Source organism: Geobacter sulfurreducens PCA (assembly GCF_000007985.2).
In the GTDB taxonomy this organism is placed as follows: domain Bacteria; phylum Desulfobacterota; class Desulfuromonadia; order Geobacterales; family Geobacteraceae; genus Geobacter; species Geobacter sulfurreducens.
This window is the reverse complement of record NC_002939.5, coordinates 2037399-2093854: the sequence shown is the minus strand read 5'-3', so window position 1 is coordinate 2093854 and position 56456 is coordinate 2037399. Positions and strand designations below refer to the sequence as shown.

Below are 56456 nucleotides of genomic sequence, written 5' to 3'. Positions count from 1 at the left end.
GAGATATCTGCGGGGAAGGGCGCTCCCCTTGTCGTTGAGGTGAAGCGGGGTGAAGTGATCAAGACCTTCCGTGTGACGCCAGAAACGCGGACCGGCAAGAACCTTCTCGGTGAAACCGTTACCACCCCGGTCATCGGTGTGGTGGCCTCTGGCGAAACGGTCATCGACACGTATCCCGCCGGCGAGGCCCTGCAGCGGGGAACCGTTCAGACCGGCAACGTGATCCGGCTTACGGTCGTCTCTCTGGTTAAGATCGTCGAACGGGCTGTTCCCCTCGATACCATCGGCGGACCGATCATGATCGCCAAGATGGCTGGCCAGCAGGCCGAAGCAGGAGGTGTCAGCTTCCTGGCATTCATGGCGCTCCTCTCTATAAACCTGGGCGTCCTCAACCTCCTTCCCATCCCGATTCTGGATGGCGGTCACCTGATATTCTACTTGTGGGAGCTGATTTTCCGCAAACCGGTCAGCATGCGGGCACGGGAGATCGCCCAGCAGGTCGGTCTTGCCCTTCTTATCGGTCTGATGGTGCTGGCATTCTATAACGATATCGCCCGTTACATCGTGGGACAAGGATAGCGTGAAGATCCTCACCATTGACACCTCCACCTCCACGTGCAGTGCGGCACTGAGCATCGACGGCCGGTGCGCGGGCGAATATCTTCTGGAAGCCGAGCGTCATCCGTCGGAGCGTCTGCTGGCAGCCGTAGATATTCTGCTTCGGGATACCGGCATGGAGTTGGAGGAACTGGACGGTTTCGGCGTAGCATTGGGGCCGGGATCGTTCACCGGTGTTCGGATCGGAGTGGCCACGGTCAAGGGGCTGGCCCTGGCAACCGGCAAGCCTGCCGTTGGTTTCTCGTCCCTCGCCATGCTCGCCCTGAACCTCCCCTGGAGCTTGTTGCCGGTTTGCACCCTGTTCGACGCTCGCAAAAAAGAGGTGTACGGGGGGCTCTATAGGGTGACGTCAGCTCCCGAACCGGTTATTGTCGACCGCGTTGCACCGCCTGAACGCTTCCTCGAGGCGATTGAAGGTGAGGCTATATTCGTGGGAGACGGGGCCATCCGGTACCGGGAAGCCATCGAGTCGATCCTGGGACATCGTGCTTTCTTTGCCCCTGCGCACTGTCACCAGCCCCGAGCCTCAGCCGGAGCACTTCTGGCGGGTGAGCTGCTGCGCACAGGCGCGGCTGTCCCGCTGCCGCTTCTTAATCCTACCTACATCAGACCGTCCGAGGCGGAGCTCGCCAGGATGTGCCAAAAGGCGGTATAACGCCATTTTATTGGAGTTGACACCGCACCCCCGGTTGTATTATGTTCACACTTTACCTTACCGACCACGCCAGACTCATCCCCTCTCGACAGAGGGTGATTGGTGCCGGTCCATACTCTGCCAGTCGCGAGGTAAGTTCCCATGCGCAGCGACACTATAAAGAAGGGCGTTGAACGCACGCCGCACCGCGCTCTCATCAAGGGTACCGGCGTCCCCCAGAGCCAGATGGACAAGCCGTTCATCGGCGTCGCCACCAGTTTCACCGATCTGATTCCCGGCCATGTGGGGATGCGCGATCTGGAGCGTTTTATCGAAAAAGGCATCCACTCGGGCGGGGGATACGCCTTTTTCTTCGGCATTCCAGGTGTCTGCGACGGCATCTCCATGGGACACAAGGGGATGCACTACTCGCTTCCCACCCGTGAACTCATTGCCGACATGGTGGAGTCGGTTGCTGAAGCTCATCGGCTCGACGGCCTGGTGCTGCTCACCAATTGCGACAAGATCACGCCCGGCATGCTTATGGCGGCGGCACGACTCAACATTCCTTCGATCGTGGTTACCGCGGGTCCGATGATGGCTGGTCGCGGTACGGAAGGACGCCGTTATTCATTCGTTACCGATACCTTTGAGGCCATGGCCCGCTACAAGGCCGGGGTCATCGACGAGCGTGAGCTTGGAGTCTGCGAGGACAATGCCTGCCCCGGCATGGGATCTTGTCAGGGGCTTTTCACTGCCAATACCATGGCAATTCTGACCGAGACCATGGGCATGAGTCTCCCCCGTTGCGGCACGGCTCTCGCGGTGTCAGCCCTCAAGCGGCGCATCGCCTTTGCGTCCGGGGAGAAGATCGTCGATCTTGTCCGTAACGATATCACTCCGCGTCAGATCCTTACCCGCGATGCTTTTGAGAATGCCATCCGCGTGGACCTTGCGTTGGGTGGCTCATCCAATACGGTGCTCCATCTCCTGGCCATTGCCCGGGAGGCTGGAGTGGACTTGCCACTGGAAACATTTGATACGCTAGCCAAGGAAACCCCCCAGATATCTTCGATGAATCCGGCGGGCGAGTACTTCATGGAGGATCTGGACGCCGGTGGCGGCGTCATGGGTGTACTCCGGCAGCTTGGTTCTCTGGTCCGTGATAACCCGACGGTCATGGGGCTCTCCACTCTCCAGCTCGCTTCAACCGTGGAGTCTGTGGACGAACGAGTCATTCGTCCCCTGTCGAACCCGGTGAAGAAAGAGGGGGGGATCGCCGTCCTCTTCGGCAACCTGGCGCCCAAGGGTGCCGTTGTCAAACAGTCCGGCGTCTCGGATGCCATGATGACATTCGAGGGGACTGCCCGTTGCTTCGATTCTGAAGAGGCGGCCATGGCGGCTCTCATGGGGGGGAGGATCGTTGCCGGCGACGTAGTGGTTATCCGCTACGAGGGCCCCAAGGGGGGGCCGGGCATGCGGGAAATGCTGGCACCCACGGCGACTCTGATGGGGCTCGGCCTCGGCGACTCGGTTGCACTCATCACCGACGGCAGGTTCTCCGGGGGTACCCGCGGTCCCTGTATTGGGCACATTTCTCCCGAGGCCGCTGAAGGCGGCCCCATTGCCCTCGTGGAGGAGGGTGACCGCATCCTGCTCGATATCCCCAACCGTCGGCTGGAACTCCTCGTTGACGAGGCGGTTCTGCAGGAGCGTCGCGCCCGTTGGACGGCGCCCGAGCCGAAGATCAAAACCGGCTGGCTCGCCCGCTATGCGAAGGTGGTGACATCCGCCTACACCGGTGCGGTGACCTCGGCCGACTGAAACTTTTTCCATTTGCCCGCAGGAGGCTTTGCATGAAAATGACAGGAGCGAGAATATTACTCGAATGCCTCAAGCTCGAAGGGGTCGATACCGTGTTCGGCTACCCCGGTGGCACGGTAATCAACATCTATGATGAGCTGTTTTCTTTCAAGGAGATACGTCACATTCTTCCCCGGCACGAACAGGCCGGCGTCCACGCGGCCGACGGTTTTGCACGTGCCACCGGTCGGGTGGGGGTAGCCATCGCCACGTCCGGACCCGGAGCCACCAACACCGTCACCGGCATTGCCACCGCATACATGGATTCTATCCCCGTGGTGGTTATTACCGGCCAGGTGCCCACGGCCCTTATCGGCAACGATGCGTTCCAGGAAGTCGATATTGTCGGCATCACCCGGCCGTGCACCAAGCATAATTTCCTGGTAAAGGATGTGAAAGATATCCCGTCCATCATCAAGAAGGCATTCTATATCGCCCGCACGGGCCGTCCGGGGCCGGTCCTCGTGGATCTTCCCAAGGACGTACAGATCGCCACCGCTGAGTTTCACTACCCGGATTCCATCGAATTGCGGAGCTACAAGCCGACGGTCGAGGGACATCCCAAACAGATCGAAAAGGCCGTCTCCCTCATGCTTGAGGCCAAGAAGCCGGTGATCTACGTGGGTGGTGGGGTCATCTCCGGCGATGCAGCCGGCGAACTCTATGATTTCGCCAAAAAACTCAATATGCCGGTTACCACGACCCTCATGGGACTCGGCTCCTTTCCCGAGGATGATCATCAGGCCCTGCGACTCCTGGGAATGCACGGGACCTACTACGCGAACATGGCAGTAACCAACTGCGATATGCTGTTTGCCGTGGGCGCCCGGTTCGACGACCGCGTAACCGGTAAGGTCGCCACCTTCGCCCCCCACGCGAAGATCATCCACGTCGACGTGGACCCCACGTCCATCAGGAAGAACGTGCGGGTCGACCTCCCCATCGTGGGCGAGGTGAAGAAGGTCCTGTCCCAGATGCTCAAGGTGCTGGAGGAGCAGGGGGACAAGGTGGAGCGCTTTCGCACGGGTATTGAACCCTGGATGGCCGAGATCGAAGGATGGAAGCAGAAGCATCCCATGACCTACAAGCAGACAACCTCGGTCATCAAGCCTCAGTACGTTATTCAGAAGCTGCGGGAGCTTTCCGAGCCCGACGCCATCATCGCCACGGACGTGGGGCAGCACCAGATGTGGACTGCCCAGTTTTTCACCTTCACCAAAGCCCGGACCCTCCTGTCATCGGGTGGTCTCGGCACCATGGGCTACGGTCTGCCTGCAGCCATGGGCGCCCAGGCTGCGTATCCCGATCGCCAGGTTATCGCTATATGCGGAGACGGCGGCTTCCAGATGAATATGCAGGAACTGGCGACACTGGTCCAGAATCGGTTGCCGGTCAAGATCTGTATTCTCAACAACAATTTCCTCGGCATGGTCCGGCAGTGGCAGGAGCTGTTCTTCGACCGCCGCTACTCCCAGACCTGCATGGAGCTGCCCATCGACTTCATCAAGCTGGCAGAGGCCTTCGGTGCGACCGGTCTCCAGGCCTCCAAGGTGGACGAAGTGGAAGGCACCATCAAGAAGGCATTCGAGACGCCCGGACCGGTTATCATGGAGTTCAAGATCGCGCGGGAGGAAAAGGTCCTCCCCATGGTGCCCGCCGGGGCTTCTCTCAATGAAATGGTGCTCAACGCCTAATCGTGCAAGTCGGGTCGGTCGTCGTCGGTGACGCCCGATCCGCTCTCCCATTCCTCAGGAGGCTTCATACATGCGACATACGATCACCGTTCTGGTGGAAAACGAATTCGGTGTTCTCTCTCGCGTGGCCGGTCTCTTCTCCGGCCGCGGCTTCAATATTGACTCACTCTCGGTTGCGCCCACCAATGACGAATCCATCTCCCGCATGACCATTGTCACCCGGGGGGACGACCAGATTCTCGAACAGATCACCAAGCAGCTCAACAAGCTCATCGATGTCATCAAGGTCATTGATTTCACCGACGGGGAAGTGATTGAGCGGGAAATGGCGCTCATCAAGGTGACCGCCGAGGACGATGCCCGGGCTGAGGTGCTGCGGATCGTCGATATTTTCAGATCCAAAATCATTGATGTTACCCCCCGTTCCTTTACCATCGAGGCCACGGGAACGCCGGCCAAGATCGATGCGATCCTTGAACTGCTCCGCCCCCTGGGGCTCAAGGAGCTCGTCAGAACCGGTCCGGCGGCCATCGGGCGCGGCGCCAAGGGGTGGAAAGGGTAGGACCGATTACATTCACCGTTCGTCTCAGGTGTTGATCGAACAAATACAAGGAGGAAAGTGATGAAGATTTATTACGACAAGGACTGCAATCAGAGCGTGCTCAAGGGGAAAAGGGTAGCCGTCATCGGCTACGGCTCCCAGGGCCACGCCCATGCCAATAACCTGAAGGATTCGGGTGTCGACGTGGTGGTCGGTCTCAAGGCCGACTCTTCCTCCGTGGCCAAGGCCACCGGCGCTGGTCTGACGGTTCTCCCCACCGCGGATGCGGTAAAGGGTGCCGATGTGGTTATGATTCTCCTGCCGGACGAGATTCAGGGTGACGTCTACCGCGAGGAAGTCGGCCCCTATCTGAAGCAGGGGGCCTATCTGGCTTTCGGCCACGGTTTCAATATCCATTTCGGTCAGATCACTCCGCGCCCGGACATCAACGTCATCATGGCTGCTCCCAAGGGACCCGGTCACCTGGTGCGTCACGAATACACGAGAGGAGGCGGGGTTCCCTGCCTTATCGCCATTCACCACGACCCGTCCGGCAACTCCCGTGATGTGGCTCTGGCCTATGCTTCCGCCATCGGCGGCGGTCGCGCCGGCATCATCGAGACCTCCTTCAAGGAAGAGACCGAGACCGACCTGTTCGGTGAGCAGGCCGTGCTGTGCGGCGGCATTTCGGCCCTGATCCAGGCTGGCTTCGAAACCCTGGTGGAAGCGGGCTATTCTCCGGAGATGGCTTACTTTGAGTGCCTGCACGAGACCAAGCTCATCGTGGACCTGATCTACGAGGGCGGTATTGCCAACATGCGCTATTCCATCTCCAACACTGCCGAGTACGGCGACCTGACCCGCGGTCCCCGCGTCATCACCGACGAGACCAAGAAGGAAATGAAGCAGATCCTCTGGGAAATCCAGAGTGGACAGTTCGCCAAGGAGTGGATGCTGGAGAACAAGGCCAACAAGCCGACCTTCAACGCGCTGCGCCGCAAGGGGATGGAACACCCCATCGAGGACGTTGGCGCACGGCTCCGCTCCATGATGTCGTGGATCGGTTCGTCCAAGATCGTCGATAAATCCAAAAACTGATACACTCGGTTGCACCCACGGTGAGGCCGGATACGGCGGGAGTTCAGGCTCCACGGCCGCATCCGGCCTCATTTGCCGTTTGACGGGTGGCATCCGGTGTTAAACCCGAGGTCCATTGATGCGGAATGAAAACACCCCCATAGCAGTCGAGGGGTATCCCTTTATCGCCATTGCCGGCGTTCTGACACTCATCCTAGCCGCCGTATCCTGGCATGCTCCCGTTGTCTGGGCGGGGACGGCTTTCTTTCTGACAGTCACGCTGTTCGTTGCCTTTTTCTTCCGCAATCCCGAACGGATAACCCCTGGCAACGAGAATGCCGTAGTTGCACCCGCAGACGGTGTTGTCATCTATCTCGGACCTGCCCGCGAAGAGCACCTGGGAGTGGAAACCACGAAAATCAGCATCTTCATGTCGGTGTTCAACGTCCACATCAACCGTGCACCGGTGAGTGGCACGGTGCTCGACACCTTCTACGTGAAGGGAAAATTTCTCGATGTGCGCGACGATCGCGCGACCTTCGAGAACGAGCAGGCGGGGCTGGTCATTGAGACGGCCCGTGGCCTTCGACTGGCTGTCGTGCAGGTGGCGGGTCTCATTGCCCGGCGTATCGTTTGCTACGCAGGGAAGGGGGACCGGCTCACCAGGGGGGGGCGTTATGGTCTGATCCGGTTCGGTTCGCGTCTCGATATCTATCTGCCGACCACTACCGAGGTCAAGGTCGCTCTAGGCGAGAAGACGGTAGCCGGTGAAACCGTCCTGGGGATTCTGCCATGAATGGTGAAAAAATCGATATGTCGGAGAGTATGCGCAAGGGTATTTATATCCTTCCCAACCTCTTCACCACGGGGAGCCTTTTCGCGGGCTTCTACGGCATGGTCGCTACCATGAACGGCGATTTTAAAACAGCTGCTCTCTGGGTTCTCATTTCCTCCATTTTCGACGGGCTCGACGGAAAAGTTGCACGACTTACCGGCACTTCAAGCAAGTTCGGAGTCGAGTACGATTCGTTGGCCGACGTTGTTGCCTTCGGGGTTGCTCCCGGTCTGCTCATGTACAAGTGGGCGCTCCAGCCTTTCGGACGGCTCGGCTGGCTTGCCGCCTTCCTCTTCGTGGTATGCGGCGCTTTGCGTCTTGCCCGCTTCAACGTGCAGGTCAATACGGTGGAGAACAAGCGGTTCGTTGGCCTTCCCATTCCGGCCGCAGCGAGCATGGTTTCAGCAACGGTGCTTCTTTTCTATCATTTCGGTTGGCCAAGTTCGTACAAAAAGGTAGCGATACTTGCACTCATCTATCTCCTCGCGTTTCTCATGGTGTCGAGCTTCCGCTACTATTCCTTCAAAGATCCGGAGCTGATCAAGCGGCAACCCTTCGCCATGCTGGTGCTGGCCGTGTTGCTTTTGATCGTCATTGCGGCTGAGCCGGTCGTCATGCTCTTCGTTATCTTTTTCTGTTACACTTTTTCAGGGATTATCGGATTTTTCATGAGCCTGCCGCGCCGTCGCCGCTTGGAAAAAGCACTCCATCATCGGCATGCCAAGGATGACCACTGACCTGTTTTGATGTTTTTGGGTATCAAAACAATGTTTGATATCTTGGAACATATCATAATTATGAAGAAAATGTCTTGACAGGTCGAGAAGTCGTTCTCTATTATCACGTAACAATTAATAAACAGGCCGTGAAGAGGAGTAGTAGTCCGACCCCTTATCTTTGTCGGTAGCAGCGAAAATGCCGACGCCAGAGAGCCGGTGCTTGGTGCAAACCGGTATAAGGAAGGACGAACTCGCCTCGGAGCCGCCCCCGCGAAATCGGTCGTTGTCGATTGACGATCCGCAGGTAGTTGGGGCCGTATCCCGCGTTAAGGGAAAATGAGGTTCTTGTGTCGCCGTTTATCGGCGCATGCGAGGACGAAAAAAGGGTGGTACCGCGAGCGCAAGCCTTCGCCCCTTTATTGGGGCGGAGGCTTTTTTAGTATCCGGCCGGTTTTCCGGCTAAGCGACGGTTGCATTCACCGGTGCAGCTGGTATGAAACATCTAACACCAATGAGGAGGTATGCCATGGCAGAGCAGAAAACTATCAAGATATTCGATACAACACTGCGTGACGGAGAACAGTCTCCCGGCAACAGTATGAACATCGAGGAAAAACTCAGGGTTGCCAAGCAGCTCCAAAAACTGAACGTAGATGTAATTGAAGCCGGTTTTCCCATCGCGTCTGAGGGTGACTTTGAAGCGGTCATGCGGGTTGCACAGACCATTAAGGGCCCTGAGATTGCGGGTCTGTGCCGCGCCAACGACAAGGATATAGACAGGGCCTGGGAGGCTCTCAAGTATGCTGGCGAGAAGGGGCGTATCCATACCTTTATTGCCACCTCTGATATCCATATGAAGCACAAGCTGAAGATGTCCCCGTCCCAGGTAATGGATGCGGCGGTAAAGGCGGTGAAGAGGGCTAAGTCGTACACTCCCAACGTGGAGTTTTCCTGCGAGGACGCTGTACGAACCAACCTGAAATTCATGGCCGAGGTGGTAGAGGCAGTCATTGATGCGGGGGTGACCACCGTGAATATCCCCGATACGGTGGGCTATACCATTCCTTTTGAATACTTCAATATCATTAAGTATCTGAAGGAAAACGTTCCCAATATCGAGAAGGCGGTCATATCCGTCCACTGCCACAACGACCTCGGTCTGGCGGTTGCAAACTCCATCGCCGCGGTTCAGGCGGGCGCGGGCCAGGTTGAGTGCACCATCAACGGTATTGGCGAGCGTGCAGGCAACTGTTCCCTGGAAGAGTTTGTCATGGCAATCCGGACTCGCCACGATATCCTTCCCTTTAAGACGAACGTGGCAACGGACCAGATTGTGCCGGCCAGCAGACTTCTTTCTACCATCACCGGCATTGGCGTTCAGCCCAACAAAGCTGTTGTCGGCGCCAATGCCTTTGCTCACGAGTCGGGCATTCATCAACACGGCGTCCTGATGGAAAAGTCCACTTATGAAATTATGACCCCGGAATCGGTTGGGCTCCGGGCCAATGTTCTGGTTCTCGGCAAGCATTCTGGTCGTCACGCTTTTAAAAAGCGCCTTACCGAACTGGGCTATGAGTTGAGCGACGAGGATCTGAATAAAGCCTTCGAGCGGTTCAAGGCTCTTGCGGATATGAAGAAGGAGGTTTTCGACGAAGATCTGGACGCCATCGTGGCGGACGAAGTTATGCGCCCCTCCGAGAAGTATCGGTTGGCACATATCACGGTGACCTGCGGATCGTTTGCGGTGGCAACAGCAACAGTGCAGATGGAGATCGACGGGGTCGCCGTGCGTACTGCAGAGCTGGGGGATGGTCCTGTCGATGCCACACTCAAGGCCATCAAAAAGCTCACCAAGACCAAGGCCCGACTCCAGCAGTACAATGTAGGCTCCATTACCGGTGGTACCGATGCTCAGGGCGAAGTGACAGTGCGCCTCGTTGACGGTGATGAGACGGTGGTCGGCCGCGGTTCATCCACCGACATCATCGAGGCATCGGCAAAAGCCTATATTAACGCCCTCAACCGTCTTCATTTCAGGAAAGAACGGGCACCCGAGAGCCTGTAATCCACAGATGCGACCGCTGTATTACGTGGCGTACGCACGTAAGCAGCGGTCGCCGTCAAGTGCAGCGTATTATAACGCGATTAAACACAAAAAGCCCGCTGGATGAACCAGCGGGCTTTTTGTCGGTTAAGCTATGAGGGCCTTGTTTAGGCCTTCTTGACGTTGGCGGCCTGAAGCCCCTTGGGGCCATTCACCACGTCGAAGGAAACTTGCTCACCCTCGGCGAGGGACTTGAAACCATCCTGCTGGATGGCGGAGAAATGTACGAACACATCCTCGCCATTGTCCTGCTCGATGAACCCAAAACCCTTGGCGTCGTTGAACCACTTAACTCTTCCGATAGCCATTGTCCTACCTCCTTTGTGCCTCCGGATCTGTGCCGGACTTCGTGGGGATGCTGCTTAAGTTTCCGGAGTTTTGAGGCAGGAAAACCGCGAGAGTCGAGGGGACTTTGCTCAGTTTTCAAGGGCTGCAACAACTTCCGAAACTTGCTGCATTGTCACACTAACACTGGCAATTCATCCTGTCAACAAAATTTTGCCCCGTTTCATGGATGGATTCTTTGTGTTAAAACATGTTGATTTTTCTGATGAAAGCTATAAGGAGCCCGTAGTGTTGATGGTCGAACTGAAGCGAGATGCGAGGCAGTTTAAGCAGGTCGGGCTCATCAGCCTCTTCGGGGAGTGGGGGGCAGCAGCTTATGCGAGTGCCCGGCAGGCGCAATTCGGGGAATTCATTTTCGAGTTCATCGATCTGTTCCCGAGTTAGTTCTTTGTTGAGCCGGATGATGAGCCTCTCTTCGAAGAATCGGAGGGAGTGGTAGTTGTGGTAGAACTCTTCGATGACCCTGATGGCCTCATCCTCGTCGCGGGTAATGGTGAAAATGGAGAAATCCTCCGCAGAGATGAACCCTTTGCCGAGGATGCACGAGGTGACGAAATCGAACCAGCGATCCCAGTAACCGTCACTGTCGTCGATAAGAACAAGGGGTTTGGGAGAGGTCTTGCCCGTCTGGATGAGGGTGAAGACTTCCATGGCTTCGTCAAGCGTGCCGAATCCGCCGGGGAAAACGGCGATTGCGTTCGACTCCTTGACAAAGGCGACTTTCCGGTTGAAGAAGTACTTGTAATTTATGAGTCGCGGATTCTGGAGCATCACGGGGTTGGGCTTCTGTTCGAAGGGAAGGCGGATGTTTACGGCAAAGGAGCGGTCGCTGCCGGCGCCTTCATTTCCGGCTTGCATGATACCCGGGCCTCCGCCGGTGATAATCATGTACCCCTTGTCGGCAAGTTTTCGGCTAAAGCGGACGCAGGTCTGATAAATCGGCTCCTGGGGCTCCGTACGGGCCGAGCCGAAGATGGTCACTTTCCGGCTATTGCGGTAGGGGGCGAACACGTTGGTTGTGTAGCGCATCTCCTTCATGGTGTTGTTGAGCAGTTTGAGGTCTGCGGGATAGCTTGTTTCCTGGCCCGATTTGAGAGCGGAAATGATCATTTCACGTATCAGGGTAGGGTGATGGATGGTTCCAGCCTTCTCCATCAGTGTGTCAATGAGTGTGTCGATTTCGCCATTGGTGCGCGTAAAGCTCAGTTCCATGTCTCGCAGACGTCTCCCCGTGAAAAATTTGCGTATCCTAGCATGTCTGCTGTGGTGCAAGCAAATGTTAAACCGCGTCGAACAAATATTACATTGATTTATAAACCCCGTTTGTTTACATTGGCACCACATTCCATCATGTTAGACGCGAGGATAGTTCGAAATGGGGAAAACTATTGCGGAAAAGATTTTTGCCAGTCATCTGGTTGATGAACCCTTTGCCGGCACCAAGGTGCTGAGGCTCGATGTGGTGATGTGTCACGAGATCACCACGCCCATCGCCATTGCCGACCTGATGGCGCGCGGCAAGGATCGGGTTTTCGACCCGACAAAGATCAAGGCGGTCATTGATCACGTGACCCCCAGCAAGGACTCCAAGACGGCCACCCAGGCGAAGATGTTGCGCGATTGGGCGCGGCGCCATGGCATCGTGGACTTTTTCGACGTCGGAGCTAACGGCGTTTGTCATGCACTGTTCCCCGAGAAGGGGTTCATCCGGCCCGGCTATACGGTGATCATGGGCGATTCGCATACCTGTACTCACGGAGCGTTCGGCGCGTTTGCGGCAGGCATCGGCACCACCGATCTCGAGGTCGGCATTCTCAAGGGAGTCTGCGCCTTCCGCGAGCCGAAAACGATCCGCATCAACCTGAACGGCTCTCTGCCTGAAGGGGTGTATGCCAAGGACGTAATCCTCCATGTCATCGGCAGGATTGGTGTGAACGGGGCAACCGACCGGGTAATGGAGTTCCGCGGATCGGTGGTCGACACCATGACCATGGAGTCGCGGATGACACTGTGCAACATGGCCATCGAGGCGGGTGGCACCTCGGGTATCTGTATGCCTGACATGGTGACGGTCGATTACCTCTGGCCCTTCCTCAAGGATGAGTACCAGTCCCGGGAGGCCGCCCTTGCGGCATTCAGCCTGTGGCGGTCCGACGAAGACGCCGTCTACGAGCAGGTGCTTGATTTTGATGTGTCGAGTCTCGAACCCATTGTCACATTTGGCTATAAGCCGGACCAGGTGAAGCCGGTCTCTGAAATTGCCGGTACCCCCGTGGACCAGGTTTATCTCGGCTCCTGCACCAACGGCCGGCTGGAGGATCTGCGCATTGCCGCACGGATTCTCAAGGGAAAGAAGATCGCACCCACGGTACGCGGCATACTCTCTCCCGCCACGCCGAAGATCTACCAGGATGCCATGCGTGAGGGGCTGATCGATATCTTCATGGAAGCCGGCTTCTGTGTGACCAATCCCACCTGCGGCGCCTGTCTCGGCATGAGCAACGGCGTCCTGGCCGAAGGAGAAGTCTGCGCATCGACCACAAACCGTAACTTCATGGGGCGGATGGGCAAGGGGGGGATGGTCCACCTCATGTCTCCGGCAACGAGTGCTGCAACCGCTATCGAGGGTAAGATAGCCGACCCCCGGAAGTATCTGTAGCTTCCATATTCCCAGCAAGGAGACAGACCGATGAAACAGTTTGGCGGCCCCGTGCTCTTTCTCGACCGCTCTGATATCAATACCGACGAGATTATCCCGGCCAAGTATCTGACCGAGATCACCAAGGAAGACCTCAAGCCCTATATCCTGGAAGATCTGAAACTGCCTGGTTTCGATCCCAAGGGGGAAAAGACGAAGACTGCGCGTGTCGTTGTCTCCCGGGCCAATTTCGGGTGCGGCTCATCCCGTGAACACGCGCCGTGGGTGTTCGAGGTGAACGGCATTACAGCTGTGATTGCCGAGTCCTTTGCCCGGATCTTCCGTCAGAACATGTTCAACTGCGGCATGGCTGCCATTGAACTCTCCGCCGATACGATCGAGGGGCTGTTCACCTATGCCGGCTGCGCCGACGCGGCCATCTCCATTGATGTTGCAGGACAAACGCTCACAATCTCGGGGGGGGGAACGTCGGAAACCCACTCCTTCGATATATCACCCTTTGACAAGGCTCTTGTTCTCGCCGGTGGCTGGGTTGACTACGCCGACAGCAAGTATTGAACATCGTTACATTGCATCGGATTGAAGCTTTTCGAGAGCCCGCCGCACGCGGGCTTTTTTTCTGTTCGCGCGGGTTGGGGTCTTTTCTGTTGACTCCCCGGGTTGCCAAGGGTATTAAAGCTGTCTATACATTATTTTGACACGGCGGTTTATACGTGAAGTGCTTTCGTCTCCTGTTTCTGGCATCCCTGGTAACCCTAGTTGCGGCATCGCCGCTCCGGGCCGCCGATGGCGACGGAAGGGAAGGAACGATATTCACCTTTTGGCCTCTGATTGACTACCGGGAAAGTCCGGCCGAGGAGTTCAGCAACCTGTCGATCCTCGGGCCCCTGATCAAGATACAGCGTCAGGGGGATGAGGCGGTCACGGCCATTCGTCCGCTGGTGTATCGCACATCCGTGGAACGGAACGATAGCGTCGGAGCGAGCATCATCTATCCCCTTGCTTCGGTTACCAGTTCGCCGGAGCAGTGGAATCTCCAAGTGCTCCAGCTTTTTCAGGTAAATGAGTTCCGCAGGGATGAACCGGGCGAGACCGAGGACACTTCCATGCTTTTCCCCCTCTATATCAGGGGGGAGTCCAGTGAGCACGGCACGTACACGTCGGTTTTCCCCTTTTATGGAACGCTGTACAATCGGCTTTTCCGGGACGAGATACACTACGTGCTCTTTCCCCTGTACGGCCGAACCGTTGCAAAGGGGACTACGACGCGTCATTATCTCTATCCGTTCTTTGCCACCATCGAGGGACAAGAAGAGTCCGGTTGGCAATTCTGGCCCCTCTACGGCAGGTCGAGCGGCGAAGGGCGCTATGATAAGCAGTTCGTGCTGTGGCCCTTGTACCTCAAGGAGCGCACCGGTCTCGATACGGACAATCCGACCGAGCGACTCACGATGTTTCCCTTTTACGCATCGACGGAGTCGCCCCGGCTATCGTCGCGCTCGTATCTCTGGCCCTTTACCGGATGGTCCAGCGATCACGCGACCGGTCAGGAGGAACGCTATTATCTGTGGCCCTTGATCATGACCGCCCGGGGGGAGAAGCGGGAAGTCGATCGCTTTTTGCCGTTTTATTCACGCGAACAGACCAGGGAGTCGGCTAAGCAGTGGTATCTCTGGCCATTGTTCAATCATGACGAGATCACATCGGACACCTACTGCCGCGATCGGGACCGCCTTCTGTTTTTCCTTTACTCCGACAGCATCGAACGATGGCCGATTGATGGCGCGGAGCGAAGAACTACGGCACTCTGGCCGCTGTTCACGTTCCACCGCAACGAGCGGGGGGTGAAGAGTTTCAGCTTCCCAGCTCCGCTGGAGCCACTGACGCCACGCGAGGGCATCGAGCAGAACTGGGCGCCACTCTGGCGTCTCTATATCCAGAAGTGGAACGATGGCGGCGATTCGGCTGTTTCCTTTCTCTGGAACCTTTACTGGCATGAGAAAAGGGGCAATGACGTGGCATATGAGGTTTTTCCGCTTCTCGCGTACCGCACCCAGGGCGAAGGTTCCGACGTGTCGATCCTGAAAGGTTTCGTGCGTTACCGTTCGTCTGGCGACAAGAGGATGCTCCGTCTGTTCTGGTTGCCCTTCGACCTGGAATGGACGGGAAACAGCCACGAGGTACGGGGAGTGGCGCCTCCCGGCGAAACTCGTATCGAGGCGAGGTGTGAACCCTGATGGGCATGTTTGATCGAGTTGGCAAGAAAGTTCTGTCCTTTCACGAAGTATTGGGTGAAATGCTGATGCTGCTCGGCAGAACGGTATGGTTTTTCCGGGAGGCTCCCCGGAACCTGCCGAGCATTTTCAACCAGATGGCGATCATTGGTTATGAGACTGTGCCTATTGCGTCGGTCATGGCCTTTTTCGTGGGGATGGTCTTGGCGCTCCAGACCGGTGTCGAACTTCAGAAATACGGAACCCAGAACATCATCGGCGGTATCGTGGGGCTTTCCATGGTACGCGAGCTGGGACCGGTCATGACCAGCTTTCTCGTTGCCGGCCGGGTTGGTTCGGCCATGGCGGCGGAGATAGGCGTGATGAAGGTCTATGAGGAGATCGATGCACTCAAGACCCTCGATATCAACCCCGTGCGCTACCTGGCCATGCCGCGGCTTATAGCCTGCCTGGTGTGCGTACCGGCTCTGGTCATCTTCGCCAATGCCGTCGGGATTGTGGGGGGGGCCATCATGAGCCATCTCCATCCGAAGATATTCATTTCCTACTCGACGTATTACGATAGTCTCAAGACGGCCCTCAAGCTGAAGGAGGTGGGGGCTGGCCTGGTGAAGGCAACGGTTTTCGGCGGGATTATCGCGCTCGTTGCCTGTTATACGGGATTCAAGACCAGCGGTGGCGCCCGGGGCATCGCGCAGGCAACGACCCGGGCCGTGGTCTTGTCGTTCATGTTGATTCTGGTGGCCGATTATTTCCTCACCAGGATTCTGATGTAACTAAGATGAGTAGTACGGCCTGTCGGGTGATGGGGAGGAGAGTTCATGGCGTTGTCGACTGAAAAGAAGGTGGGTTTTTTCTTCATGGCCGGATTGGTGGTCCTGGGGGTGATGCTCGAATTGGGCGAGCGGTGGAACCCCTTTGAGAAGAACCTTCCCTATGTGACCTATCTTTCGAGCACCACCGGCCTCAAGGTGGGAGACCCTGTTCGGCTGGCTGGCGTTGAGGTCGGGAAGATTACCCGGATCGATATCGAGGACGGCAGAGTGAAGGTCGGTTTCGAGGTCAAACCCGGGACCCGGATCAAAACCGACTCGGTGGCGACCATCCGGCTTACGAACCTTCTGGGGGGACAGTTTCTGGGGATTTCCTTTGGTACCCAGACCGCCGACATCCTTGCCCCGGGCTCTGAGGTGAAGAGCCGGGAAATTGCCAATATCGACATCATTGTCGACAACGTGAGCGACCTGACCAAGGACGCGCGGACGTTCCTCAATGATCTGAACACCAACCAGAACGAGGTCCTGGGAAAAATCTCGACCATGCTCGACGAGAACAGGGGGAACCTCAAGGGGGCGGTCCAGAATCTCAACAGTATCACCGCAAAGATGGACCGTGGCGAAGGCTCGCTTGCAATGCTGCTGAATGACAAGGCCCTCTATCAAAACACCAATGAGCTTGCCACGAGCCTTAAGACCGTCACCGGGAAGATAGAGCGTGGCGAGGGTTCGCTGGGCAAGCTGGTAAACGAGGATGCTCTGTATGTCGAAGCTAAGGGAGCGTTGGCTGAGTTGAACGCGGGCGCAAAAGATATCAAGGAAATCGCCGCCAAGATCAACAAGGGTGAGGGGAGCGTCGGCAAACTCGTTCATGACGAGGCTCTCTATAACGAGCTGCGTGACGCATCCAAAAACATCAGTGACGTGGCGCGCAAAATCAACGAAGGGCAGGGCACCCTTGGCAAGCTGGTGAACGACGACAAGCTCTACCGTGATACAGCCGCAGCCATGAAGAAACTGGACAAGGCAGCCGACGGGCTCTCCGATTCGGGGCCGATTTCGGTGCTTGGAAGTGTTGTCGGTACGCTGTTTTAACAGGTAACAGCTGAAGCAATGCTGTAACTATTTGTGCGCGGAGCCGTCTGGTGCGGCTCCGCGTTTGTTCGTCAGGAGGATGTATGGAAGACGTTCTACGGATCGCGGTGGGAACCGTGACCATGCGGCCCTACGTATTTGCCTTTTTTGCAGCGTACCTGGTGGCGGCGGTGCCGCACCTCGGCTGGCGCAAGACCCTGCTGTTCACCGCGGCCGGTTATCTGATTTCCTTCGCGTCCGAGTTCAGTTCAATCAATACGGGAATACCCTACGGCTGGTACTACTACATCGATACGACCCGCGACCGGGAGTTGTGGATCGCCGGGGTACCATTTTTCGACTCCCTTTCCTACGTGTTTCTCGCTTACTGCAGCTATGCCACCGCCCTGTTCGTGGTGTCGCCGATCAAGGCGTGGCGGTGGGATCTCGTGACGCTCGAATCACGGTCCATCAGGGGATCCTTTGCCGTTCTCTTTCTCGGCGCCCTGTTTCAGGTCTTTCTCGACATTATTATTGATCCGGTGGCCCTTCAGGGATATCGGTGGTTCCTGGGCCAGATTTACGGATACCGGGAGCCCGGTATCCATTTTGGTGTTCCGATCTCGAACTACGTGGGATGGTGGGTCGTGAGCGTGATCATGGTGTTTGTCCTGCAGCGGATCGATCTGTGGTGCGAAGGAAAGGACGGGAAGCCCGCAGGGGTGGCCAATCCGCCCCTGCGTTCACTCTACGGGCCGATTCTCTATCTGTCGGTGCTCGTCTTCAATCTGGCAGTGACCCTTTGGCTCGGTGAGCACCTCATGGCACTGACCGGGATACTCATCTACGTCCTGGCGGGCTCCATAGCGATTGTTACTATTGTGCGCCGAACCAACCGCTACCGGAAGGAGGAACTGGCCGAACATCTGCGGGATTATCCCTGGTCCGCCGTCTCGGGCCGCTGCGCAAAAGAGTAGGAGGGGGTACAGCGGGTTGTGGCAGGCAGCACCTCGACGAGTTCGATGACGGCCGAGGCCAGCAGTTCGCCGGCCCGCTTCGACGAGCGCGCTAGTCTTATGAGCTGCGGCATGATCCAAGGCTTTCGGAGCAAGGTGGTCACGACCCGGTACGGCTTGATATTCAGCTCGGCATCGGTAAATTCGTCCAGTGAAAAGCCGAACTCTTCTGCCGCATCGTCGGTAATGGCCCGCAGTGCCAGGAGCGGGATACCGCGTTGCGCGGAAATGCTGGCCACGGCGGCTGTTTCCATGTCAAGCACCGGTGATGTTACCGCGGCCGGAATAAGCGGCGCGACAAGATGTTTGGCGAGGATTGCCCCGGAGGTGATGACGGTGCCGGCGGTCACCGCGAGGGAGGTGCGCTGTGCCAGGGCCTTCATGACACTGCAAGCGAGGGGGGCGTCTATCCCGGCTACAAGGGTGAAATCCCTTCCGTCATAGTGCAGACACCAGGTTCCCATTACCAGGTCGCCGACCGACAATCCCGGCAGCACGCCGCCTCCGAATCCGAATGAAACCATAACATCGGGTGAGGCTACCTCGGCAAACCGTTCCGCAACAGATTCTGCCCGCTTCGGCCCCATGCCCGACTGGGCCAGCCAGATATCCGCATCACCCACCTGTGCGCGCCAGAGGGGAAAGGGCTGTTGTGCAAGCAATGTTGCCCCACGCAAACGACGCAGCAGGGGGCGGGTTTCGTCCGGCATGGCAGCAATGAGGCCGATGGTTGTGGGGGGCATGACCGGTCTCCGCATGAGGGGGATGACGGCACTCTATCAGAGCTGATGCGCCCCGGGCAACGCATTTCACTCCTTGACACGTCCCTGCCTTTGCGGTAGCGTAGTACGTCCCACCTGCCGGAAGGGACGCACTCTGCAGTACATCTCTTGCCTTCACTCGGTTAATCTCGTCGGTAACGTCATTTCAACCAGTTGCACGTTTCGCCCCCACAGGGTGCGTGGCGTTCGCGCATGCCGTTCAGGGCGAGTGCAGTATGTGAATGGGACTTCGTATGAACATCACCGCCATAATCCCCGCCCGTTTCGCGTCGACCCGCTTTCCCGGCAAGGCTCTGGCCGACATTGCGGGCAAGCCGATGGTTCAGCATGTGTATGAGCGTACCGCCCGGGCACGTCTTGTGTCTGAGGTTGTCGTGGCAACGGATGATGACCGGATCGCCCAGGCGGTCCGCGGCTTCGGCGGCAGGGTCGAAATGACCTCCCGGGACCACGAGACGGGAACGGATCGTCTCGCCGAGGTGGCCTCGCGCATCGGGGCCGAGATCATCGTGAACGTGCAGGGTGATGAACCGCTCATTGAGCCCGCCATGATCGACGAGGCGATTGCTCCGCTTGCGGAGAATCCTGCCGTTCGCATGGGTACCCTCAAGAGCCGCATCCGGACGCTCCACGACTTTCTGAGTCCCAACGTCGTGAAGGTTGTGACTGATCTGGAGGGGTATGCGCTCTACTTCTCCCGTTCGCCGCTTCCTTTTTTCAGGGACAAGTGGAATGACTTGAAAGACGAGTCCTTTGCATCGGGGCGGCTGCTCTGCTACAAGCATGTGGGGCTCTATGTCTATCGACGCGATTTCCTTATGGAGTTCGCAAAAATGCCACCCACCGCCCTCGAGTTGGCGGAAAAACTCGAACAGCTCCGGGCGCTGGAGAACGGCTGCCGGATCAGGGTGGTTGAAACAGCGCACGAGTCGATCGGCGTCGACACCCCCAACGACCTGGAAAAGGTTCTCGAAAAGTTGAAATAATCTGACTCAGGAGTGTGCATGAAAACCAAGTTCATCTTCGTAACCGGTGGCGTTGTGTCCTCCATCGGCAAAGGGCTTGCCTCGGCGTCGCTCGGGGCGCTGCTGGAGTCCCGCGGCCTGCGGGTAACCATGCAGAAGCTGGACCCTTACATCAACGTTGACCCCGGCACCATGTCGCCGTTCCAGCACGGCGAGGTTTTTGTCACCGACGATGGCGCCGAGACCGACCTGGACCTGGGGCACTACGAACGGTACACCTCTGCCCGGCTCTCCAAACGGAGCAATTTCACCACGGGCCAAGTCTATTTTTCGGTCATCGAGAAGGAACGGCGCGGCGATTATCTGGGGGGGACCGTGCAGGTTATTCCCCATATCACCGACGAGATCAAGCACAAGATCCTGGAGAACGCCAAAGGGGCCGATGTGGCCATCGTGGAGGTCGGGGGAACGGTCGGCGACATCGAATCGCTCCCGTTCCTGGAGGCGATCCGGCAGTTCAAGGCGGACCGGGGGGCGGGGAACGTTCTTTACATTCACGTGACGCTCGTGCCCCACATCAAGACGGCCGGTGAGTTGAAGACCAAGCCGACGCAGCACTCCGTCAAGGAGTTGCGCGAGATCGGTATCCAGCCCGACATTCTCATCTGCCGTTGCGAGATGGAGCTGCCCCGGGACATGAAGGCCAAGATCGCCCTGTTCTGCAACGTGGAAGAGAAGGCGGTCATCACCTCTACCGATGCGGAACATATCTATGCGGTACCCCTGGCGCTTCACAAGGAAGGTCTCGACGAGCAGGTAGTAGAAAAGCTCAACATCTGGACCAAGGCGCCTGATCTCAGTCCCTGGCACAGTGTTGTGGAAAAACTTCGCTCGCCCCTGCGGGGAGAGGTCCGCATTGCCATCGTCGGCAAGTACGTTAATCTCACCGAGTCATACAAGTCCCTGTCCGAAGCCCTTACCCACGGCGGGATCGCCAACGACTGCCGGGTGGTTCTCACCTATCTGGACTCCGAGCGGATCGAAAGCGAGGGGATCGGCAGCTCCTTCGATGACATCGATGCCATCCTGGTGCCGGGAGGGTTCGGCGAGCGGGGAACCGAGGGCAAGATCAAGGCCATCGAGTACGCCCGCACCCAAAAGATTCCTTTCTTCGGCATCTGTCTCGGCATGCAGATGGCGGTGGTGGAGTATGCCCGCAACGTTTGTGGGCTCGAAGATGCCTGTTCCAGCGAGTTCCGTCCCGATTGCGCCAACCCGGTCATCAGTCTGATGGAGGAACAACGCGACATCGACCGGCTGGGCGGCACCATGCGGCTCGGTGCCTATCCCTGCAGCCTTACCAAGGGAACTTTTGCCCAAAAAGCGTACGGGTCCCTGGAAATATCCGAACGTCACCGTCACCGCTACGAGTACAATAACGCCTTCCGTGAGACCCTTGTGGCCAATGGCCTCGTCGTGTCGGGGCTCTACAAGGAAGGGGATCTGGTGGAGATCGTGGAGGTCGCCGACCACCCTTGGTTCCTCGGCTGCCAGTTCCACCCGGAATTCAAGTCAAAGCCGCTTAACCCCCACCCTCTGTTCAGGGCATTTATCGCAGCCGCCCTTGATCGGAAAGACAAAAGGCGATAGGCTGTCAGCCTATCCCCACAGATAAGAGGTTTGCATGACCAGGGAAATTACCATAGGTTCCGTAAAGATTGGTGGCGACCGACCGCTGGTGCTCATCGCCGGCCCCTGTGTGATCGAAAATGAGGCGGCAACCCTGCGTTGCGCCGAGCGCCTAATGACCATCTGCAACGGCGTATCCGTGTCGCTTGTCTTCAAGGCATCCTATGACAAGGCGAATCGCACGTCGGTTACCTCGTTTCGCGGCCCAGGCATGCAGGAGGGGTTGCGCATTCTCCAGAAGGTGAAAGACTCCCTCGGCATCCCTGTCATCTCGGACATCCACTCAATCGAGCAGGTAAAGCCGGCTGCCGAGGTGCTCGACATCATTCAGGTTCCCGCGTTTCTCTGCCGCCAGACCGACCTGGTGGTGGAAGTCGGCCGGACCAATCGGGTGGTTAATGTCAAGAAGGGCCAGTTCATGGCCCCATGGGACATGGAGAACGTCGTCGGCAAGATTCTGTCAACCGGCAATGAGCGTATCATCCTGACGGAGCGCGGGGTAACATTCGGCTACAACAATCTCGTTTCCGACATGCGGAGTCTTCCCATCATGCGCCGCATCGGCTTCCCGGTGGTCTTCGACGCCACCCACAGCGTTCAACTGCCCGGCGGCCAGGGCGGTTCGTCCGGCGGTCAGCGCGAGTTTGTGGAGTACTTGTCCCGGGCCGCGGTCGCCACCGGCATCGACGGCATCTTCATGGAAGTCCACGAAGACCCCGAAAAGGCCCTGTGCGACGGCCCCAACTCGGTGAAGCTCGATGACCTGCCCGCACTGCTCAAGAAGCTGAAGGCAATAGACGCCATCGTAAAATAGATCCCGGGCCAGTCAGTGGCCGGTTACTGAAACGGAAGCATAATGATTCTCGAAGAAGCACGAAAAGTCATACGAATTGAAGCAGAAGCACTCACACGCCTTGCCGATACCATCGACGGCGAGTTTGAAAAGGCGGTGCGCCTCATTCTCGGCACCCGTGGACGGGTTGTCGTTACCGGTATGGGAAAGTCAGGGCTTATCGGCCAAAAAATAGCCTCAACCATGGCGTCCACCGGCACGCCGGCCCTGTTCCTCCACCCGGCGGAGGGGGTCCATGGCGACCTGGGGATGATCATGAAAGGGGATGTGGTCATCGCCATCTCCAACAGCGGCGAAACCGAAGAGGTGGTACGCATCCTCCCGATCATCAAGCGGCTCGGCGCGACTCTCGTCTCCATGTCGGGCAACCCCTCATCCACGCTTGCCAAGGCCGGCGACGTGTTTCTCGATATTTCGGTGACCGAGGAAGCCTGCCCCCTCGGCCTGGCTCCCACCGCATCCACCACTGCAACCCTTGCCATGGGTGATGCCCTTGCAGTGGCTCTTCTCATCGAGCGCGGGTTCAGGCCCGAAGATTTTGCCCTGTTCCATCCGGGCGGCTCCCTGGGGAAGAAACTCCTCCTCACGGTGGGGGACCTGATGCATTCGGGCGACGCCGTGCCGTTGGTGGGCTCCGCCACGCCGATTCGTGATGCCCTGTTTGTCATTACGGCCAAAGGGCTAGGTATTACAGGTGTTTGCGCGGAAGACGGCGCACTGGTTGGGGTGGTCACCGACGGCGATCTGCGGCGCTCTCTCGGTAAAGGCGTCGATATCCTGAATCAGCCCGCCGGAGAGATCATGACCCGCAATCCCAAGAGAATCAATCGCTCTGAGTTGGCAGCCAAGGCTCTCCAGGTAATGGAGTCCCACTCCATAACGTCTCTGTTCGTTTTTGACGATACGGCCGACAACCGGCCGGTGGGAGTCATTCATCTCCATGACCTGTTGCGGGCGGGGTTGGCATGACCGCCGGGGAAAAGGAACTCATGGACGGACGCCTTGCCGGGATCAAGTTGCTGTTGCTCGATGTGGACGGCGTCATGACCGATGGCCGGATCATCTTCGACTCCAATGGAGTTGAGAGCAAGTTCTTCAATGTCAAGGACGGTCACGGCATCAAGATGATTCAGCGGGCCGGTATCCAGGTGGGGATCATTTCGGGTCGCCAGTCGGTGGTGGTTGCCAACCGGGCTGCTGAGCTGGATATCCCGATACTCTATCAAAAAGCCATCGACAAGCTGACACCGTACGGGGAGATTCTCGCCGCCACCGGCCTGGAGGACTCACAGGTCGCCTTTGTGGGTGATGATGTGATCGATATTCCGGTGCTGCGGCGCGTCGGGTTCGCCGCCGCACCTGCCGATGCCGTACCGGAAGTACTGCCGTTTGTGCATTTCACCACCCGCAATCGTGGCGGGTGGGGAGCCGTCCGCGAAGTCTGCGATCTCCTTCTCAGGGCCCAGGGAAAGTGGGACGAGATTACCGCGCGCTATTACCGCTAGAGCGGTATTCATCATGTTCTTCTCCTGAAGCTCACCCTTCAGTATCCCTGCGCCTAAAGCCCCGTCTGTTTTGTCCGAAAAGAGAGTATCTCCCTTCATCATCACCGTGTTCTCCGAAAGGGTGGCACCGGAGCATGTCCATCCTTTCGTAAGGAGCAATCACCATGCTAAAGCGACACGATGGAACCATAGTCGTCATTGATGACGATCCCTACGTGCTCGAAAGCCTGTCGGCGCTTCTTGTTGCCTACGGCTACATCGTGCATCCTTTCGGCCGGGGGGCCGATGCCGTGCATCGTCTCTCCTGCGGCGGTATCGATATTGTCATTACCGATATCAATATGCCCGAGATGACGGGGATCGAAGTCCTGAGGGCTATTCGGAAGTCCAATCCGGATGTTCCGGTGATCCTTATGACCGGTTATGCTGAATTGTCCGTGGCTGTGGAAGCGATCAAGCAGGGCGCTTTCGACTTCATTATCAAGCCCTACGATCCGCTCTACCTTTTTCACGCCGTGGAGAAGGGGATCAATTATTACCGGCTGCTTAAGATCGAAAAGAATTACAAGGCCGAACTGGAAAACACAGTCAAGCAGCGGACGGGCGAACTGGCCGATACCCTTCAGATGCTCAAAAACATGAGCAAGGAGGTTGTGCAGCGTCTCACCGCTGCGGCGGAACTTCGCGACGAGGACACCGGCGCCCACATTTCGCGGATCGGACTCTATGCCAATCATATGGCCCGGGAGCTGGCCATGAGCGATGAATTCATCGATACAATCACGCTCGCGAGCGCCATGCACGATATCGGCAAGATCGGCATTCCCGACTCGATTCTCTTTAAGCCGGGACCGCTTTCCAGTGAAGAGTTCGCGACAATTCGCACTCATACGGTAATCGGTGCGCGCATCCTTCAGGGCTCATCCTACGGCATGCTCCGGATGGCCGAGTCGATTGCCCTTTGTCACCATGAACGGTGGGACGGAACGGGCTATCCCTATGGGGTGAAGGGGGAGAATATCCCCGTGGAAGGACGTATTGTCATGCTCGTGGATCAGTATGATGCTCTGCGCAGCCCCCGGGTCTACAAGCCGCCGTATGACCATGAAACCGCGTGCAGGATCATCCTGGAGGGCGATGGCCGGACCATGCCGGAGCACTTCGATCCGGCGATACTCAGGGCCTTTCGAAACATCGCCGGCCGTTTTGATGAGATATTCGAGGGGGAAAGTCACTCTGGTGAGGGCGGGACCGCAGGGGCTTCTGCGGCTACTGTCGCGGATTTACGGAATATGAGCAATTAGTACTACAATCTTTGTGCCAAAACTAACTCAAAATATTGATATTCCTTTACAGGGTAAGGGGGAGATGGTATACTGCCCCTGTTTTTATGGTAAAGACCAGTAAAATCAGGCACATTCTTGCCGTTGTCATTATCCTTGTAACGCTTTATCTCGTGGCGTCGCTTGCCATTCGTTTGGTGGGCGGCAACGAGAAAGAGGCGGGATTGCCCAAACTGCCCCGCAACATAGATCTCTCACTGAAGACCCTTCATTATGCCGAAACGCGGGAAGGGGTAAAAAAGTGGGACCTCTACGCCGACAGGGGCGAATATGACCGGCAACGCGACGTGACACTCCTGACAGGGGTGCGGATCGTGTTTCCCGGCACGGACAAGACGGGTGAGATCACCCTCAGGTCGGACAAGGCCGAGTACTTCAACGCCACCAAAGACGTGACGCTTACGGGAAACATACATGCCCGAAGCACGTCCGGCATGGAGTTTACGACCGGCAGGGCGTCCTACCGGGCGTCGCGTCAGCTTGTGGTAACCGATGACCGGGTCAGCTTCCGGGATGCCCGGTTTGCCGTTGAAGGGGTTGGAATGGAGTTTCTTGTCCCGACCCGCACCTTGCGGATACTGAACGATGTGCGGGCGACCATCGCGCCCGCCCCAAAGGATTGAAATGAAGCGGACGATCATCTCCGCGCTTTTCCTGCTGACCGTAACGGCGATGGCCGTTGCCGGACCATTGCCGGCCAGTCGGGGGGGGCAGCCGATAACAGTCAAGTCCAACGAACTTTCCGCCGACAGTCGTAATCGGACCGCTACGTTCAGCGGCAAGGTTACGGCCAGGCAGGGCGATCTGACCATTTACTCCGATCGCCTCATTGTTCACTACCGTGATGACGGGGGCGACGTCGAGAAGGTCGAGGCGGTCGGCAACGTTAAGATCGTCCAGGGCAACCGGCTTGCCACGGCCAAGGAGGGAGTTTACTACAATACGGAGCAGAAGATCGTCCTGAGTGGTGATCCCAAGGTGTATCAGGGAGAAAACATGATCTCCGGCAAGGTTATCACGTACTTCGTCAACGAAGAGCGGAGCGTTGTGACCGGTGGCGGCGATTCCCGGGTCGAGGCTGTCATCCATCCGACGGATAAGGGGAAGAATGGCGGCACGAAGCGTTGAAACGGCCCTCAGAGCACATGGCCTGAAAAAATCGTTCGGCAAGCGCACGGTGGTAAATGGTGTCGATCTCCTGGTGGCACCCGGCACCGTCGTTGGCTTGCTGGGCCCCAACGGTGCGGGCAAGACGACCACGTTTTACATGGTTGTGGGGCTCTGCCGTCCCGACGGCGGACAGGTCGTTCTCGGCGAAGAGGACATCACGGCTCTGCCCATGTACCAGCGGGCGCGACGGGGCATCAGTTACCTCCCCCAGGAGCCGTCAGTATTCCGTAAGCTCACGGTCGAGGAGAACCTGCTCGCTGTTCTGGAGACCATGGATTACTCGCCGTCAGAACGGAGGGAGAGGGCCGACGAGCTTCTGGTCGAGTTCAAGATAAGCCACATCGCGCGGAGCAAGGGCTATTCCCTTTCCGGCGGCGAACGGAGGCGGGTCGAAATCGCCCGCGCCCTCGCAACTAGTCCGTCGTACATTCTTCTCGACGAGCCCTTCGCCGGCATCGACCCCATTGCGGTCATCGATATCCAGGGGATCATCACGGCCCTCAAGGAGAGCGGCATCGGTATTCTGATCTCGGATCACAACGTGCGCGAGACCCTCGGTGTATGCGACAGCGCCTACATCATGAATTCCGGAGAAGTCATAGAGCACGGCGACCCGGTCGCCATTGCCGAAAGCAGGACAGCCCGGGAGATTTACCTGGGAGAATCATTCAGACTCTAGCGGCGGCCGGATCCCGGTACTCAACCCCTTGCCGACGGGTTGCCAGCCGGTTCTGCAGCCGGATCTTCCTTCAAAGGTGTGTTATGTATGGCCATTGAAATGCGCCAACAGATGAAGATGACCCAGCAGCTGGTGATGACGCCCCAGTTGCAGCAGGCCATCAAACTTCTCCAGCTGTCACGGCTGGAGCTTCAGGATCTGGTCCGTCAGGAGATGGAAGAGAATCCGCTTCTGGAAGAGTCTCAGGAGGCTGAAGAGGTCAAGGAACAGGATCTGGTCGAACTTTCCGAAAAGGAGGATGCTCCCGCTCCGGCTGAACAGGATTTTCGCGAGGTCACCACGGGGGAAGAGACCCGGGAGTCGGACTGGGACAGCTACCTTGAGGGTTACAATTACAGTTCCGGCGAACAGTACTACGATGATGAAGATCGTCCATCCTACGAAAACATTCTGACACGCAAAGGGACCCTTGCCGATCATCTCATGTGGCAGCTCAATATGACCAAGTTGAGCGATGAAGAGGCACGGGCCAGCGCGGAGATTATCGGCAACATAGATGAAGACGGCTACCTGCGCGCTACGGTTGAGGAAGTCGCCCTGGCATGCTCCGTAAGCGAATCCGTGGCGGAATCGGCTTTGAAGAAGATCCAGGAGTTTGACCCCATGGGGGTGGGGGCTCGTAGCCTGAGGGAATGTCTCCTGATCCAGGTGGAGCAGCTCGGCATGGCGGGGAGCGTTGTGGACGGCATCCTCCGCAATCACCTCCACGACTTGGAGACCCGCAAGTACAAACAAATTGCCAAGTCTCTCGGGGTCGACGTGGACAGCATCCTGATGGCCGCCAAGATTATCGCCGGCCTGGACCCGAAACCGGGCCGAGTCTATGGCTCCGAAGATGTCCACTACATTTCGGCCGATATATTTGTCTATAAAATCGCTGACGACTATGTCGTCGTGCTTAATGACGAAGGCCTTCCCAATCTGAGAATCAGCCCCTTTTATGCCGGCGAGATCAAAAACGGTGCCGCCGTCGACGCCAAGGCCGAGGAGTACATCAACGAAAAGTCCCGCTCCGCCATGTGGCTCATCAAGAGCATCCACCAGCGGCAGAGAACCATCTACAAGGTTGCGAAGAGCATTGTGAAGTTCCAGCGCGAGTTTCTCGACCGCGGGATAGAACACCTTCGCCCCCTGGTGCTCAGGGACGTAGCCGAGGATATCGGCATGCACGAGTCGACCATCAGCCGCGTCACCACCAACAAGTACATGCAAACCCCCCAGGGGCTCTTCGAGATGAAGTACTTTTTCAATAGCGGCATTTCAACTACCGAAGGAGATTTCATCGCTTCAGAGAGCGTCAAGAACAAGATCAAGGAAATCGTTGATTCCGAGGATCCCCGAAAGCCGTACAGCGACCAGCGTATCGCCGAATTGCTTTCGGCGCACACCATCAACATCGCCCGACGAACCGTAACGAAATACCGCGAGATGTTGAAAATCGGCTCGTCATCCGAGCGCAAACGTCATTTTTGACCAGCTGACATTTTGATTTATTCTTTCGATGTTCCGGGTTGAAGGATCGTCATTTCGTGCTTTGATTACAGTGAAGACCACGAAAGACGGTTGGTCCCGGAACGCGGCCATTACAGCAAGGAGGAAGTCATGCAGATTACGACGACATTCAGACACATGGAGCAGAGCGAGGCCCTTAAGAGCTACGCCGCTGAAAAGCTGGAGAGGGTAAAGAAATATATCGATGAGCCGATTACCGCTCAGGTATTTCTCACGGTGGAGAAGATCCGCCACATCGCCGAAGTGACCCTTACCGCCAAGGGAATTACCATCAAGGCTGCGGAAGAAACCAATGACATGTATGCCGCACTGGATGCGGTGATCGACAAGATTGAGCGCCAGCTTCGCCGCTACAAAGAGCGGCTCAAAGAGCACAAGCCGTCCGCCGACGATCGGGCCCTGGAAATCCAGAAGAGCGTTGTTACGGCCGAAAGCATCGAGCAACGGACCGAACCCGTCGTGATCAGGAGCAAGACCATCTCCATCAAGCCTATGTCCGTGGAAGAGGCTGTGATGCAAATGGATCTTCTGCACAAGGATTTTCTCGTGTTCACCGACGCATCCACTGAGGCTATCAATGTTGTCTATCGCAGGAAGGACGGCAACTACGGTCTCATCGAGCCCCAGCGCAAGTAGGCTGACCCTGTCGGCGGCCGGAGGAATTACGGAGATTTGGTAAGTCCGGCCATCGTGAGTCGATCATTACGGGGATTCACATCATCCGGCGAGTTGACAGACAACTCGCCGGATGTGTGCTTTCCCGGTTACCGGAGCGGGCCGGCATGGTTCCGCACCCAGGAAAACCACCGTTGAACAGCATCAGTCTCGCTATTCAGGATCTTCTCGACGATACGGAGTACGGGCTCGAACTCGTGCTGCTCGCCGGTGGCGCGGGTGTGGGGCACCGCATTCACAGTTCCCGCATCCAGAAGCCGGGGCTCGCCCTTACCGGCTATACTGAGCATCTGCACCCCGACCGGGTCCAGGTGCTCGGCAATACGGAGATTTCGTATCTCCAGCAAATTTCGGAACAGCAGGCACTCATCCATATCCAAAAGCTCTGCAGCTACCCCATCTCTTGCTTTATCGTTACCAAGGGACTCGATCCGCCCGGTTTTCTCAAGGCAGAAGCGGAAAGGGCCGGGATTCCCCTGTTGGTGACGCCGCACCAGTCCTCCACCTTTATTTCGCTGATCACGAAATTTCTGGAAGAGCGTCTTCTCCCCACTACCCACATTCACGGTGTTCTGGTTGATGTCCTGGGGGTAGGGGTGCTGATCCTGGGTAAGAGCGGCATCGGCAAGAGCGAGTGCGCCCTTGATCTCGTGATCCGGGGACATCGCCTGGTGGCGGACGATGTGGTGTATGTCAAGAAGAAGATGCCGGCGGCGCTGGTGGGTCAGGCAGCCGAAGCGATCCAGCATCACATGGAGATCCGGGGGCTCGGTGTCATCAACATCAAGAATCTGTTCGGCGTTTCTTCCATTCGCGAAAAAAAGATCATCGACATGGTGATCGAACTCGTCGATTGGGATCCTGTCCAGGAGTACGACCGCCTCGGCCTGGATGACGAGGTGTATGCCATCCTTGACGTGGAACTGCCCCACATTAAGATTCCCGTCCGTCCGGGCCGCAACCTTACCTCCATCATTGAAGTGGCGGCTCGCAATCACCTTCTCAAGGGCATGGGCTATCACTCCGCCCGCGAATTCCACGAAAAACTTCTGGCCCGCATGGAAGTCCGCCCACTCGGAAACGAGGTGGAATAGCCATGCGCGTTCTGGTGATCACAGGGCTTTCGGGCTCCGGTAAATCGACGGCGGTGCGTGTACTGGAGGACGAGGGGTTTTTCTGCGTCGACAACCTTCCGGTTCTTCTGTTTCCAACCATCATTGATCTGGTCTGTCGCTCGGGTGAGAATGTGGCAGGCGTGGCGTTGGTCATGGATATCCGCGGCCGGGACTTCATCAAGGGATTCGAGAAAGTCTTCCAGCAGATCAGTGAAGCCGGACACACGGTGGAGGTAATCTTTTTTGATGCCACTGACGAGGTGCTGGTCCGCCGGTTTTCAGAAACCCGCCGTCGCCACCCGGCCCTGGAAAGTGGGTCGGTGCCGGAGGGGATTCGCTACGAGCGCGAACAACTGGCCGGACTCAGAAGGCTCGCCACGCATGTGATCGATACGTCGGAGCTGAACGTGCACCAGTTGAAGGAGCTGGTCCACTCCCGCATCAAGGGCGAGTCGGGAACGCGACCCCTGACAATTCACCTGCAATCCTTTGGCTATCGGTTCGGGATTCCCCTAGAGTCGGATATAGTGATGGATGTCCGCTTTCTTCCCAACCCACATTTTGTGCCGGAACTGAAGGCGGGTACAGGACTGGACGAGAACGTCCGCACCTATGTACTGGAAAAACCGGAAACCCGGCAATTCCTTGAGCGCTTCATGGACCTCCTGGAGTTTCTCGTCCCCTCCTACCAGCGCGAGGGGAAATCATACCTGACCGTTTCCGTGGGATGCACCGGCGGCCGGCACCGTTCAGTCGCCATTGTCGAAGAGTTGCGGGCATTCTTTGCCGGCCTCGGTTTGGTGGTGAAAGTGTCTCATAGGGACAAGGAAAAAGGATGACTATAATGATTGGACTTGTGCTTGTAACTCACGCCGGCCTTGCGAAGGAACTGCTGAAGGCCGCCGAAATGATAGTGGGCCCCATCGAAGAGGCTCAAGCAATAGGTATTGAGCAGGGAGACCAAGTGGAAGGCATCATGGACAGGATATCTGCCGCCGTCAAACAGGTATCCGGCAATGGCGCCATCATTATGACCGACATGTTTGGCGGCACGCCCTCCAATATGAGCCTTTCTTTTCTCGAAGGAGAGCGGGTGGAGGTGCTCACGGGGGTCAATCTCCCGATGGTGATCAAATTTGCGAGTGATCGGCAGAGAGCCACAGTCGCGGAACTGGCGGGCTCGCTCAGGGACTGCGGGCGGGAGAGCATAGCCGTAGCCGGCGATTATCTGAAATGATCCGAGGTAGCCAGCGAAATGCTTGAGAGGGAATTCACCATAGTAAACAAGCTCGGCCTGCACGCACGGGCATCCGCCCTGCTTGTCAAAACGGCCAGCCGGTTCCATTCCGACATCAAGATCGAGCGGGAAGGCGTCGAGGTGAACGGCAAGAGTATCATGGGAATAATGATGCTTGCCGCTGCCAAGGGGACGACCATCCGTGTCCGGGTGGCGGGCGACGATGAGGATGAGGCCATGGCCTCACTCGACGAGATTATCACTAATGGGTTCGGCGAGGAGTGAAACCAGGGTATTCAGCGGCATAGGTGCGTCGCCGGGGATTGCCATCGGCACTGCCCGCGTCACCGACCGCAGCCGTGTAATGGTGGTCGAAGCCTCAGTGCCACCCGAAGATATCCCGGGTGAGGTGGTTCGATTTACCGCTGCCCTGTCACGTTCGCGGGACGACCTGCTGGCCCTCAAGGAGTCTATCGCCGCCCGCAGGGGCGCAGAGCACCTCTATGTGGTTGACGCCCACCTTCTGATCCTCGACGACTCCATGCTGCGCCAGGGCACGATCGATCTCATCGAGAGGGATGGGGTCAACGCCGAGGCGGCACTCAAGAAAAATCTCGACAAGTTCAAGGAGTTCTTTGCTGGGATCGATGACGATTACCTGCGGGAGCGTTTCGGGGATGTGGAAACCGTGGTCGAGAGGATTCTGCGTCACATGGTCGGCAAACGTCATGAGCGTATTGACGCCATCGACGAGGGGAAGCGGCTCATTGTCGCCCATGACCTCTCTCCCACCGACATCCTCCAGATGGACAAGGAAAAAGTCGTCGGTTTTGTTACCGACCTGGGTGGAAAGACCTCTCACACGTCCATATTGGCCCGCGCCTTCGAGATTCCCGCGGTTGTCGGCCTCGAAACCATCACGGTCGAGGATATCGATGGCCTGCCGATCATCATCGACGGCACCACCGGCACCATTGTCGTCAATCCCTCCGAAGAGACCTTCCGCGATTACCTGCGGAGAAAACAACACTACGACTACCTCGAACAGGAACTCCTGAAGCTCAAGGACCTGCCTGCCGTGACCCTGGACGGTCACAGCATGAGACTCATGGGGAATATCGAGTTTCCCGAGGAAATTCCTTCCCTCAAGGGCCACGGCGGCCAGGGCGTGGGACTCTACCGCACCGAGATGCTCTACATGAATCGCCCGGGGCTCCCCGACGAAGAAGAGCAGTACCGGGCCTATGCAACCATCGTAGAGAATGTCGCGCCCGAGCCGGTCACCATAAGGACCCTCGACATCGGCGGAGATAAGCTGGCCACCGATCTGCACCTGGAAGACGAGATGAACCCTGCCATGGGGTTGCGCGCCATCCGTTTGTCCCTCCGCAGGCCGGAAGTTTTCAAGTCCCAGCTGAGAGCGATACTTCGGGCCGGTTGCAAGGGGAGTGTGCGACTCTTTTTCCCCATGATTTCAGGCATCGAAGAGGTGCGGAGCGCCAAGGCAGTTCTCCGTGAATGCATGGAAGAGCTGCGTTCGGCCGGTATTCCCTTTGACGAGAAGATCGAGACGGGAATAATGATCGAGGTGCCGTCCGCGGTTACCATCGCCGACCTGCTGGCGCGCGAGGTGGATTTCTTCAGTGTCGGTACCAATGACCTGATCCAGTACTCGCTGGCCATCGATCGGACTAATGAGCACCTGGCGCATCTGTATCAACCGTTGCACCCCGCCATTCTCCGTTCCCTCAAAACCGTTGCCGATGCGGCCCATGCCGCGGGAATCCGTGTCTGCATGTGTGGTGAAATGGCGGGCGAACCACTCTACTTGCCAATCCTGCTTGGTCTCGGGTTTGATGAGCTGTCGATGACAGCCGTGTCCATTCCCCGGGTCAAGAAGATTCTTCGCCGCGCCAGACGTTCCGACGCCGAGCGGTTGGTTGCCCGCGCGCTCACCTTTGCCACCGCAGCCGAGGTGGAGTCCTTTGTTAAAAGCGAGATTTCGGCGCGTTTTTCCGAGAGTTTCGACTGATCGCCCCGGTTTTAGCCCTTGACTTTTCTCTCATCCACTCGATACAATCCATAGTCTTTTCCAAGCGCTACCCTTATACATCACACGAGGAGGAATGAACCACGATGGAGATGAAGGATTATATTTTCACGTCCGAATCGGTATCCGAAGGTCACCCCGACAAGGTTGCCGACCAGGTTTCGGATGCCATTCTCGATGCGATACTTACTCAGGACAAAAGGGCGAGGGTTGCCTGTGAAACGCTTGTTACCACCGGCATGGCGGTAATCGCCGGCGAAATCACCACCACAGCGGTGGTCGACTACCCGAAGGTCGTGCGCGAGACCATCAAGGAGATCGGCTACAACGATTCGGCCATGGGCTTCGACTGGGAAACCTGCGCGGTCCTTGTCTCCATTGACAAGCAATCCCCCGACATCTCCCAGGGCGTCACCGAGGGGGAAGGGATGTTCAAGGAGCAGGGCGCGGGCGACCAGGGGCTTATGTTCGGCTATGCCTGCAATGAAACTCCCGAGCTTATGCCGATGACCATCATGTACTCGCACCGGCTGACCCAGAAGCTGGCCGAAGTCCGCAAAAACGGAACCCTCGATTTCCTTCGCCCCGACTCCAAATCGCAGGTTTCCATCCAGTATGTCGACGACAGGCCGGTCCGGGTCGACACGGTGGTCATCTCCTCCCAGCACACGCCGGAAGTCTCCTATGAAACCATCAAGGAAGGGATCATCGAGGAGGTCGTCAAGAAGATCATCCCCGTGGAGCTCATGGACGACAAGACCCGCTTCCTCATCAACCCCACCGGCCGGTTCGTGATCGGTGGTCCCATGGGCGACTGCGGCCTCACGGGTCGCAAGATCATCGTCGACAGCTACGGCGGTCACGGTGCCCACGGCGGCGGCGCCTTCTCGGGTAAGGATCCTTCCAAAGTCGACCGGTCAGCTGCCTACATGGGGCGTTACGTGGCCAAGAACCTGGTTGCGGCAGGGCTGTGCGAGCGCTGCGAAGTTCAGGTCGCCTATGCCATCGGCGTGGCCGAGCCCGTGTCGGTCATGGTCGACACTGCGGGTACCGGCAAAATTCCGTCCGCACGAATCGCGGAGATCATCCGTGAGGTTTTTGATCTGCGTCCCCGCGCCATCATCGAGCAGCTCGACCTGCTTCGCCCGATTTACCGCAAGACCGCGGCCTACGGCCATTTCGGCCGCGAACTCCCCGAATTCACCTGGGAGCGGACCGACAAGATCGATATCATCCGCCAGAAGGCTGGAATCTAAGGGATCGATTTCGAATACTAGTCCTAACAAGAAAGGCCGGAAGGTTATCCCTCCGGCCTTTTGCATTCCCAGTCTCCGGGCGGCCCCTGTGGCCCCTTATTCCCCGTTGCCACCTTTCCTGCTAAAGCGGTATCCCACCCCCCTGACGGTCTGGAAATAGACCGGTTTTGCCGGATTCGGCTCAAAGTACTTACGCAGCCGGACAATGAAATTGTCGAGCGTGCGGGTTTCGGTGTCGGAACTGTAGCCCCACACGTTTTCCAGAATCTCTCCCCGCGGGATCGCTTCCCCCTCACGATGAAAGAAAAGCGACAGCATCTTGACCTCCAGTTCGGTCAAATCCACTTCCCCTTGGGCGGTCCGCGCATGGTAGGAGAGGAGAAAAACTTCGTTGTCGCCGAACCGGTATCCCTCTTCCACCGGCTCAGGCCGATACCAAGCCGAGCGGCGCAGCATGCCGCGCACGCGAAGAAGAAATTCGTTCAGGTTGAACGGTTTGGTCAGATAATCGTCCGCACCCCGATCGAGGCCCGTGATCCGGTCGCCGTCATCGGCCCGGGCGGTGAGGATGAGTATCGGCACGCGCGCGTCGGTGGCACGCACCCGCTCGCATACGGTGAACCCGTCGATTCCCGGCAGCATGACGTCGAGGATGATGAGCGCAAACCGGTCATAGGTCAGCCGTTCCAGAGCAGCCTCGCCGCTCTCCACGTGGCTCACGCGGTATCCTTCCATCTCCAGGTTGAAGCAGATCCCCCGAGCCAGGTGGATTTCGTCTTCAACGAGCAAAATGTGCGGCTTGTCCTCGGTCATTGACGATCCCCTCCGCGGGCTAGCGGGAGTGTAATGGTGAAGGTCGTTCCCATGCCATTTCCTCTGCTCGAAACGGCGACTCGCCCTCCATGCTCCCGGATGACCGATTTAACGATCCAGAGTCCCAGGCCGGTTCCCCGGATGGTTTCGCCCGGTCTGCGGACCCGGTAGAACATCTTGAAAATCTTCTTGATGTCGTGGGGGTCGATGCCAACGCCCTGATCGCTGAAGGTGAGGATACAGTCATTGCCGGAGCGGGTCAGGGCAACCCTGATATCGGGAGCTCCGGGGCTGTAAAGGACTGCGTTTTCGAAGAGATTTCGCAGTGCCGTTTCCATGGCGTCCGCATCGATGGCCGCCCGGATTCCCTCGTCTATCCGGAGCGTCAGGTTTCCTCCCTCGGGCAGATGCTGTTCCAGGCGCTCCAGGGAGCGGACAAGGAAGGCGGAAAAGTCGACGACGGTTTGCTGGGTCGTGCGGAGCTTTTGCTCAAGCTTTGCCGCCATGAGGAAGTTGCTGATGAGGTTGTCGAGGCGCTCGGTGTCCTCAAGCATGGTGTCGAGGAACCGCTCCAGCTTGTCGGGCGGCGGCTTGCGCAGCCGGATCGTCTCAAGGTGGAGCTTGATGGATGCCAGCGGCGACTTGAGCTCGTGGGTGACCTGGGAGATGAATTCCTTCTGCTCACGATAGAGGTTGGACTGGCGGCGCCAGAAGATGAAGAGCGCATAGACCCCGGCCAGGATGAGCACCAGCAGGATGAGCCCTTCCACGAGCACCATCCAGTCGAAACCGCGGCCGAGCAGCTCGGGCCGGTAGCGAAGGGCCAGTTCCCGGAACTCCTTGTGGCGCCCCACGAACCAGTAGATCCAGTAGAAGACGAAGAGTCCCCATATCACCTGGATGCCGATAAGAGCGAAAAGCGGATTGGCAAGCTTCCTGAGCCATCTCATGGGATTGTGTGTAGCACCCTGTCGCCGGGTTTGCAAGGTTTCCTTTTACAAAACTATTACACCTGCATCCTGGCGGTTCTGCTATGGTGTAACGGGCGTATACAAACGACACCACGGAGGTGTACATGGTCGGACCGCTGAAAATCGGCAGGCATGAAGTGAAGTATCCCCTCATCCAGGGCGGGATGGGGGTAAGGATATCGGGGGGACGGCTTGCCGGTCATGTGGCGAAGTGTGGCGGAGTCGGCCTGGTGGCGGCTGCGGGGATATCCCTCAGTGGCCTGTTCACTGGCGCGAATTACCTCCAGAGCAATCCCGAGGCCATGAGGAAGGAATTGCGCAAGGCCTATGCCATCGCTCCCGACGGGGTCATCGGCGTGAACATCATGGTGGCGCTGACCGATTACGAGGAACTGGTCCGCGCCTCCATCGACGGCGGGGCCAAGGTCATCGTCTGCGGTGCGGGTCTTCCCCTGACCCTGCCTGAACTGACCGCCCACGCCCCCGAAGTGGCCCTGGTCCCAATCGTCTCGTCGGTCCGGGCGGCCCAGCTTATTGCGAAAAAGTGGGAAAAAGGTTTCGGCCGTCTGCCCGATGCGGTGGTCGTGGAGGACCCTGACACCGCCGGCGGACACTTGGGTGAAAAGCTCGAAAATATTGGTGCCGGCACCTATGACCAATACGGCACTATCAGGGCGATCAAGGCCTATTTTCTCGAAGAATATGGGGTTTCAGTGCCGGTTGTCGCAGCGGGAGGGATCTGGGATCGCGACGACGTGCTCCATGCTTTTGAGCAGGGAGCGGACGCCGTGCAGATGGCCAGCCGGTTCGTGCCGACCGTCGAGTGCGATGCCGACGACGCCTACAAGCAGGCGTACCTTGAGTGCCGCCGGGAAGACATCGGGCTTATCATGAGTCCGGCGGGGCTGCCCGGGCGCGCCATTCTCCGCAACCAGGACCAGATCGTGCTCCATGACCAGCTCAAGGGGGTTGCCTGCGGTAATGGCTGTCTCAAGAAGTGCTCCTATAAAGAAACCGGCGAGCGGTTCTGCATTGTCAATGCCCTTGATCGGGCCCAGCGCGGCGATGTGGAAACAGGGCTGGTCTTCTGCGGAACCAACGCCTGGAAAGCAGATCGGATCACCACGGTTCAGGAGATATTCGACGAGCTCTTCGCCGTGGGTGAGGAATCGGAAAAAGCCGCCTGACCGTGCTGCGTTTTTTGCCCCGTGATGCTTGCCGTCACGGGGTTTTTTCGTTATGGCCGCGCTATTGACCCGCTTTCGGTGTGGTATACTACGTTCTATTGTTTAGCACTGACATTCCGTAAGGAGACCAACGCATGAGAACAATCCTGGCAATGGCGGCGGCAACCCTGTGTCTGACTGCGTCGATCTGCATGGCGGCCACGGGGGGGAAGGGAACGCGGCAAGAGGCAAAGGCCCTGGTGGAGAGGGCGGCCGCCTACATCAAGGAGCACGGCAAGGAAAAGGCGTTCGTGGAGTTCAGCAATCCCAAGGGCAAATTTGTCAAGAACGATCTGTACATCTTTGCCATCGGCTTTAACGGTGTATTTCTCGCACACGGTTCCGATCCGACCCTCATCGGCAAGAACCAGCTCCAGTCCAAGGATGAAAACGTCCGTCTCGTAACGATCGGCCTGATCGACACTGCCCGCAAGGGGGAAGGGTGGTATGACTACAAATGGCCCCATCCTAAAACCAAGGTGATGCAGAAAAAATCGTCATACGTGAAGAGAGTGGATGACACGGTCTTCATCGGCTGCGGCGTCTATCACTGATCTTCGCCGTCGCGAACGTTCGCTTCTCGGGGCCGTCCCCGGCATCCAGCCGGCGGGCGGCCTTTTTCGTTGCAGGATGGTTTCTTTTTTGACCGGATTGGATGTGACGTGATATATAGTTCGTTTAAATTACTCTCTCATCAGGATGGAGGCCTACAATGACCCAACCCGTTGCGCGGGACACCGCCGGAACGTTCAGCGACTATTGCATCAGCGATATTTCTCTTGCTGCCTGGGGACGCAAGGAGATGATCATTGCCGAGACCGAAATGCCGGGTCTCATGGCGATCCGCGAAGAGTACGCCGCCACCCGGCCCCTCCAGGGTGCCCGCATCGCCGGCTCGCTCCACATGACCATCCAGACCGCCATGCTCATCGAGACCCTCGTGGCCCTCGGTGCCGAGGTACGCTGGGCTTCGTGCAACATCTTCTCCACCCAGGACCACGCGGCCGCAGCCATCGCCGCCGCCGGTATCCCCGTTTTTGCCTACAAGGGCGAATCGCTTGAGGAGTACTGGGAGTTCACCCACCGGATATTCGAGTGGCACGACGGCGGCACTCCCAACATGATCCTCGACGACGGAGGCGACGCTACACTGCTCCTGCACTTGGGGAGCGACGCCGAAAAAGATCCCTCGGTTATCGCCAATCCCACCTGCGAGGAGGAGCAGTACCTCTTCGCCTCCATCAAAAAACGTCTCGCCGAGAAGCCGGGGTGGTACTCGAAAACCGCCGCCGCAATCAAGGGGGTAACTGAAGAAACCACCACCGGCGTGCACCGCCTCTACCAGATGCATGAGAAGGGAAAGCTCAAGTTCCCGGCCATCAACGTCAACGATTCGGTTACCAAGTCCAAATTCGACAATATCTACGGGTGCCGCGAGTCGCTCGTGGACGGCATCAAGCGGGCCACCGACGTGATGATAGCCGGCAAGGTCGCCGTGATCTGCGGCTACGGCGAGGTGGGCAAAGGGTGCGCCCAGGCCATGCGCGGGCTTCAGGCCCAGGTATGGGTAACTGAAATCGACCCCATCTGCGCGCTTCAGGCTGCCATGGAAGGATACAGGGTAGTCACCATGGAATACGCCGCAGATAAGGCCGACATCTTCGTTACAACCACCGGCAACATCAACGTCATAACCCACGACCACATGAAGGCCATGCGGCACAACGCCATTGTCTGCAACATCGGCCATTTCGACAACGAGATCGAAGTGGCGGCGCTGAAGCAGTACCAGTGGGAAAACATCAAGCCCCAAGTGGATCACATCATCTTTCCCGACAGTAAGCGGATCATTCTGCTAGCCGAGGGTCGCCTTGTGAACCTCGGCTGCGCCACGGGACATCCGTCCTATGTCATGTCTTCTTCCTTTGCCAACCAGACCCTTGCCCAGATAGAACTCTTCTGTAACCCCGGCAAGTATCCGGTCGGCGTCTACATGCTTCCCAAGGAGCTGGACGAGAAGGTCGCACGGCTTCAGCTGAAGACGCTGGGAGCCATGCTGACCGAGCTCACCGACGAGCAGGCCGCCTACATCGGGGTGCCCAAAAACGGCCCCTACAAATCGGCTCACTACCGCTACTAACCTAACATCGGTCGTGAAGCTTCCGGCCAGGCCGTCGGCGCGATGACGCCGGCGGCCTTTGTCATATTCCGGCGCTCTCCCTAAATATATTACTCAAGAAGTGGTTCAGCGGTGACGATACGAACTTCATGTTCATTACGCCAGCAGGGAGGACAGCATGGGAATTTAGCAACTGATCGGGGCGGCACTGCTGCTCGCGGCGACCGCCGCATCCGCCGGCGCCATGGGGATCGAGGCGGCGGTAGGTGCCTGGAACAACACGCCTCGCGGTGACTTTGCCTACAAGGGGACGAACCTCGATATCAAGGACGAACTGAAGTACGACGACGAGACGCGTCTCATGGGGCGGGTGAAGATCGAAACCCCGCTGTTCTTCCCCAACCTCTATCTCATGGCTACCCCCATGGAGTTCGACGGCCAGGGGAGCAAGAGCGGCACGTTCCAGTTCGGGGACGTGACCTTCGACGGCACCGTCCCCTTCACCTCAGAGTTGAAGCTCGATCATTACGACCTGGGGCTCTATTGGGGGATACCCCTGCTCAAGACCGCCACCGCCGGCGTCGTCAACGTTGACCTGGGCATCGACGCCCGGCTGATCGACCTGAAGGCCGAAGTCGTCCAAGGTGGCGTCACCGAGTCGAAATCACTGGTAGTCGGTGTCCCCATGATCTACGCCGGAGTCCAGGTCAGGCCGCTATCGTGGTTTGCCGCCGAGGGGGAGGCGCGCGGCATGGCGTACGGCGACAACCGTTACTATGACCTGATTGCCCGGGGCAAGCTTATCCTCTTCGATCATCTCTTCGCCGCGGCAGGGTATCGCTACGAGAAGATCGAGATCGATGAAAGCGACATCAAGGCAGATGTCGATTTCGGCGGCCCCTTTGCCGAGGTGGGATTTCAGTTCTAGGATACGGTAACACAGGATCTCACAACGTTACGCGACAAGGCCGCCGGAGTGCTATCACCCGGCGGCCTTTGTTGTTAGTCAATGCTGACGCTGTTCCAGCAGCCCCTTCAGTTCTTCGATCAGTTCCGCAAGAAAATCGTATCCCTTCTGCCAGAAATGCGGGTCAGCCAGGTCGATGCCGGCGGGCCTGACCGTATCGGCGGGCGAGAGGGAGCCGCCGCTTTCCAGGATGGACAGGTACGTCGGGATGAACCGTTCTCCCTGTTCCAGGTAGTTGCGGTAGAGGGAAAGAACCAGCAACTCCGCAAAGGTGTAAGAGTAGCAGTAGAAGCGCGCGTGGATGAAGTGAGAAATATAGCTCCAGCCCCAGCGGTAGGGGGGGATCATGTCCACGGCATCGCCGTAAAGCCTGCCGTTTTCCTCCCACCAGAGATCGCATAGCCGTGATGAGGTGAGGAGGCCCTCCTGCCGCTCCCGGTGCATCCGCTCCTCGAAGCGGGTGAGCACGTTCTGGCGGAAGGTCGTGGCGATGATGTCCTCGATCTTGGCGCACAGCAGCGATATTTTCATGGCCGGGTCGCTCTCCCGCTGGAGGAGGAAGCGAGTCAGGAGCATCTCGCCGAAGACCGACGCCGTTTCCGCCAGAGGCAGCGGGGCATGGTAGTTGAGCATGGTCTGTTTCCGGGCCAGCTCGAAGTGGAGGCCGTGCCCCAGCTCGTGGGCCAGGGTGGCCACGTCGCGCAGGTTGCCGGTGTAGTTCAGGAGCAGGTAGGGGGAGAGGTGCGGGGTCATCCCCATGCAGAATGCTCCGCCACTCTTGCCGGGGCGGGGGAGGACATCGATGCGCCGCTCGTCGAAAAACGCCGCGGCCATCTCCCCGAAACGGGGGTGAAAGCGGCCGTAGGCTTCAAGCACCAGTTCCCTTGCCTCGTCAAAGGAGTACGTCCGGTCGTTGTCCCCAACGGGGGCATAGACGTCGGTGTTCTTCAGTTTCGGCAGTCCCAGGAGCCGGGCCTTCAGGCGGAAGTAGTCCCGCGCCAGCCCATAGTTGGCCTCGGACACGTCCATCAGCCGGTTGACCACCTCTTCGGGGATATCATTGCCCAGGTTCGTCGGTTCCATGGGGTGGCGGTACCCCCTCAACTCCAGTTCCTGGGAGTGATCCAGGGCAACATTGTTGAACACGCTCGAAAAAACGATGCCGTTTTCTTCGTGGCGATTGAGGAACGTGGCAAAGGCGCGTTCACGCACCCCGGCCTCAGGGTGGTGGAGGAGTCCGAGGAGTTCCTCGCCGGTGAAGTCCCGCTCTTCACCCTCAAGTTCCATCCGATAGCGAAGAGAGGCCGATAACTCGTCGAAGAGCCGTGAAAAGGCATCGGTACCCGTGAGGCTCTTCATTTTCAGGAGCTGTTCCTCCCGTTCCTTGAGGGTGTAGGGCCGAAACCGCCGCACGCTTTCCAGGTAGTGCCGGTAGGGGGCGAGGAGCTCGTCGGACAGCAGCCCGGCGAAGCGATCATCGGCTATTTCCATGATCTCCAGGTCGAAGAAGAGAAGCTCGCGGCTCATGAGATTGCCGAACTCGGCAGTCCGCTGGGAGAGCCGCTTGTGATCGTCGGCCTCCGAGTCGGCGGCAAAGAGGAGGTGGGCGTACAGCTGGGGTTTGGCCAGAAGCTCGCCGAGGTCCTCGTAGCGACGCACCGCATCTGCCACCTCAGCCGCATCAAGGGTTGCCACCTTTCCGGCGTAGCGTTCACGAAACGCCTGGGCCTCCGCAGCGCCGCGGGACAGGTCCCGGTCTATGTCTTCACAGGTTGCGGATGCGTAGAGGGGCGACGTATCCCAGAGCAGGGAATTCAAATCTGTTGTCATTGGTATCCTCGCGCAAAAAAATGGGAGCGCATCAGGCGCTCCCATTTTTGGTTATCACAGGGAGAAGAGAAATCAATAGAGCTTTTGGATGAACTTGACGATGTTCTCCCCCAGACTCTTGGCCTGGTGAGGGAAAAGGTCCGCGAAGTTTTCCAGGGTCATGGTGCCGCGGTATCCCGTCTCGCGGTCCTCAAAGGTGGCGAGTTCCTTGCCCGACTCGGCATCGATCAGCCGTCCCTTCACCTTCAGGTAGGTCTTGCCGGCCCCGAAGCCCACCCAGAACCTTACGGCACGATTGCCCGCATTGAACTCGGTGAAGGCTCCTTCGAGGATCACAGCCTTGCCCTTGGGCTGGGTGTTCTTTTGAATGGTTTTGAACAGCTTGTTCAGCTTGAGCTCCATTTCGATGCTGTCGGTGACGGTGCGGACCAGCAACGGTTTCATGGCCTCAAGCTTTGTCATCTCTTCGCTGTCCAGGTTCGACAGCTCCGCGCCTTCGGTGGTGAGGTCGCGGATGATGATGGTGTCATAGACTGCGGAGAGGCGCTGCGATGTGTACACCGTCTCCTCGGTAAGAACATCGGGCTTGGGGAGCGGATTCTCATCGGCAGCAAACGCGAAGCCGGCAACGAACGTCAGGGCGAGAGCCACGAGGATTCTTTTCATAACGCCTCCTTCTGGAATGGGTGGTGCTACGCGCACTCCGAATAGCCACAGACCCGGCAGACCGCGCAGCCGCCCTCATGCTCAACAATGCCGCCGCACTCGGGGCAGGCGCCGCGTTCGGGGGCCTGGGCTTCCAGGCTGACATCGTAACCGGCTGCCTGCATGTGGGCCTGGATCGCCTTGGCAACAGCATCGGCGCAGGACAGCACCTTGTTGTCGCCAAAACCGGCGGGGAGGTGGCAGGAGATGCCGAGGAGCTGCTTGATCACCTGGCGGGCCTGAACGCCGCTGCGCCAAGCCAGTGAAACCATCCGGCCGATGGCCTCGCACTGGGAAGAGGCGCATCCGCCAGCCTTGCCCATGGTTGTGAACAACTCGAAGAGGCCGGCCTTGTCCTCGTTGATGGTCACATACAGGGGGCCGCACCCCGTCTGCATCTGGTAGGTCCACCCCTTGAGCGCCTTGGGACGATCGCGCTTCACGGCCCGCTTCTCCTCGGTTTGAACCACCTTCTCCTTGTCCTCTTTGACACCGGTGGAGAGGACCTGTTCGTCGCGGGAGCCGTCGCGGTAGATGGTTACACCCTTGCAGCCCGATTTGTAGGCCAGCCGGTAGACTTTCTCCACATCCTCGATGGCCGCGCTATTGGGGAAGTTAACCGTCTTGGACACGGCGTTGTCGGTGTACTTCTGGAAAGCCGCCTGCATCTCGATGTGGTCTTCCGGTGTGATGTCGTGGGCGGTGACAAATATCTTCCGGATATCCTCCGGGATCTCGGGCAGATCGTGGATGGTGCCGTGCCGTGCGATCTTCTGCATCAGTTCCTCGGAGTAAAACCCCCGCTGGCGGGCAACTTCCTCGAAAATCGGGTTTACTTCCACCAGAATGTTCTTGTCGAGCACTTGGCGGATGAAAGAGACGGCAAAAAGCGGTTCCACGCCGCTGGAGGCATTGGCGATGATGGATATGGTGCCCGTGGGCGCAATGGTGGTCACAGTGGCGTTGCGGATAGGGCCTTCGCTGGCCCGGTCGTAGATGGAGCCGGCGAAGTTCGGGAACGATCCCCGCACGGCTGCCAGTTCACGGGAATAGACATGCCCTTCGTCGTTGATGAAGCGCATCACCTTTTCGCCCAGGCTGATGGCCTGCGGTGAATTGTAGGGAATGCCCAGCAGGATGAGCATGTCGGCCCAGCCCATGACGCCGAGGCCTATCTTGCGGTTAGCGCGGGTCATCTCGCTGATCTGTGGGAGAGGGTAGTTGTTCACCTCGATCACGTTATCCAGGAAGTGTACCGCCAGCCGCACCACGTCCCGCAGACGGTCCCAGTTAACGTCGCCGTTCTTCACCATCTTGCCCAGGTTGATGGAGCCCAGGTTGCATGATTCATAGGGGAGCAGGGGCTGTTCGCCGCAGGGGTTGGTGGACTCGATGACGCCCACGTGGGGGGTCGGGTTGTCCTTGTTGAGGCGATCCAGGAAGATGATGCCCGGCTCGCCGTTCTTCCATGCCTGCTTCACGATCCGGCTGAACACCTTGCGGGCGTTCAGGGTGCCGCAGGGTTTGCCGTCCCGGGGGTTGATGAGGTCATAGTCGGCATCCCGCTCCACTGCTTCCATGAAGGCTTCGGTGAGCCCCACGGAGATATTGAAGTTGTTCAGGTGCTTTTGATCGTCCTTGCACATGATGAAATCCATGATGTCCGGGTGATCCACCCGCAGGATTCCCATGTTGGCGCCGCGCCTCGTTCCTCCTTGCTTGATGGTTTCGGTGGCGGCATCGAAGACCCGCATGAACGAAATAGGCCCACTGGAGATTCCCGACGTGGAGCGGACCACATCGTGGGCGGGACGGAGGCGGGAAAAGGAAAATCCGGTGCCGCCGCCCGACTTGTGGATCAGGGCCGTGTACTTGACCGCGTCGAAGATGTCTTCCATGGAATCGCCCACCGGCAGCACGAAGCAGGCGGAGAGCTGGCCCAGCTCGCGGCCGGCATTCATGAGGGTCGGCGAGTTGGGGAGGAACTCGAAGGAGGTCATCAGCTCGTAGAATTGTGCGGCCAGAGCCTTGACATCCGCCTTCTTGTCGAAGTTCTTGTCGGCTTCGGCGATTGATCGGGCCACCCGTTGAAACATGTCCACCGGAGTTTCAAGCACGTTGCCCCCGGTATCGCGCTTGAGGTAGCGCTTCTCGAGGACCGTCACTGCATTTTTCGAGAGTCCGGGGATATCGGTGGCCTTCGTCATCGTTTCTGCCATGATTTCATTCTCCTTGGTTCGTGGGGATGTATTGTTGGTGGGAACCATATATGTTGTGTTGCGGTGAAAAGATAGCCACAATATATATGGTGTGTCAAGCGGTAAAAATTGAAACTCATAACAGGTTGAATCGACGGGGCAATGCTCTGTCGAGGCCGGTGCGCGAGTCCTGTTTCGTATGCCCTGGCGGACTGTCCAATTTACTTTGCCGGCTTGCTGTGCTAATAAAGACTATTTTAGGAGGAAACGGATCATTATGGAACTCAGCCCCGAGCGCACGCGGGAAATGCTCGAAGCCGAGGTGGTCGCGCTGAAGGACCTGATCGAGGTGGCCGGTGCCGTGGTCTCCACCCTTGACCTCGATACGGTGCTCAGGCACATCCTGACGAGCGCCATGCGCTTCGCCGAAACACCGGCCGGCAGCATCGCCCTCTACGACGGGTACCGCAACGATCTTACCCTCCATGCCCACGAAGGCTTGACCCCGGAGTTCGTCAAAACCGAGCGCTGGAGCGTTCAGCCCGGCGGACTCACGGAGCAGGTGCTGACCCGTGGCGAGATTCTCTTTGTCAACGACACGGCCGACACGAGCTTCTTCCACAATCCCACCGCCCTCAACGAGGGGATCCGTTCCCTCATCTGCGTTCCTCTCATGATGCAGAACCGCATTGTCGGCATCCTCTACCTGGACGATTTCGTCCCCCGGGACTTCGACAAGGAACGGATGAAACTCCTGTCAGTACTCGCATCCTTCGCGGCGATGGCCATCGACAACGCCCAGCTCCACGCGCGGACGCGACTGATGGCCATCACCGATTCCCTTACGGGATTGTATAACCATAGATATTTCCAGCAGATTTTTAGTCGTGAGCTGAACCGGGCCAAGCGCTATGAAAAGCCTCTTGCTATCATCATGCTCGATGTGGACGACTTTAAGAGGTTCAACGACACCTACGGCCATCCCCACGGAGATAAGGTGCTGGCAGCCATGGGCGACTTCCTCGGCGAGGCCCTGCGGAGCTCGGATTTCGCCTTCCGGTACGGAGGGGAGGAGTTCATTGTCCTGCTGCCCGAAACGGAATTCGACAGTGCCCTCCAGGTTGCGGAGCGGCTGCGCGAACTGGTGGAGCGACGAAGCCTCGACGTGCTCAAGGGGCTAGCTCCACAGGGCGTTACGGTCAGCGTCGGCGTTGCCTCGTTTCCCCGCGACGGGGAAAGCCGTGGGGATATGCTCAAGCGGGTCGACGATCTCCTCTACCGGGCAAAGGAGTTCGGCAAGAACCGCGTGTACAGCAGAAGAGAGGATGAGCCATGACAATGAATCAGGCACGGCGCTTCATCCGGATAATGGCCTGTTGTCTGGCCGTCACGGGCTTCGGGCTCTTGACCGGCTGCGCCACTTTGACCGAGCTCATGGGAACGTGGCATGTTCAGCCGTCGCCCGTTGAGACGCCGCCAACCGCACCTGCCGACACGTCCGCCGCCGCGCCTCCGGCGGTCGCGACGGAACGTCCCGTGGACCAGGGTAACGTCTCGCCTCCTCCCGAGCAGGTTCTGCCCGTGCCGGCCGCTGGTTCCGGCATCGACACCCCCCGGCGAACCCTGCCGGGACTCGATCGCCTTGCACCGGCTGCGCCGGCCGTGGCGACGGTCCTGCGCAACCTTTTGATCACCGAAGACACTACCTGGCGTGGCGAAGTCCTGATTGAAGGTTGGGTCCGGATCGCCCCCCAGACTACCCTGACCCTGGAGTCCGGCACCGTGGTCCGGTTCAGGCGCACCGCCCCGGGGATTACAGCTGCGCCTGGGCTCCTGGTGCAGGGGCGCCTCGTGGTACGGGGCAGCACCGATGCCCCGGTCCGCTTCACCCCGGCAAACGGCACTCCCCTGGCGGGCGAGTGGTATGGGATCGTCCTGCTGGCCAGTGAAAAGAAAAACATCATTGAGCACTGCAGGGTCGAGGGTGCCGTAATGGGGCTCGACGCCTCCCACTCGGCCCTGACCATGAACGGTGCGAGTTTCAGCTCGTGCGGCACCGGTGTACGGCTGGCCGAGTCGGTGGTTACCTTTGCCGGCGGCGAGGTGAGCGGCTGTGAGGTGGGAATGGAACTGGACGGTAGCGAGATCGACCTGCGCGACGTCAGGTTCAACGGTAATGTCGACGGGCTCACGGTACGGCGGAGTTCCCTTTATCTGGCCGGTGCGCGCGTCTCCGACTGCAAAGGAAGAGGGATCGATGCCTTCGATACCCGCCTGAAGTTGGAGGGTGCTGTTGTGGAACGGTGCGAATCCGGCATCGTCCTCACGGAGTGCGACGGGAGCGTGGCGCACAGCCTCATTGCGGGCAACCGTCGGGTGGGGCTCATTCTTTCCCGGTCCGGCGTGAAGATCAGCGGCAGCGAGATTGCGCGAAACGATGTGGGACTGCGGGTTGAGGACGGCAGGGGTATCGCCTGGGGCAACAGTTTCAGCGGCAACGGCACGTACGATATATATAATGCCGGCTCCGAGGATTTTCGGGCCATGGCCAACTGGTGGGGGACGGGACAATCCGCTCAAAACCTTGACAGTCGCTTGTACGACGGCAATGACGACCCTGTCCGGGGGATGGTTCTGGTGGCGCCGGTACTCGACTCGGCCCCTCTGCCCGCTGTCCCGAATTCCGTTGCCAAATGACCGGGCTGCGTGCTAATTTTTTCTCATGTCAGTATATCTGGATAATGCCGCCACTTCCTTTCCCAAGCCCGATGCTGTCTACGAAGCCGTTGACTACGCCCTGCGCCGCGTGGGGGTCGGTCCCGGCAGGGGAGGGTACCGGCGGAGCATCGAGGCGACACGGATAGTGTTCGAGACGCGTGAGGCGGTGGCAACCCTGCTGGGGGTGGCCGATTCCTCCCGCGTGGTGTTTACCCACAGTGCCACCGAAGCGCTCAATCTGGCGGTTTCGGGACTCCTCTCCCCCGGCGACCACGTGGTTACCACCACCGTGGAGCACAACTCTCTGGTCAGGCCGCTCCATGCAGCGTCGGGGCGGGGTGTGGAAGTGACCAGTGTTGCTGCCGACCGTCGGGGATTCGTTACCCCGGACGCCGTTGCGGCAGCTATGAGGCCAAACACGCGTCTCGTGGCCCTTTCCCACTGTTCCAACGTTACCGGTGCGCTGCAGCCCGTTGAAGAGATCGGCGCTGAAGTGAAAAAGCGGGGCGCCCTGCTGTTGGTGGATGCGGCCCAGTCTGCCGGCATGATTCCCCTGGATGCACCGGCAATCGGCATAGATCTGCTGGCGGCACCCGGACATAAGGGACTCTTCGGGCCCCAGGGAACCGGCATCCTCTACGTGGCCGATGGGGTCGAGCTCACGCCGCTCATGGTGGGGGGGACCGGCGTCCACTCTTCCGACGAGGAACAGCCGGCCGCCATGCCCGAGCGGTACGAGAGCGGCACCCTCAACACTCCCGGCATCGCCGGCCTCGGGGCGGGGGTGGCATTCATCGAGCGGACGGGGATTTCTGCCATCAGGGAGCGGGAAACCTCTCTGGTCCGGCAGATACTGGAAGGGCTTGCCGGCATGCGACGGGTAACCGTTCACGGCCCGGCCGCTGACGAACCCCGCGGGAGCGTCGTCAGCTTTTCCGCCACGGACACGGATCCGCAGACAATCGGTTTCCGCCTTGACCACGACCACGACATCAGCGTCAGAGTGGGCCTCCACTGTGCACCCTCGGCCCACAGGACCATCGGAACCTATCCCACGGGGACGGTGAGGGTGAGCCCCGGTTTTTTTACCACCGACAACGAGGTGGAGCTCTTTCTGCGTGCTCTTCGCGAGATTGTCGGTGGATGAGAAAGGTGGCAGCCGTGAAAGGTAAAGGTATGCCGGTGTTCGTCGCAGGTGTGCGTGCCGCCGCCGCGGCTTTTGTCCTGCTTCTCGCTGTTGCCGGCTGTTCGCTCCCCCCGGAACGGCCCGTAACCAAGGACGAGCTTTACGGAACAGGGATTTACAGTTTCTACCAGATCAAGGAATCCCCCGAGAGTGTCCTTGCCGCCCTCAACCGCGAGGGGGAAGTTATTCTCGATGCCCGATACCGGGAACGCCCGGTCTACATCAAGATTCTCGCCCTCTCTTCGGGGCTCCAGGTGCACGTGATCGACAAATAGTGCGTCCGGCAGGACGCGTCATTCCACTTTAGCCAACGAAAGCAAACTCACATGATCAAAAACTTCGTGCTCGATACCAACGTCCTTCTTTACGATCCCCAGGCCATCTTCAAGTTTGAGGAAAACAACATCATCATTCCCATAACCGTTATCGAGGAGATCGACCGGTTCAAAAAGGACATGAACGAGACCGGCCGCAACGCCCGGCAGCTTTCACGCTACCTTGACGAAATGCGGGCAACCGGTTCCCTCGCCAACGGCATTGCCCTCGAAACCGGCGGTACCCTGCGCGTAGAGATGTACGAAGAGAAATTCATGAAGGTGCTTCCTCCCGAACTGCGCGAGGAGCGGGGCGACAACCGGATCCTGGCCGTGGCGCTCAGGGTCAAGGAGCAGGATGAGGCCACGCCGGTCATCTTCGTGACCAAGGATACCAACCTGCGCATCAAGTCCGACGCCCTCGGCCTCAAGGCGGAAGACTATGAGTCCGACAAGGTCGATATTGAGGAACTCTATCCCGGCTTCACTGAACTCGAGGTGTCGGCGGAGATGGTGGACCGCTTTCACGGTCAGGGGTGGGTCGATCTTACCGGCTACGACCTGCACCCCAACCAGTTCGTCACCCTGCGCGATGCGGCCAACCCCTCCCACACTGCCCTGGGAAAATACCGCGCTGACCAGAAGCGGATCACCCCCATCGCCAAAAACGGCAAAGACGGGGTCTGGAGCATCCATCCCCGCAACCGGGAACAGGCCTTTGCCTTTGACGCCCTGCTGGACGACTCCATCAAGCTCGTGACGCTGGTGGGCAAGGCGGGCACCGGCAAGACGCTTCTGGCCATAGCGGCCGGATTGCACAAAACCGCCGAGGAAAACGTCTACAACAGGCTTCTGGTCTCCCGTCCCGTATTCCCCATGGGACGCGACCTGGGCTTCCTTCCGGGTGACATCGAGGAAAAACTGACCCCGTGGATGCAGCCCATCTTCGACAACGTGGAGCTTCTCCTCTCGGGCCACGAGGCCGAAAAGCGGCACAGCAAGGGGTACAAGGAGCTCATGGCCATGGGAATCATGGATATCGAGCCACTGACCTATATTCGCGGCCGCTCCATTCCGCTTCAGTTCATGATCGTGGACGAGGCCCAGAACCTCACCCCCCACGAGATCAAGACCATCATCACCCGGGCCGGCGAGGGGACCAAGATCGTGCTCACGGGCGATCCCTACCAGATCGACAACCCTTACGTGGACGCATCCTCCAACGGTCTTACCTACGTGGTGGAGCGCTTCAAAGGGGTGCCCATCGCCGGCCATGTCACCATGACCAAGGGTGAGCGGTCGGAGCTGGCGGAACTGGCGGCGAACCTCCTCTAGCGTTCCATGCTCGTACTTGCCATCGAAACATCGTGTGACGAAACCGCTGCCGCCTTGGTGCGCGACGGGCGCTCCATCCTGTCAAGCGTGGTTTCCTCCCAGGTGAAGGATCACGCCGTCTACGGCGGGGTTGTACCCGAAATTGCCTCGCGCAAACACCTGGAGACCATTCCCGCGGTTATCGGCGAGGCCCTGCGCTTGGCGGACGTGACCCTCGATCACGTGGAAGGGGTTGCGGTGACCCAGGGGCCCGGACTGGCCGGCGCTCTCCTGGTCGGCCTGTCCGTGGCCAAATCCATCGCCTTTGCCAGGAGACTGCCCCTGGTAGGAGTCAATCACATTGAAGCGCACCTTGCCGCTATTTTTCTTGAACGCGAGGTCGCCTATCCCTATCTGGCCCTGGTGGTGTCGGGGGGGCATTCCCACCTGTACCGGGTCGACGGTATCGGCCGGTGCACCACCCTCGGCCAGACCCTGGACGATGCTGCTGGCGAAGCCTTCGACAAGGTGGCCAAGCTGCTGGGCCTCCCCTATCCGGGCGGCATCGAGATTGATCGCCTGGCCTCCGCCGGTGACCCGGATGCCATCGCCTTTCCGCGGCCTCTGCTCCACGACGGCAGCTTCAACTTCAGCTTCAGCGGCCTCAAGACCGCGGTGCTCTCTGCGGTGAAGAAGCAGGGGCTTCCCGAGGGAAAATCCCTGGCCGACTTCTGCGCTTCGTTCCAGAAGGCCGTCTGTCATGTGTTGGTGGAAAAGACCTTTCGTGCCGCGGAGGCGGCAGGTATTGACCGGGTCGTGGTGGCAGGTGGGGTGGCCTGCAACAGTGCGCTGCGGCGGGAAATGGCCCATGCCGCCGCTGCGCGGGGCGTGGAGCTCATGATCCCGTCGCCGTCGCTATGCGGAGACAATGCCGCCATGATCGCCGTGCCGGGTGACTATTACCTGCGCTGTGGGGAGCAGGGCGGTCTCGCGCTTGACGCACGGGTGAACTGGCCACTTGACCTGCTCGGGTCGGGGAGGGAGGGGTGAGAGGGGACGGCATCCGTGCCCGGAAGGCGCTCGGGCAGAATTTTCTCACTGACCGTTCGGTTCTTTCCCGCATTGCGGCCCTAGTGAGTGCCGGTGCCGGCGAGCGGATTCTGGAGATCGGCCCCGGCAAGGGAGCTCTGACGTCATATCTGGCGGAACAGGCCGGACAGCTCGTGGCCGTTGAGTTGGACGACCGTCTGGTGCCGCTCCTGCGCGGCAGTTTTGCCGGAAACCCCTCAGTTACGATCATCGAAGGTGACATCCTCGACCTGGATCTCCGCGAAACCCTCGGCCGCTACGGCACGCCTCCCTGGAAGGTGGCGGCAAACCTGCCCTATAACATATCCACGCCGGTCCTGTTCAGACTGCTCGATGCTCGGGATCTATTCAGCCGGCTCGTACTCATGCTTCAGAAAGAGGTGGGCAACAGACTCGCTGCGGGGCCGGGGAGCAAAGAGTACGGTGTCCTGTCGGTCCTGTTCCAGCTTCACTTTGATGTGACCCGTGAGATCCTCGTCAGGCCCGGCTCGTTCCATCCTGTGCCCAAGGTGGATTCGGTGGTTCTCTTGTTTGTTCCCCTGGCGCAGCCACGGGTGGACGTGGGGGACGAGGACTACTTCAGGCGGGTGGTCAAGGCATCCTTTGCCATGCGCCGCAAGACGCTCTGGAATTGTTTGAAGGGAGGGGCGCTGGGTGTGCCGACGGACGGCATCAGGGATGTTCTGGCACGCTGCGGCATCGACGAGGGAAGGCGCGGCGAGACGCTGTCCCTGCAGGAGTTTGCCTCATTGACCAAGGGGCTTCTGGCGGCCGGCGGCTCGCTTTAGCCCCGTGCATCATAGCGGGCGCGGAAAGAAAGAAGCCGTTCGCTGGGCGAACGGCTTCCTAGTGCCACGGGCAGGATATCGTAATCAGGCAGTAGCTTTCTTGGCGCGAGTAGCCTTGGTTTTAGCCGGCTTTTCGGCCGCAGCCTTCTTCTCCTGAATCTTGGCGGCGCGTACGGCGCGCGCCTTGGCGAGATTTTCGGCAAGCCCCCGGTCCTTGGCCATCTGCTTGCGTGCCTCGGAGAACTTTTTGGCGGTAAGCGGTTGGCTGCTGGGGATGTTGAACTGCTTGCGATATTCGCCCGGCTTCATCTGGTGCACTTGGGCCAAGTGGCGGGTAAGGGTTTTCATCCCACCCTTGCCGCAGATCATGCAGCATACCTGGTCGGCCTGGAATGCTTTCTTGAGCGTCATGGCCGGGGCCTTGGCTTCCTCTGCCGCAACCTCGGGTGCAGCAGCACCACCTTCAAGCTGTTGCAGAGTAGCATGAACCTTTTGAATTTCCTGAACCAGTTCTTCCGTGGAAAGCTCTGACACAGCAGCGTGTGAGGATACAATACTCGCGGTCAATTCCAATAATGTCGGCGCCATTGACTCCCTCCTTTGATTTGTGAGAATTACATGAATAACCTGAGTACATATTTAGCTGTATTGTCAGACAAAAGCAAGTGATAAATCGTTGAAATATACCTGTAAAATGAGATTGACCCATAGCTTCAACTTTTGATACGTTATGTACCACTTCTGTATACGGCAATGCAGAGGAGAAAGGATACGGCTAGATGGCTCAAATTGAGATTGATGAATCGAGGTGCAAAGGGTGTGGCCTCTGTACGCTCGCCTGTTCGCGCAAACTGATCGTGATGAGTAGTACGATCAATAAATACGGCTATGTCACCGCCGTCATGACCAGCCAGGATCAATGTACCGGCTGTGCTCTCTGTGCGGAGATATGCCCTGACGTTGCTATTAAGGTTTATAAATAGAGTAACAGTATCTGAAACACCATTTGTATGGAGGCAGCTTTGACAAAGCGACTGTTCATGAAGGGTAACGAGGCCCTGGCCATGGCCGCCATCGAGGCCGGATGCCGCTACTATTTCGGCTATCCCATCACACCCCAGAGTGATATTCCCGAATACATGTCCCGCGAACTCCCCAGCCTCGGCGGGGAGTTCATTCAGGCAGAGAGCGAGATCGCATCCATCAACATGCTTCTGGGGGCTTCGGCCACCGGCGTCCGGGCCATGACATCATCGTCAAGCCCCGGCATATCGCTCAAGCAGGAGGGGATCTCCTATATGGCCGGCGCCGAACTGCCCGGCGTCATCGTCAACATCTGCCGTTCGGGTCCGGGACTCGGCGGCATCGACGCATCCCAGGCGGATTACTTCCAGGCGGTAAAGGGGGGAGGGCACGGGGGGTATCACATCATCGTCCTCGCACCCTCGTCGGTCCAGGAGATGTACGATCTGACCATGCTCGCCTTCGACCTCTCCGACATCTACCGGATGCCTGCCATGGTCTTCGGTGATTCGGTCATCGGCCAGATGAAGGAATCACTCACCCCCAACCCGCGCCCCTCATCCGTGCTGCCGCCCAAAGATTGGATCGTGCGGGGCAAGGGGGACGGCGAACAGCGCGTGGTCAAGTCCCTCTATCTGGGTGATGGCGAGCTTGAAGCCCACAACTGGAAGCTCCATGCCCGCTACGCCGAACTGAAGGAAAAGGAGGCGCGCTGGGAGGAATTCATGCTCGACGATGCCGAATTCCTGGTGACCGCCTTCGGCTCCGCGGCCCGCATCGCCAAGACCGCGGTCATGAGTGCCCGGGAGCAAGGGCTTAACGTGGGGCTTCTGCGCCCCATTACCCTGTTCCCCTTTCCGGAGAAGGCGTACCGCACCGCCACGGCGCGTTGTAAAAAGGTGCTCGATATCGAGCTGAACGCCGGCCAGATGGTTGAGGATGTCCGTCTCTCCGTTGCCGCAGGCACCGACGTCTTTTTCTACGGCCGTCCCCCCGGTGCCGGTTCACTCCCCACGCCCGAAGAACTGCTTGAACAGATCAGAAAATTTTATTGAGGTACATATGCAACAGGTCTTCAAAAAGCCGGTCAGTCTCAAGGATGTCCAGACCCACTTCTGTCCCGGGTGCCATCACGGCACCTTCCACCGCCTCGTGGCCGAGGCCATGGATGAATTCGGCGTGCAGAAGAAGACCATCGGGGTTGCCTCGGTGGGGTGCTCCGTTTTTCTCTACGGCTACTTCGATATCGATGTGGTCGAGGCGCCCCATGGCCGGGCTCCCGCCGTGGCCACCGGGGTCAAGCGGGCCCGTCCCGACGCCTTTGTCTTTACCTATCAGGGAGACGGGGACCTGGCCGCCATCGGCACCTCCGAAATCATCCATGCGGCCAATCGCGGCGAAGACATCACTGTTATCTTTGTCAACAACACTACCTACGGCATGACCGGCGGCCAGATGGCTCCCACCACTCTGGTCGGGCAAAGGACTTCCACTTCGCCCTATGGCAGGAAGAACGAGAAGGACGGCTCGCCCATCCGGATGGCGGAACTGCTGGCTCAACTGGAGGGGGTAGCCTTTTCGGCCAGGGTCGCCGTGAACAACCCCAAGAACCTCATGGACGCCAAGCGCCAGATCAAGAAAGCCTTCCGTTATCAGGCCGAGGGCAAGGGGTTTTCCTTCATCGAGGCACTCTCCTCATGTCCCACCAACTGGGGCATGGACGCCCTGGCTGCCAACGAACGGGTAGGGACCGAAATGTGTGCCTATTTCCCGCTCGGCGTCTTCAAAAACACCGCTCAACTTTAAGCAGGGAGTATTTTCATGCGTCACGACGTATTCATTGCCGGCTTCGGCGGCCAGGGAGTCCTGCTCGCCGGAAACATCCTGGGCCAGGCGGCCATCATCGAAGGTAAAAACGTTTCATTCTTCCCCTCATACGGAGTTGAGAAGCGGGGCGGCGCCGCCATGTGCACCGTTGTTATCGCCGACGACGAAGTGGGGTCTCCCGTCATCGGCAGCCCTTCTGTTGCAGTCATCCTCAATCAGGCATCCTTTGACAAATTCTTCGCCAGGGTCAAGACTGGCGGGCTCTGTATCGTCAACAGCTCGCTGGTG

56 protein-coding genes and 1 other annotated feature (2 of these 57 cut by a window edge) are annotated in these 56456 nt (G+C 58.5%); of the genes, 47 read left to right on the top strand and 9 right to left on the bottom strand.

Annotation, left to right across the window (positions count from 1 at the left end):
- The 9 genes from rseP to GS_RS09590 form a co-directional block, all read left to right on the top strand.
- A protein-coding gene (gene rseP / locus GS_RS09630; RefSeq protein WP_010942559.1) for an RIP metalloprotease RseP crosses the window boundary here: on the top strand, positions 1-579 show its 3' portion. 489 nt of this gene lie to the left of the window's left edge; 579 of the gene's 1068 nt are visible here — the last part of the coding sequence; its start codon lies off the left edge, out of view; the stop codon is at positions 577-579.
- A gap of 1 nt (position 580) precedes the next feature.
- Positions 581-1273 carry a tRNA (adenosine(37)-N6)-threonylcarbamoyltransferase complex dimerization subunit type 1 TsaB gene (tsaB, locus tag GS_RS09625; RefSeq protein WP_010942558.1) on the top strand — a complete coding sequence of 231 codons (693 nt, stop codon included), beginning with the start codon at positions 581-583 and terminating at the stop codon, positions 1271-1273.
- A gap of 141 nt (positions 1274-1414) precedes the next feature.
- Positions 1415-3076, top strand: a complete 1662-nt coding sequence (gene ilvD, locus GS_RS09620; RefSeq protein WP_010942557.1) for a dihydroxy-acid dehydratase — start codon at positions 1415-1417, stop codon at positions 3074-3076.
- A gap of 32 nt (positions 3077-3108) precedes the next feature.
- Positions 3109-4809 carry a biosynthetic-type acetolactate synthase large subunit gene (ilvB, locus tag GS_RS09615; RefSeq protein WP_010942556.1) on the top strand — a complete coding sequence of 567 codons (1701 nt, stop codon included), beginning with the start codon at positions 3109-3111 and terminating at the stop codon, positions 4807-4809.
- A 70-nt stretch (positions 4810-4879) separates the two neighbouring features.
- Positions 4880-5371 (top strand): acetolactate synthase small subunit, encoded by a 492-nt coding sequence (ilvN, locus tag GS_RS09610; RefSeq protein ID WP_010942555.1) that lies wholly within the window; start codon positions 4880-4882, stop codon positions 5369-5371.
- Positions 5372-5431: 60 nt separating this feature from the next.
- Positions 5432-6448: a ketol-acid reductoisomerase gene (gene ilvC, locus GS_RS09605; protein WP_010942554.1), complete on the top strand. Its 1017-nt coding sequence runs from the start codon at positions 5432-5434 to the stop codon at positions 6446-6448.
- A gap of 118 nt (positions 6449-6566) precedes the next feature.
- Complete coding sequence (locus tag GS_RS09600) at positions 6567-7223, top strand: phosphatidylserine decarboxylase family protein (protein ID WP_010942553.1); 657 nt, start codon at positions 6567-6569, stop codon at positions 7221-7223.
- Positions 7220-7999 (top strand): CDP-diacylglycerol--serine O-phosphatidyltransferase, encoded by a 780-nt coding sequence (pssA, locus tag GS_RS09595; protein ID WP_010942552.1) that lies wholly within the window; start codon positions 7220-7222, stop codon positions 7997-7999. Before GS_RS09600 ends, pssA begins: the two co-directional genes overlap by 4 nt.
- Before the next feature lie 119 nt (positions 8000-8118).
- Positions 8119-8400: a binding site (T-box leader), on the top strand.
- Between the two features lie 107 nt (positions 8401-8507).
- Positions 8508-10046 carry a 2-isopropylmalate synthase gene (locus tag GS_RS09590; RefSeq protein WP_010942551.1) on the top strand — a complete coding sequence of 513 codons (1539 nt, stop codon included), beginning with the start codon at positions 8508-8510 and terminating at the stop codon, positions 10044-10046.
- 146 nt (positions 10047-10192) lie between these two features.
- On the opposite strand, the gene GS_RS09585 is transcribed toward GS_RS09590, so the two are convergent.
- Both GS_RS09585 and GS_RS09580 read right to left on the bottom strand, forming a co-directional pair.
- Positions 10193-10393 (bottom strand): cold-shock protein, encoded by a 201-nt coding sequence (locus GS_RS09585; protein WP_010942550.1) that lies wholly within the window; start codon positions 10391-10393, stop codon positions 10193-10195.
- Between the two features lie 220 nt (positions 10394-10613).
- Positions 10614-11642: a TIGR00730 family Rossman fold protein gene (locus GS_RS09580; RefSeq protein ID WP_010942549.1), complete on the bottom strand. Its 1029-nt coding sequence runs from the start codon at positions 11640-11642 to the stop codon at positions 10614-10616.
- Between the two features lie 163 nt (positions 11643-11805).
- Between GS_RS09580 and GS_RS09575 the strand changes: the two genes are divergently transcribed.
- The 6 genes from GS_RS09575 (at position 11806) to GS_RS09550 (ending at position 18150) form a co-directional block, all read left to right on the top strand.
- Complete coding sequence (locus GS_RS09575) at positions 11806-13089, top strand: 3-isopropylmalate dehydratase large subunit (RefSeq protein WP_010942548.1); 1284 nt, start codon at positions 11806-11808, stop codon at positions 13087-13089.
- A gap of 30 nt (positions 13090-13119) precedes the next feature.
- A complete protein-coding gene (locus GS_RS09570) occupies positions 13120-13647 on the top strand; it encodes a 3-isopropylmalate dehydratase small subunit (protein WP_010942547.1) in 528 nt (175 codons plus the stop codon).
- A gap of 155 nt (positions 13648-13802) precedes the next feature.
- Complete coding sequence (locus tag GS_RS09565; RefSeq protein ID WP_010942546.1) at positions 13803-15326, top strand: hypothetical protein; 1524 nt, start codon at positions 13803-13805, stop codon at positions 15324-15326.
- The gene (locus tag GS_RS09560; RefSeq protein WP_010942545.1) at positions 15326-16099 is read left to right on the top strand and encodes an MlaE family ABC transporter permease; all 774 of its coding nucleotides are present in this window, start codon (positions 15326-15328) and stop codon (positions 16097-16099) included. Before GS_RS09565 ends, GS_RS09560 begins: the two co-directional genes overlap by 1 nt.
- Before the next feature lie 45 nt (positions 16100-16144).
- Positions 16145-17194 carry an MlaD family protein gene (locus tag GS_RS09555; RefSeq protein ID WP_010942544.1) on the top strand — a complete coding sequence of 350 codons (1050 nt, stop codon included), beginning with the start codon at positions 16145-16147 and terminating at the stop codon, positions 17192-17194.
- 83 nt (positions 17195-17277) lie between these two features.
- On the top strand, positions 17278-18150 hold the full coding sequence (locus GS_RS09550) for a carotenoid biosynthesis protein (RefSeq protein WP_010942543.1): 873 nt from the start codon (positions 17278-17280) through the stop codon (positions 18148-18150).
- Here GS_RS09550 and GS_RS09545 read toward each other — a convergent pair.
- Positions 18108-18932, bottom strand: a complete 825-nt coding sequence (locus GS_RS09545; protein WP_010942542.1) for an MTA/SAH nucleosidase — start codon at positions 18930-18932, stop codon at positions 18108-18110. The genes GS_RS09550 and GS_RS09545 overlap by 43 nt on opposite strands.
- 272 nt (positions 18933-19204) lie before the next feature.
- Here GS_RS09545 and kdsB point away from each other — a divergent pair, with 272 nt between their 5' ends.
- The 17 genes from kdsB to metK all read left to right on the top strand — a co-directional run bounded on the left by kdsB (position 19205) and on the right by metK (position 35080).
- Complete coding sequence (kdsB, locus tag GS_RS09540; protein WP_010942541.1) at positions 19205-19957, top strand: 3-deoxy-manno-octulosonate cytidylyltransferase; 753 nt, start codon at positions 19205-19207, stop codon at positions 19955-19957.
- An 18-nt stretch (positions 19958-19975) separates the two neighbouring features.
- Positions 19976-21586, top strand: coding sequence for a CTP synthase (locus GS_RS09535; protein ID WP_010942540.1), 1611 nt, complete (start codon positions 19976-19978; stop codon positions 21584-21586).
- Positions 21587-21620: 34 nt separating this feature from the next.
- Positions 21621-22439: a 3-deoxy-8-phosphooctulonate synthase gene (kdsA, locus tag GS_RS09530; protein ID WP_010942539.1), complete on the top strand. Its 819-nt coding sequence runs from the start codon at positions 21621-21623 to the stop codon at positions 22437-22439.
- Positions 22440-22481: 42 nt separating this feature from the next.
- Complete coding sequence (locus GS_RS09525; protein WP_010942538.1) at positions 22482-23447, top strand: KpsF/GutQ family sugar-phosphate isomerase; 966 nt, start codon at positions 22482-22484, stop codon at positions 23445-23447.
- Positions 23448-23467: 20 nt separating this feature from the next.
- Positions 23468-23983 (top strand): KdsC family phosphatase, encoded by a 516-nt coding sequence (locus GS_RS09520; RefSeq protein ID WP_010942537.1) that lies wholly within the window; start codon positions 23468-23470, stop codon positions 23981-23983.
- A 164-nt stretch (positions 23984-24147) separates the two neighbouring features.
- Positions 24148-25287, top strand: a complete 1140-nt coding sequence (locus tag GS_RS09515; RefSeq protein ID WP_010942536.1) for an HD domain-containing phosphohydrolase — start codon at positions 24148-24150, stop codon at positions 25285-25287.
- 86 nt (positions 25288-25373) lie between these two features.
- A complete protein-coding gene (gene lptC, locus GS_RS09510; RefSeq protein WP_010942535.1) occupies positions 25374-25949 on the top strand; it encodes an LPS export ABC transporter periplasmic protein LptC in 576 nt (191 codons plus the stop codon).
- 1 nt (position 25950) lies between these two features.
- A complete protein-coding gene (gene lptA / locus GS_RS09505; protein WP_010942534.1) occupies positions 25951-26454 on the top strand; it encodes a lipopolysaccharide transport periplasmic protein LptA in 504 nt (167 codons plus the stop codon).
- Positions 26435-27175: an LPS export ABC transporter ATP-binding protein gene (lptB, locus tag GS_RS09500; RefSeq protein ID WP_010942533.1), complete on the top strand. Its 741-nt coding sequence runs from the start codon at positions 26435-26437 to the stop codon at positions 27173-27175. The genes lptA and lptB overlap by 20 nt, the downstream gene beginning before the upstream one ends.
- Before the next feature lie 87 nt (positions 27176-27262).
- Complete coding sequence (gene rpoN, locus GS_RS09495; RefSeq protein ID WP_010942532.1) at positions 27263-28708, top strand: RNA polymerase factor sigma-54; 1446 nt, start codon at positions 27263-27265, stop codon at positions 28706-28708.
- Between the two features lie 129 nt (positions 28709-28837).
- Positions 28838-29383 (top strand): ribosome hibernation-promoting factor, HPF/YfiA family, encoded by a 546-nt coding sequence (raiA, locus tag GS_RS09490; protein ID WP_010942531.1) that lies wholly within the window; start codon positions 28838-28840, stop codon positions 29381-29383.
- Positions 29384-29556: 173 nt separating this feature from the next.
- Positions 29557-30516 carry an HPr(Ser) kinase/phosphatase gene (gene hprK / locus GS_RS09485; protein ID WP_010942530.1) on the top strand — a complete coding sequence of 320 codons (960 nt, stop codon included), beginning with the start codon at positions 29557-29559 and terminating at the stop codon, positions 30514-30516.
- A gap of 2 nt (positions 30517-30518) precedes the next feature.
- Positions 30519-31376: an RNase adapter RapZ gene (gene rapZ, locus GS_RS09480; RefSeq protein ID WP_010942529.1), complete on the top strand. Its 858-nt coding sequence runs from the start codon at positions 30519-30521 to the stop codon at positions 31374-31376.
- Positions 31377-31381: 5 nt separating this feature from the next.
- A complete protein-coding gene (locus GS_RS09475) occupies positions 31382-31774 on the top strand; it encodes a PTS sugar transporter subunit IIA (RefSeq protein ID WP_010942528.1) in 393 nt (130 codons plus the stop codon).
- An 18-nt stretch (positions 31775-31792) separates the two neighbouring features.
- Positions 31793-32059 (top strand): HPr family phosphocarrier protein, encoded by a 267-nt coding sequence (locus GS_RS09470; RefSeq protein ID WP_010942527.1) that lies wholly within the window; start codon positions 31793-31795, stop codon positions 32057-32059.
- The gene (gene ptsP / locus GS_RS09465) at positions 32040-33806 is read left to right on the top strand and encodes a phosphoenolpyruvate--protein phosphotransferase (protein WP_010942526.1); all 1767 of its coding nucleotides are present in this window, start codon (positions 32040-32042) and stop codon (positions 33804-33806) included. Before GS_RS09470 ends, ptsP begins: the two co-directional genes overlap by 20 nt.
- A gap of 104 nt (positions 33807-33910) precedes the next feature.
- Complete coding sequence (gene metK, locus GS_RS09460) at positions 33911-35080, top strand: methionine adenosyltransferase (protein ID WP_010942525.1); 1170 nt, start codon at positions 33911-33913, stop codon at positions 35078-35080.
- 96 nt (positions 35081-35176) lie between these two features.
- Here metK and GS_RS09455 read toward each other — a convergent pair whose 3' ends face one another.
- Both GS_RS09455 and GS_RS09450 read right to left on the bottom strand, forming a co-directional pair.
- Positions 35177-35893 carry a response regulator transcription factor gene (locus tag GS_RS09455; RefSeq protein WP_010942524.1) on the bottom strand — a complete coding sequence of 239 codons (717 nt, stop codon included), beginning with the start codon at positions 35891-35893 and terminating at the stop codon, positions 35177-35179.
- Positions 35890-36843, bottom strand: a complete 954-nt coding sequence (locus tag GS_RS09450) for a sensor histidine kinase (RefSeq protein ID WP_193360255.1) — start codon at positions 36841-36843, stop codon at positions 35890-35892. Before GS_RS09450 ends, GS_RS09455 begins: the two co-directional genes overlap by 4 nt.
- A gap of 125 nt (positions 36844-36968) precedes the next feature.
- On the opposite strand from GS_RS09450, the gene GS_RS09445 reads away from it, so the two are divergent.
- The 4 genes from GS_RS09445 to GS_RS09430 all read left to right on the top strand — a co-directional run bounded on the left by GS_RS09445 (position 36969) and on the right by GS_RS09430 (position 41137).
- Positions 36969-38051 carry an NAD(P)H-dependent flavin oxidoreductase gene (locus tag GS_RS09445; protein ID WP_010942522.1) on the top strand — a complete coding sequence of 361 codons (1083 nt, stop codon included), beginning with the start codon at positions 36969-36971 and terminating at the stop codon, positions 38049-38051.
- 134 nt (positions 38052-38185) lie between these two features.
- Positions 38186-38644 (top strand): cache domain-containing protein, encoded by a 459-nt coding sequence (locus GS_RS09440; RefSeq protein ID WP_010942521.1) that lies wholly within the window; start codon positions 38186-38188, stop codon positions 38642-38644.
- A 158-nt stretch (positions 38645-38802) separates the two neighbouring features.
- Complete coding sequence (ahcY, locus tag GS_RS09435) at positions 38803-40230, top strand: adenosylhomocysteinase (RefSeq protein ID WP_010942520.1); 1428 nt, start codon at positions 38803-38805, stop codon at positions 40228-40230.
- 172 nt (positions 40231-40402) lie between these two features.
- Positions 40403-41137: a TIGR04219 family outer membrane beta-barrel protein gene (locus GS_RS09430; RefSeq protein WP_316445025.1), complete on the top strand. Its 735-nt coding sequence runs from the start codon at positions 40403-40405 to the stop codon at positions 41135-41137.
- 78 nt (positions 41138-41215) lie between these two features.
- On the opposite strand, the gene GS_RS09425 is transcribed toward GS_RS09430, so the two are convergent.
- The 3 genes from GS_RS09425 to GS_RS09415 form a co-directional block, all read right to left on the bottom strand.
- On the bottom strand, positions 41216-43006 hold the full coding sequence (locus GS_RS09425) for a M3 family oligoendopeptidase (RefSeq protein WP_010942518.1): 1791 nt from the start codon (positions 43004-43006) through the stop codon (positions 41216-41218).
- Between the two features lie 72 nt (positions 43007-43078).
- Positions 43079-43672, bottom strand: coding sequence for a DUF4410 domain-containing protein (locus tag GS_RS09420; RefSeq protein WP_010942517.1), 594 nt, complete (start codon positions 43670-43672; stop codon positions 43079-43081).
- 26 nt (positions 43673-43698) lie between these two features.
- Positions 43699-45930 carry a vitamin B12-dependent ribonucleotide reductase gene (locus GS_RS09415; protein ID WP_010942516.1) on the bottom strand — a complete coding sequence of 744 codons (2232 nt, stop codon included), beginning with the start codon at positions 45928-45930 and terminating at the stop codon, positions 43699-43701.
- A gap of 256 nt (positions 45931-46186) precedes the next feature.
- Here GS_RS09415 and GS_RS09410 point away from each other — a divergent pair, with 256 nt between their 5' ends.
- Genes GS_RS09410 through rsmA form a run of 7 tightly spaced genes read left to right on the top strand, consistent with a single transcriptional unit; the run spans position 46187 to position 53318 of the window.
- Positions 46187-47245, top strand: a complete 1059-nt coding sequence (locus tag GS_RS09410) for a sensor domain-containing diguanylate cyclase (RefSeq protein WP_010942515.1) — start codon at positions 46187-46189, stop codon at positions 47243-47245.
- On the top strand, positions 47242-48606 hold the full coding sequence (locus GS_RS09405; RefSeq protein ID WP_010942514.1) for a right-handed parallel beta-helix repeat-containing protein: 1365 nt from the start codon (positions 47242-47244) through the stop codon (positions 48604-48606). The genes GS_RS09410 and GS_RS09405 overlap by 4 nt, the downstream gene beginning before the upstream one ends.
- A gap of 25 nt (positions 48607-48631) precedes the next feature.
- Positions 48632-49774: an aminotransferase class V-fold PLP-dependent enzyme gene (locus GS_RS09400; RefSeq protein WP_010942513.1), complete on the top strand. Its 1143-nt coding sequence runs from the start codon at positions 48632-48634 to the stop codon at positions 49772-49774.
- Between the two features lie 29 nt (positions 49775-49803).
- The gene (locus tag GS_RS09395; protein WP_010942512.1) at positions 49804-50088 is read left to right on the top strand and encodes a lipoprotein; all 285 of its coding nucleotides are present in this window, start codon (positions 49804-49806) and stop codon (positions 50086-50088) included.
- A gap of 51 nt (positions 50089-50139) precedes the next feature.
- Positions 50140-51462: a PhoH family protein gene (locus tag GS_RS09390; RefSeq protein WP_010942511.1), complete on the top strand. Its 1323-nt coding sequence runs from the start codon at positions 50140-50142 to the stop codon at positions 51460-51462.
- A 6-nt stretch (positions 51463-51468) separates the two neighbouring features.
- Positions 51469-52491 (top strand): tRNA (adenosine(37)-N6)-threonylcarbamoyltransferase complex transferase subunit TsaD, encoded by a 1023-nt coding sequence (tsaD, locus tag GS_RS09385; protein WP_010942510.1) that lies wholly within the window; start codon positions 51469-51471, stop codon positions 52489-52491.
- Positions 52488-53318, top strand: coding sequence for a 16S rRNA (adenine(1518)-N(6)/adenine(1519)-N(6))-dimethyltransferase RsmA (gene rsmA / locus GS_RS09380; RefSeq protein ID WP_010942509.1), 831 nt, complete (start codon positions 52488-52490; stop codon positions 53316-53318). The genes tsaD and rsmA overlap by 4 nt, the downstream gene beginning before the upstream one ends.
- Before the next feature lie 84 nt (positions 53319-53402).
- Here rsmA and GS_RS09375 read toward each other — a convergent pair whose 3' ends face one another.
- Complete coding sequence (locus GS_RS09375) at positions 53403-53906, bottom strand: MucR family transcriptional regulator (RefSeq protein WP_010942508.1); 504 nt, start codon at positions 53904-53906, stop codon at positions 53403-53405.
- 191 nt (positions 53907-54097) lie between these two features.
- Here GS_RS09375 and GS_RS09370 point away from each other — a divergent pair, with 191 nt between their 5' ends.
- The 4 genes in view from GS_RS09370 to GS_RS09355 are tightly spaced (at most 39 nt apart) and all read left to right on the top strand, a layout consistent with a single transcriptional unit that may run on beyond the window.
- Positions 54098-54301 (top strand): 4Fe-4S dicluster domain-containing protein, encoded by a 204-nt coding sequence (locus GS_RS09370; RefSeq protein WP_010942507.1) that lies wholly within the window; start codon positions 54098-54100, stop codon positions 54299-54301.
- A gap of 39 nt (positions 54302-54340) precedes the next feature.
- Positions 54341-55396, top strand: a complete 1056-nt coding sequence (locus tag GS_RS09365) for a 3-methyl-2-oxobutanoate dehydrogenase subunit VorB (RefSeq protein WP_010942506.1) — start codon at positions 54341-54343, stop codon at positions 55394-55396.
- A gap of 7 nt (positions 55397-55403) precedes the next feature.
- The gene (locus GS_RS09360; RefSeq protein ID WP_010942505.1) at positions 55404-56147 is read left to right on the top strand and encodes a thiamine pyrophosphate-dependent enzyme; all 744 of its coding nucleotides are present in this window, start codon (positions 55404-55406) and stop codon (positions 56145-56147) included.
- A gap of 15 nt (positions 56148-56162) precedes the next feature.
- A protein-coding gene (locus GS_RS09355) for a 2-oxoacid:acceptor oxidoreductase family protein (RefSeq protein WP_010942504.1) crosses the window boundary here: on the top strand, positions 56163-56456 show its 5' portion. The gene runs 246 nt beyond the window's last position; 294 of the gene's 540 nt are visible here — the first part of the coding sequence; its start codon is at positions 56163-56165; its stop codon lies off the right edge, out of view.

Excerpts from the sequence above, each read along its gene's own strand:
- kdsB (WP_010942541.1), top strand. The coding sequence starts at position 19,205 with ATGAACATCACCGCCATAATCCCCGCCCGTTTCGCGTCGACCCGCTTT.
- ilvN (WP_010942555.1), top strand. The coding sequence starts at position 4,880 with ATGCGACATACGATCACCGTTCTGGTGGAAAACGAATTCGGTGTTCTC.
- GS_RS09515 (WP_010942536.1), top strand. The coding sequence starts at position 24,148 with ATGCTAAAGCGACACGATGGAACCATAGTCGTCATTGATGACGATCCC.
- GS_RS09575 (WP_010942548.1), top strand. The coding sequence starts at position 11,806 with ATGGGGAAAACTATTGCGGAAAAGATTTTTGCCAGTCATCTGGTTGAT.
- ptsP (WP_010942526.1), top strand. The coding sequence starts at position 32,040 with ATGGGTTCGGCGAGGAGTGAAACCAGGGTATTCAGCGGCATAGGTGCG.
- rapZ (WP_010942529.1), top strand. The coding sequence starts at position 30,519 with ATGCGCGTTCTGGTGATCACAGGGCTTTCGGGCTCCGGTAAATCGACG.
- metK (WP_010942525.1), top strand. The coding sequence starts at position 33,911 with ATGGAGATGAAGGATTATATTTTCACGTCCGAATCGGTATCCGAAGGT.
- GS_RS09560 (WP_010942545.1), top strand. The coding sequence starts at position 15,326 with ATGGGCATGTTTGATCGAGTTGGCAAGAAAGTTCTGTCCTTTCACGAA.
- ahcY (WP_010942520.1), top strand. The coding sequence starts at position 38,803 with ATGACCCAACCCGTTGCGCGGGACACCGCCGGAACGTTCAGCGACTAT.
- pssA (WP_010942552.1), top strand. The coding sequence starts at position 7,220 with ATGAATGGTGAAAAAATCGATATGTCGGAGAGTATGCGCAAGGGTATT.
- GS_RS09585 (WP_010942550.1), bottom strand. The coding sequence starts at position 10,393 with ATGGCTATCGGAAGAGTTAAGTGGTTCAACGACGCCAAGGGTTTTGGG.
- GS_RS09400 (WP_010942513.1), top strand. The coding sequence starts at position 48,632 with ATGTCAGTATATCTGGATAATGCCGCCACTTCCTTTCCCAAGCCCGAT.
- raiA (WP_010942531.1), top strand. The coding sequence starts at position 28,838 with ATGCAGATTACGACGACATTCAGACACATGGAGCAGAGCGAGGCCCTT.
- GS_RS09375 (WP_010942508.1), bottom strand. The coding sequence starts at position 53,906 with ATGGCGCCGACATTATTGGAATTGACCGCGAGTATTGTATCCTCACAC.
- ilvB (WP_010942556.1), top strand. The coding sequence starts at position 3,109 with ATGAAAATGACAGGAGCGAGAATATTACTCGAATGCCTCAAGCTCGAA.
- GS_RS09600 (WP_010942553.1), top strand. The coding sequence starts at position 6,567 with ATGCGGAATGAAAACACCCCCATAGCAGTCGAGGGGTATCCCTTTATC.
- GS_RS09410 (WP_010942515.1), top strand. The coding sequence starts at position 46,187 with ATGGAACTCAGCCCCGAGCGCACGCGGGAAATGCTCGAAGCCGAGGTG.
- GS_RS09570 (WP_010942547.1), top strand. The coding sequence starts at position 13,120 with ATGAAACAGTTTGGCGGCCCCGTGCTCTTTCTCGACCGCTCTGATATC.
- GS_RS09405 (WP_010942514.1), top strand. The coding sequence starts at position 47,242 with ATGACAATGAATCAGGCACGGCGCTTCATCCGGATAATGGCCTGTTGT.
- GS_RS09455 (WP_010942524.1), bottom strand. The coding sequence starts at position 35,893 with ATGACCGAGGACAAGCCGCACATTTTGCTCGTTGAAGACGAAATCCAC.
- GS_RS09390 (WP_010942511.1), top strand. The coding sequence starts at position 50,140 with ATGATCAAAAACTTCGTGCTCGATACCAACGTCCTTCTTTACGATCCC.
- GS_RS09370 (WP_010942507.1), top strand. The coding sequence starts at position 54,098 with ATGGCTCAAATTGAGATTGATGAATCGAGGTGCAAAGGGTGTGGCCTC.
- GS_RS09360 (WP_010942505.1), top strand. The coding sequence starts at position 55,404 with ATGCAACAGGTCTTCAAAAAGCCGGTCAGTCTCAAGGATGTCCAGACC.
- GS_RS09520 (WP_010942537.1), top strand. The coding sequence starts at position 23,468 with ATGGACGGACGCCTTGCCGGGATCAAGTTGCTGTTGCTCGATGTGGAC.
- rpoN (WP_010942532.1), top strand. The coding sequence starts at position 27,263 with ATGGCCATTGAAATGCGCCAACAGATGAAGATGACCCAGCAGCTGGTG.
- GS_RS09545 (WP_010942542.1), bottom strand. The coding sequence starts at position 18,932 with ATGCCCCCCACAACCATCGGCCTCATTGCTGCCATGCCGGACGAAACC.
- GS_RS09475 (WP_010942528.1), top strand. The coding sequence starts at position 31,382 with ATGATTGGACTTGTGCTTGTAACTCACGCCGGCCTTGCGAAGGAACTG.
- GS_RS09395 (WP_010942512.1), top strand. The coding sequence starts at position 49,804 with ATGCCGGTGTTCGTCGCAGGTGTGCGTGCCGCCGCCGCGGCTTTTGTC.
- tsaD (WP_010942510.1), top strand. The coding sequence starts at position 51,469 with ATGCTCGTACTTGCCATCGAAACATCGTGTGACGAAACCGCTGCCGCC.
- GS_RS09580 (WP_010942549.1), bottom strand. The coding sequence starts at position 11,642 with ATGGAACTGAGCTTTACGCGCACCAATGGCGAAATCGACACACTCATT.
- GS_RS09555 (WP_010942544.1), top strand. The coding sequence starts at position 16,145 with ATGGCGTTGTCGACTGAAAAGAAGGTGGGTTTTTTCTTCATGGCCGGA.
- lptA (WP_010942534.1), top strand. The coding sequence starts at position 25,951 with ATGAAGCGGACGATCATCTCCGCGCTTTTCCTGCTGACCGTAACGGCG.
- GS_RS09420 (WP_010942517.1), bottom strand. The coding sequence starts at position 43,672 with ATGAAAAGAATCCTCGTGGCTCTCGCCCTGACGTTCGTTGCCGGCTTC.
- GS_RS09535 (WP_010942540.1), top strand. The coding sequence starts at position 19,976 with ATGAAAACCAAGTTCATCTTCGTAACCGGTGGCGTTGTGTCCTCCATC.
- GS_RS09470 (WP_010942527.1), top strand. The coding sequence starts at position 31,793 with ATGCTTGAGAGGGAATTCACCATAGTAAACAAGCTCGGCCTGCACGCA.
- kdsA (WP_010942539.1), top strand. The coding sequence starts at position 21,621 with ATGACCAGGGAAATTACCATAGGTTCCGTAAAGATTGGTGGCGACCGA.
- GS_RS09590 (WP_010942551.1), top strand. The coding sequence starts at position 8,508 with ATGGCAGAGCAGAAAACTATCAAGATATTCGATACAACACTGCGTGAC.
- lptC (WP_010942535.1), top strand. The coding sequence starts at position 25,374 with ATGGTAAAGACCAGTAAAATCAGGCACATTCTTGCCGTTGTCATTATC.
- ilvC (WP_010942554.1), top strand. The coding sequence starts at position 5,432 with ATGAAGATTTATTACGACAAGGACTGCAATCAGAGCGTGCTCAAGGGG.
- GS_RS09550 (WP_010942543.1), top strand. The coding sequence starts at position 17,278 with ATGGAAGACGTTCTACGGATCGCGGTGGGAACCGTGACCATGCGGCCC.
- GS_RS09450 (WP_193360255.1), bottom strand. The coding sequence starts at position 36,843 with ATGAGATGGCTCAGGAAGCTTGCCAATCCGCTTTTCGCTCTTATCGGC.
- GS_RS09525 (WP_010942538.1), top strand. The coding sequence starts at position 22,482 with ATGATTCTCGAAGAAGCACGAAAAGTCATACGAATTGAAGCAGAAGCA.
- GS_RS09440 (WP_010942521.1), top strand. The coding sequence starts at position 38,186 with ATGAGAACAATCCTGGCAATGGCGGCGGCAACCCTGTGTCTGACTGCG.
- GS_RS09415 (WP_010942516.1), bottom strand. The coding sequence starts at position 45,930 with ATGGCAGAAACGATGACGAAGGCCACCGATATCCCCGGACTCTCGAAA.
- GS_RS09425 (WP_010942518.1), bottom strand. The coding sequence starts at position 43,006 with ATGACAACAGATTTGAATTCCCTGCTCTGGGATACGTCGCCCCTCTAC.
- ilvD (WP_010942557.1), top strand. The coding sequence starts at position 1,415 with ATGCGCAGCGACACTATAAAGAAGGGCGTTGAACGCACGCCGCACCGC.
- GS_RS09445 (WP_010942522.1), top strand. The coding sequence starts at position 36,969 with ATGGTCGGACCGCTGAAAATCGGCAGGCATGAAGTGAAGTATCCCCTC.
- lptB (WP_010942533.1), top strand. The coding sequence starts at position 26,435 with ATGGCGGCACGAAGCGTTGAAACGGCCCTCAGAGCACATGGCCTGAAA.